This window comes from Brachybacterium sp. ACRRE, from assembly GCF_022346485.1.
GTDB lineage: Bacteria > Actinomycetota > Actinomycetes > Actinomycetales > Dermabacteraceae > Brachybacterium > Brachybacterium halotolerans.
The window spans coordinates 1-48,496 of record NZ_JAKRMO010000029.1 but is presented as its reverse complement, the minus strand read 5'-3'; the positions used below and the strand labels follow the sequence as shown (position 1 = coordinate 48,496).

At 73.1% G+C, this 48,496-nt stretch carries 40 protein-coding genes; 29 read left to right on the top strand and 11 right to left on the bottom strand.

Annotation, left to right across the window (positions count from 1 at the left end):
• Window positions 1-214: 214 nt before the first annotated feature.
• From MHY49_RS10155 to MHY49_RS10110, 10 genes are all read left to right on the top strand, one after another.
• Window positions 215-1,405, top strand: a complete 1,191-nt coding sequence (locus tag MHY49_RS10155) for a glycosyltransferase family 4 protein (RefSeq protein WP_239203872.1) — start codon at window positions 215-217, stop codon at window positions 1,403-1,405.
• A complete protein-coding gene (locus MHY49_RS10150; RefSeq protein ID WP_239203871.1) occupies window positions 1,402-2,655 on the top strand; it encodes a hypothetical protein in 1,254 nt (417 codons plus the stop codon). Before MHY49_RS10155 ends, MHY49_RS10150 begins: the two co-directional genes overlap by 4 nt.
• Window positions 2,652-3,953, top strand: coding sequence for a glycosyltransferase family 4 protein (locus MHY49_RS10145; RefSeq protein WP_239203870.1), 1,302 nt, complete (start codon window positions 2,652-2,654; stop codon window positions 3,951-3,953). Before MHY49_RS10150 ends, MHY49_RS10145 begins: the two co-directional genes overlap by 4 nt.
• Window positions 3,950-5,023, top strand: coding sequence for a YveK family protein (locus MHY49_RS10140; protein WP_239203869.1), 1,074 nt, complete (start codon window positions 3,950-3,952; stop codon window positions 5,021-5,023). The genes MHY49_RS10145 and MHY49_RS10140 overlap by 4 nt, the downstream gene beginning before the upstream one ends.
• Entirely contained in the window at window positions 5,007-7,055 is a 2,049-nt protein-coding gene (locus MHY49_RS10135) for a nucleoside-diphosphate sugar epimerase/dehydratase (RefSeq protein ID WP_239203868.1), read from the top strand. Before MHY49_RS10140 ends, MHY49_RS10135 begins: the two co-directional genes overlap by 17 nt.
• Window positions 7,052-8,209 carry an aminotransferase class I/II-fold pyridoxal phosphate-dependent enzyme gene (locus tag MHY49_RS10130; protein ID WP_239203867.1) on the top strand — a complete coding sequence of 386 codons (1,158 nt, stop codon included), beginning with the start codon at window positions 7,052-7,054 and terminating at the stop codon, window positions 8,207-8,209. Before MHY49_RS10135 ends, MHY49_RS10130 begins: the two co-directional genes overlap by 4 nt.
• Before the next feature lie 77 nt (window positions 8,210-8,286).
• On the top strand, window positions 8,287-9,591 hold the full coding sequence (locus MHY49_RS10125; RefSeq protein ID WP_239203866.1) for an oligosaccharide flippase family protein: 1,305 nt from the start codon (window positions 8,287-8,289) through the stop codon (window positions 9,589-9,591).
• Window positions 9,588-10,565, top strand: a complete 978-nt coding sequence (locus tag MHY49_RS10120; RefSeq protein WP_239203865.1) for a glycosyltransferase family 2 protein — start codon at window positions 9,588-9,590, stop codon at window positions 10,563-10,565. The genes MHY49_RS10125 and MHY49_RS10120 overlap by 4 nt, the downstream gene beginning before the upstream one ends.
• Before the next feature lie 117 nt (window positions 10,566-10,682).
• Complete coding sequence (locus MHY49_RS10115; RefSeq protein WP_200503375.1) at window positions 10,683-11,372, top strand: PIG-L deacetylase family protein; 690 nt, start codon at window positions 10,683-10,685, stop codon at window positions 11,370-11,372.
• 221 nt (window positions 11,373-11,593) lie between these two features.
• Window positions 11,594-12,940 carry a GAF domain-containing protein gene (locus MHY49_RS10110; RefSeq protein ID WP_239203864.1) on the top strand — a complete coding sequence of 449 codons (1,347 nt, stop codon included), beginning with the start codon at window positions 11,594-11,596 and terminating at the stop codon, window positions 12,938-12,940.
• A gap of 240 nt (window positions 12,941-13,180) precedes the next feature.
• Here MHY49_RS10110 and MHY49_RS10105 read toward each other — a convergent pair whose 3' ends face one another.
• Window positions 13,181-14,632, bottom strand: a complete 1,452-nt coding sequence (locus MHY49_RS10105) for an MFS transporter (protein WP_370646096.1) — start codon at window positions 14,630-14,632, stop codon at window positions 13,181-13,183.
• A 101-nt stretch (window positions 14,633-14,733) separates the two neighbouring features.
• Here MHY49_RS10105 and MHY49_RS10100 point away from each other — a divergent pair, with 101 nt between their 5' ends.
• Complete coding sequence (locus MHY49_RS10100) at window positions 14,734-15,816, top strand: MauE/DoxX family redox-associated membrane protein (RefSeq protein WP_239203863.1); 1,083 nt, start codon at window positions 14,734-14,736, stop codon at window positions 15,814-15,816.
• A gap of 33 nt (window positions 15,817-15,849) precedes the next feature.
• Here MHY49_RS10100 and manA read toward each other — a convergent pair whose 3' ends face one another.
• The 6 genes from manA to MHY49_RS10070 form a co-directional block, all read right to left on the bottom strand.
• Window positions 15,850-17,046, bottom strand: a complete 1,197-nt coding sequence (manA, locus tag MHY49_RS10095; RefSeq protein ID WP_239203875.1) for a mannose-6-phosphate isomerase, class I — start codon at window positions 17,044-17,046, stop codon at window positions 15,850-15,852.
• Window positions 17,047-17,086: 40 nt separating this feature from the next.
• Window positions 17,087-18,133, bottom strand: coding sequence for a hypothetical protein (locus tag MHY49_RS10090; RefSeq protein WP_239203862.1), 1,047 nt, complete (start codon window positions 18,131-18,133; stop codon window positions 17,087-17,089).
• A 321-nt stretch (window positions 18,134-18,454) separates the two neighbouring features.
• Window positions 18,455-19,246, bottom strand: a complete 792-nt coding sequence (locus MHY49_RS19190) for a transglycosylase family protein (RefSeq protein ID WP_304502673.1) — start codon at window positions 19,244-19,246, stop codon at window positions 18,455-18,457.
• A 314-nt stretch (window positions 19,247-19,560) separates the two neighbouring features.
• A complete protein-coding gene (locus tag MHY49_RS10080) occupies window positions 19,561-20,214 on the bottom strand; it encodes a hypothetical protein (RefSeq protein WP_239203861.1) in 654 nt (217 codons plus the stop codon).
• Window positions 20,215-20,305: 91 nt separating this feature from the next.
• Window positions 20,306-22,042: a pyruvate dehydrogenase gene (locus MHY49_RS10075; RefSeq protein ID WP_200503381.1), complete on the bottom strand. Its 1,737-nt coding sequence runs from the start codon at window positions 22,040-22,042 to the stop codon at window positions 20,306-20,308.
• Between the two features lie 150 nt (window positions 22,043-22,192).
• Window positions 22,193-23,143 (bottom strand): serine hydrolase, encoded by a 951-nt coding sequence (locus MHY49_RS10070; protein WP_239203860.1) that lies wholly within the window; start codon window positions 23,141-23,143, stop codon window positions 22,193-22,195.
• Between the two features lie 187 nt (window positions 23,144-23,330).
• On the opposite strand from MHY49_RS10070, the gene MHY49_RS10065 reads away from it, so the two are divergent.
• A complete protein-coding gene (locus tag MHY49_RS10065; protein WP_239203859.1) occupies window positions 23,331-25,061 on the top strand; it encodes an FAD/NAD(P)-binding protein in 1,731 nt (576 codons plus the stop codon).
• A 91-nt stretch (window positions 25,062-25,152) separates the two neighbouring features.
• Here MHY49_RS10065 and MHY49_RS10060 read toward each other — a convergent pair whose 3' ends face one another.
• Window positions 25,153-26,694, bottom strand: coding sequence for a sugar transferase (locus tag MHY49_RS10060; protein ID WP_239203858.1), 1,542 nt, complete (start codon window positions 26,692-26,694; stop codon window positions 25,153-25,155).
• 627 nt (window positions 26,695-27,321) lie between these two features.
• On the opposite strand from MHY49_RS10060, the gene MHY49_RS10055 reads away from it, so the two are divergent.
• Window positions 27,322-30,030 (top strand): LuxR family transcriptional regulator, encoded by a 2,709-nt coding sequence (locus MHY49_RS10055; RefSeq protein ID WP_239203857.1) that lies wholly within the window; start codon window positions 27,322-27,324, stop codon window positions 30,028-30,030.
• A 30-nt stretch (window positions 30,031-30,060) separates the two neighbouring features.
• Here the strand turns inward: MHY49_RS10055 and MHY49_RS10050 are convergent, their stop codons facing one another.
• The gene (locus MHY49_RS10050) at window positions 30,061-31,002 is read right to left on the bottom strand and encodes a type II CAAX prenyl endopeptidase Rce1 family protein (protein ID WP_239203856.1); all 942 of its coding nucleotides are present in this window, start codon (window positions 31,000-31,002) and stop codon (window positions 30,061-30,063) included.
• 73 nt (window positions 31,003-31,075) lie between these two features.
• The gene (locus MHY49_RS10045) at window positions 31,076-32,002 is read right to left on the bottom strand and encodes a class II glutamine amidotransferase (protein ID WP_239203855.1); all 927 of its coding nucleotides are present in this window, start codon (window positions 32,000-32,002) and stop codon (window positions 31,076-31,078) included.
• Between the two features lie 227 nt (window positions 32,003-32,229).
• Here MHY49_RS10045 and MHY49_RS10040 point away from each other — a divergent pair, with 227 nt between their 5' ends.
• The 6 genes from MHY49_RS10040 (at window position 32,230) to MHY49_RS10015 (ending at window position 38,694) form a co-directional block, all read left to right on the top strand.
• Window positions 32,230-33,783, top strand: a complete 1,554-nt coding sequence (locus MHY49_RS10040) for an MFS transporter (RefSeq protein WP_370646095.1) — start codon at window positions 32,230-32,232, stop codon at window positions 33,781-33,783.
• Window positions 33,780-34,277, top strand: a complete 498-nt coding sequence (locus MHY49_RS10035) for a universal stress protein (protein ID WP_239203854.1) — start codon at window positions 33,780-33,782, stop codon at window positions 34,275-34,277. Before MHY49_RS10040 ends, MHY49_RS10035 begins: the two co-directional genes overlap by 4 nt.
• Window positions 34,278-34,408: 131 nt before the next feature.
• Window positions 34,409-35,365, top strand: coding sequence for a phosphate/phosphite/phosphonate ABC transporter substrate-binding protein (locus MHY49_RS10030; protein ID WP_239203853.1), 957 nt, complete (start codon window positions 34,409-34,411; stop codon window positions 35,363-35,365).
• 59 nt (window positions 35,366-35,424) lie between these two features.
• Window positions 35,425-36,258, top strand: a complete 834-nt coding sequence (gene phnC / locus MHY49_RS10025) for a phosphonate ABC transporter ATP-binding protein (protein WP_370646097.1) — start codon at window positions 35,425-35,427, stop codon at window positions 36,256-36,258.
• Window positions 36,258-38,063 carry an ABC transporter permease gene (locus tag MHY49_RS10020; protein ID WP_239203851.1) on the top strand — a complete coding sequence of 602 codons (1,806 nt, stop codon included), beginning with the start codon at window positions 36,258-36,260 and terminating at the stop codon, window positions 38,061-38,063. The genes phnC and MHY49_RS10020 overlap by 1 nt, the downstream gene beginning before the upstream one ends.
• Window positions 38,050-38,694, top strand: a complete 645-nt coding sequence (locus tag MHY49_RS10015; protein WP_370646094.1) for a chloramphenicol acetyltransferase — start codon at window positions 38,050-38,052, stop codon at window positions 38,692-38,694. Before MHY49_RS10020 ends, MHY49_RS10015 begins: the two co-directional genes overlap by 14 nt.
• A gap of 32 nt (window positions 38,695-38,726) precedes the next feature.
• Here the strand turns inward: MHY49_RS10015 and phnF are convergent, their stop codons facing one another.
• Complete coding sequence (phnF, locus tag MHY49_RS10010) at window positions 38,727-39,470, bottom strand: phosphonate metabolism transcriptional regulator PhnF (RefSeq protein ID WP_239203849.1); 744 nt, start codon at window positions 39,468-39,470, stop codon at window positions 38,727-38,729.
• Window positions 39,471-39,630: 160 nt separating this feature from the next.
• On the opposite strand from phnF, the gene phnG reads away from it, so the two are divergent.
• The 10 genes from phnG (at window position 39,631) to MHY49_RS09960 (ending at window position 48,462) form a co-directional block, all read left to right on the top strand.
• Complete coding sequence (phnG, locus tag MHY49_RS10005) at window positions 39,631-40,122, top strand: phosphonate C-P lyase system protein PhnG (RefSeq protein ID WP_239203848.1); 492 nt, start codon at window positions 39,631-39,633, stop codon at window positions 40,120-40,122.
• Entirely contained in the window at window positions 40,119-40,835 is a 717-nt protein-coding gene (gene phnH, locus MHY49_RS10000; RefSeq protein WP_239203847.1) for a phosphonate C-P lyase system protein PhnH, read from the top strand. Before phnG ends, phnH begins: the two co-directional genes overlap by 4 nt.
• A 1-nt stretch (window position 40,836) precedes the next feature.
• Entirely contained in the window at window positions 40,837-42,060 is a 1,224-nt protein-coding gene (locus tag MHY49_RS09995; protein ID WP_239203846.1) for a carbon-phosphorus lyase complex subunit PhnI, read from the top strand.
• Entirely contained in the window at window positions 42,057-42,902 is an 846-nt protein-coding gene (locus tag MHY49_RS09990) for an alpha-D-ribose 1-methylphosphonate 5-phosphate C-P-lyase PhnJ (protein WP_370646093.1), read from the top strand. The genes MHY49_RS09995 and MHY49_RS09990 overlap by 4 nt, the downstream gene beginning before the upstream one ends.
• Window positions 42,899-43,750: a phosphonate C-P lyase system protein PhnK gene (phnK, locus tag MHY49_RS09985; protein WP_239203845.1), complete on the top strand. Its 852-nt coding sequence runs from the start codon at window positions 42,899-42,901 to the stop codon at window positions 43,748-43,750. The genes MHY49_RS09990 and phnK overlap by 4 nt, the downstream gene beginning before the upstream one ends.
• Entirely contained in the window at window positions 43,747-44,475 is a 729-nt protein-coding gene (phnL, locus tag MHY49_RS09980) for a phosphonate C-P lyase system protein PhnL (protein ID WP_239203844.1), read from the top strand. Before phnK ends, phnL begins: the two co-directional genes overlap by 4 nt.
• A 2-nt stretch (window positions 44,476-44,477) precedes the next feature.
• Entirely contained in the window at window positions 44,478-45,218 is a 741-nt protein-coding gene (locus MHY49_RS09975) for a DUF1045 domain-containing protein (RefSeq protein ID WP_239203843.1), read from the top strand.
• Window positions 45,215-46,396, top strand: coding sequence for an alpha-D-ribose 1-methylphosphonate 5-triphosphate diphosphatase (locus MHY49_RS09970; RefSeq protein ID WP_239203842.1), 1,182 nt, complete (start codon window positions 45,215-45,217; stop codon window positions 46,394-46,396). Before MHY49_RS09975 ends, MHY49_RS09970 begins: the two co-directional genes overlap by 4 nt.
• Window positions 46,393-46,998 (top strand): phosphonate metabolism protein/1,5-bisphosphokinase (PRPP-forming) PhnN, encoded by a 606-nt coding sequence (gene phnN, locus MHY49_RS09965; protein WP_239203841.1) that lies wholly within the window; start codon window positions 46,393-46,395, stop codon window positions 46,996-46,998. Before MHY49_RS09970 ends, phnN begins: the two co-directional genes overlap by 4 nt.
• Window positions 46,999-47,088: 90 nt before the next feature.
• Window positions 47,089-48,462, top strand: coding sequence for a sensor histidine kinase (locus MHY49_RS09960; RefSeq protein WP_239203840.1), 1,374 nt, complete (start codon window positions 47,089-47,091; stop codon window positions 48,460-48,462).
• Window positions 48,463-48,496: the final 34 nt, after the last annotated feature.

Below are 48,496 nucleotides of genomic sequence, written 5' to 3'. Positions count from 1 at the left end.
CCCCCCCCCCCCCCCACCCCCCCCCCCCCACCCGCCCCCCCCCCACCCCCGGGACCCGTGACCCGCCGCACAATGTCTTCGCGAATCGGACAGAAGGGTGGATTCTGGTCATTCGGGGCAGTTACCGGCGGGTCATCGACGCGCCGACGCCCAGCGCTGCGGGGGACGTGCAGCGCATCAACGCCGTCGACGACTGCTGTCCAGGGGGAATGACATGCACGCACGCTCCGTCGAGCGCGCCCCGGCAGACGTGCGCGTCCTGCACCTGATCCACGACACCACGGTCGGCGGCGTCGAGGCCATCGCCGCGCACCTGCAGGCGGCGCTCCGCACCCCGGATCCTCTCGCGGCCGACGTGCGATACCGCGTGGCCTCCCTCGCGGGCGCGCCGGAGGGCCAGGAGGCCCTGGTCGCCGACGTCGAGGGCACCGGCGTGAACTCGCCCCTCTCCGCGCTCCGGCTCCTCCGGGAGGCCCGTCGCCTGCGCCCGCAGGTCACCGTGACCTCGCTCTGGCGGGTCGTCGCGCTGGGCGCTCTGGCCCGCAGGCTCTCCGGCGGCCGATGGGCCGTCTGGGTGCACAGCTCCCGCTTCACCAACCGCTTCGACCGGGTCGTGCACCGCTGGGCGATCCCCCGCGCGGACATGGTGCTGGTGGACTCCGCCTCGGCGTACGAGAACGTGGTGCGACCCGCACTGGCTCGCGCGGGGACGAGCGTCCCCCACGTGCTCGTGCATCCCCGCGCCTCGCCGATCTTCTCCGACGACGTCCCGCGCAGGGCGCCGCGGACGGACGAGCCGCTGCGCCTCGTGTTCTGGGGGCGCCTGGCTCCGTCCAAGCGCCTGGACCGCATCGTCGAGCTCCTCGGCCGGGCGGATGCCCTCTGGCCCGCCGGCGCCCGGCTCGATCTGATCGGGCCGGACGACGGAGCTCTCGAGAGCGCCCTGGCCCTCGCCGCGTCCCGCGGGCTCCGCGATCGCATCACGCGTCACGGCGCGAGCGCGCGCGAGGAGATCGGCGCCCTGGCCGCCGCCGCGCACGTGTTCGTGCAGCTCTCGGACTTCGAGGGGTACGCCATGTCCGCCCACGAGGCGCTCTCCGCCGGCATGGTCTGCGCCCTCACGCCCGTCGGCGAGCTCGCCGCGGACACCGCCGACGGCGTCGACGCCCTGCTCGTGGGCGAGGACACCGATTCCGCCGCCGAGCGGCTGGTCGCCCTCGCCCAGGACCCCGAGGCCTTCGAGGCGATGGGCACCCGCGCGCGGTCCCGCCACAGCGCATCGAGCACGGACATGGCCGAGGCCTTCGTGCAGGCCTGCCGCCGGCTCGCGGGATCCGAGCGGCCGGGATCCGGCGCCGCCGCGCGGCGAGGCGCGGCCCCGCAGCGAGGGGCGGGCGCACGATGAGGGGCCTCGGGAACCAGATCGCCGTCGTGCTCATGGCCGGCGCGGCGCTGCTCGCCGCCCCCGTCATGCGGTCGATCGTGCCGGAGCAGTTCGTGCTCGACGGCGGCCACATCGACCACTCCATCCACGGGCCCATCCTGGGCGACGCCCAGTCGTTCCGGCGCGTGGCCGCGATCTACACGGCGCTCGGCCTGGGCGACCAGCAGTCCCTGGCCGCGATGCTGGGCATCGCGCTGTTCATCGCCGCGGTGTTCGCGGCGATCGGGTGGACGCGCATCCGCGACCTCTCGCTCGTCGGCCTCGCCGCGGTCGCCGCCTCCCTCGGCCTGGCGGCCGTGTACCTCGCCCAGTACTCCAAGGAGCACGTGACGCTCCTGCTGGTCCTCCTGGTGCTGCTCCTGCCCCGCGGACGCCGCTGGGATCTCGCGGTCCCGCTGCTCTGCGTCGCCTACGGCGCGACGCTGCGGCCGTACTGGCTGCTCATCGCCGTCCTCTACCTGGGGTGGCGGATCCTGCTCTCGCGCACCCGCAACCCGCTGGTGATCGTCGCCGCACTGGCTCTCGTCTACGCGCTCCTGCAGCCCGCGTTCCAGATCGCGCTCGGGCAGACTCTCGAGGGGATGCGCACCTGGTCGAACGAGCAGCAGGCGAACGCGGACGTCGCCACCGTCATCGACTCGGCGTTCCCGGACGCCACCGGCCCGCTCGGCGTGCTCTCGGCCCTCATCGCCCTGGTCTTCCTCGTCATCCCGGTCCCGCTGGGATCGACCGGCACGCCGTACTACGCGGTGAGCGCCCTGCTGATCATGGCGATCTGGGCCGTCGCCCTGCGTCCCGTCGTCAGCGGCGAGCTCATCACGACGGGCCGCGCATCCCGCGCCGGCGGAGCCCGGTGGGGAGCGGATCCCGCCCGTCTCGGCGCCGCCCCGATCGGGAGCCCGGCCGCGTCCCAGGACAGCGGCGTGCGCACCGCCCGGGCCGTGTCGCTGCTGCTCGCGCTGCTCGTGGTGCAGGCGATCTTCGAGCCCGACTACGGCTCGTATCTCAAGCACCTGACGCCGATGCTCCCGCTGGCCCTCGCCGCGCTGCCGAGCGGGACCGACCGCTCGCACGCGGCCGCCGTGCTCTTCCCCGATGCGCGCGCCGCGCGGCGGCAGGAGCGCTCGGCGCGGCACCGTCCGCCTGTCCGTGCGCACCGTCCCCACCCGTCCGCCCCACCCGTGACCTCTCAGATCGGAGGGACCCCATGACCCCCCGCACCGCTCCCGACAGCGCCGTTCCTGACGGCGCCCCCGGTCCTGGCACACCCGATCCTGGCGCCCCCGTGCGCGTCCTGCACGCGACCGACGCCTCGAGCTCGGGCGTGCTCGCCGCCGCGACCGCGATCGCCAAGGCCACGGCCGCGCTCCCGGGGTTCGACGTCGCCTTCGCCTACGTCCCCCGCGCCGACTCCCCCTCCCGGGAGGAGATCGCCGCGATGATGGACGGACGCGTCCGCGTCATCCGCCTCTCCCGCAGCCACCGCACGGCGGTCCCCGCGTTCGCCGTGGGGATCCTCGCGCTGCTCGCCCGCCGCCGGGTCGACCTCGTGCACCTGCACTCCTCGCGGGCGGGGATGCTGGGGCGCGCCGCGGCCCTGGTGACGGGCCACCGGAGCCGCGCGGTCTACAGCCCGCACTCCTTCGCCTTCGACCGCTCGGACGCCTCGGCGTCGTCGGTCGCCGTCCTGCGGGGGCTGGAGCAGATCGGCGCGGTCCTCGGCCCGCGCCTCGCGCTCGTCTCGGGCTCCGAGGAGCGCCTCGCCCGCCGCTCCCTGCGCGGCGTCCGCACCGCGGTGCTGCGCAACAGCGTGGACGCCGCGGCGCTCGCCCGCCCCGCGTCGCGACGGACCGGGCACGGGCCCCTGCGGATCGTGCACGTGGGACGCATCGCCCCGCAGAAGCGCCCCGACGTCTTCGGCGAGATCGCACGTCGGTGGGAGCAGGAGCGCCGCACCGGGGACGGCGCCCTGCCCGTGACGCGTTTCCGCTGGCTGGGGGACGGCGAGCGCCAGCTCCTCGGGGACGGGGTCGAGGTCACCGGGTGGCTCTCCCCCGCCCAACTGCGCGCGGAGCTCGCCGAGGCCGACCTCATGCTCTTCACCTCCGCCGGCGAGGGGATGCCGATCGCGCTCCTCGAGGCCCAGGCGATGGGCATCCCCTGCGTCGCCCATCCCGTCACCGGCGTCACCGACATCCTCGTGGACGGCGAGAACGGGGTGCTCGACGGGACGACCGACGGGCTGTTCCGCGCCCTCGCGTCCCTCGCGGCCAATGCCCCGGCGCGTCGGCGGATGGGCGAGGCCGCCACCGCCCGGATCACCCAGGAGTTCGACCTCGCAGATCTGGCGAAGCGGACACTCGACGCATATCGTGCATTGGGTGTCCGCCCTCCCCTCGACACGCGCGTGCCCGGCGCCGGCGAAGCCGCCGAGCACGCGGAGGACGCCGCGGGGTCTCCCCCCGCCCCGAGGCCCGACACAGCACACGAAGAAGGAGTCCGCTCATGACCACAGCCGCCCTCTGGAGGACCCTGCGCGAGCGCTGGTGGCTGCTCGCCGCGGGCGCCGTCATCGGACTGATCGGCGGACTGATCGTGAACGCCGCCCTGCCGCACTCCTACGAGTCCAAGGGCCAGATCCTGGTCGAGGCGGACGCCGCGCAGTCCGCGGAGGTCACGCAGAACCTCCCCACGTACCTCGAGCTCGCCACGGCCGACAGCACCGTCACGAAGATCTCGAAGCTCATGGGCGAGAAGATGACCGCCGCCGACGTGGCGTCGTCCGTGTCCGTGACCTCCCCGGAGAACACCTCGATCATCGAGGTCACCGCCGAGGACGAGGATCCGGCGACCGCGCAGAAGCTCTCCTCCGCCGCGGCGACCGCGCTGTCGGAGAACATCGGCGACGGCAAGGACAAGGGGGTGTCCGCGTCGGTCGTGCTCAAGCCGGCCGTCCCCTCCAGCCCGTCCTCGCCCAACCCGGTGATCATCGCGCCGATCGGCCTGGTCGTCGGCCTGCTGGCGGGGCTCGTCGCCGCGCTGGCGCTGAACGGCCGCGACCGACGCCCGCGCCGGATCGACGATGCCGCGGACGCCGCCGAGGCGCCCGTCCTCGCCGTCCTCGGCTCCTCCGCGCACGGGCTCGCCGCGGAGGCCGCGGAGCAGGGGCGCCCCCGCACGCTGCAGGGGCTCGCCGGCGCGATCCACGGCCTGGGCGAGGCGCCCGGAGCACGGACGACGCTGCTCGGCATCGACGGCGCACCCGTCGGCCGGCTCGCGGAGGGGCTCTCGGAGGAGGGCCTCGCCGTGCGCACGATCGACCTCGACGCCGACGCCGACGCCCTCGTCGCGATGGGGGACGACGAGGCGACGATCCTGGTCGGCGCGGCCGGCGCCCGGGTCAGCAGGTTCGCACGGGGGGCCGCGATGGCCCGCTGGAGGGGGAAGCGGCTCGACGGAGTGGTGATGCTCGCGGACGGGTCGGAAGAGCGCCTCGACGCGGTCGGGGAATCGGAGAAGAACGAGGCGGCGGGGGAACTGCCGCACGAGGGGGAAGAGAACGATGGCAGGCGCATCTGAAGCACTCGAGGACGCGCAGGACCGGGGCACCACGCTCTGGCCCCGCCGGTTCACGCAGGCGGGGATCGAGCGCAACACACCGTGGGTGGTGGCGCTCGTGCTGGGCGCGTGCGATCTGGTGATGTGGGCGCTCGGCTGGCTGGTGGCCGATCTGCTGCTGCCGGGCGTCGTGATCGTCCCGGCGCTCGTCCTCGCCCTGGTCTCGATCGCCGTGCAGTTCGTCGCCGGTGCGCTGCTGGGCGTGTACCGGCACCGGTACATCGTCGGCTCCGTCGGCGAGCTGCGCACCGTCGCGCTGGCCTCGGCCATCTCGGCGATCGCGGCGGCACTGGGCTCCCTCGCCTTCGCCGGCGACCGCTTCTTCGGCGGCGTCCTGCTGGCCTGGCTCGCGGCCCTGGTGCTCATGATCGGCGCCCGCCAGGCGCTCCGCATGGCCTTCGACCGCGAGCGCGCGCCGCGCGATGCGCAGGACGTGGTCATCGTGGGCGCCGGGATCCTCGGCGCCTCGCTCATCGACCACCTGCTCAGCGACAAGCACAGCAAGTACCGCCCCGTCGCGCTCGTGGACGACGACCTCGCCAAGCGCGCCATGGTGGTCCGCGGCGTCCCCGTGCGGGGCCGCACCATGGACCTGGCCCGCGTCCTGGACGAGACCGGGGCCGACGGCGCGATCGTCGCGATCTCCGAGGCCGACTCCGATCTGTTCTCCCGCCTGGCCGATCAGGTCGACACGAGCGCCCGCTGGGTGCGGACCGTCCCGACGTTCAGCGAGATGCTCACGCGCGACAGCATCGGCCGACTGGTCGATCTGGACGTGGAGGACCTGGTGGGCCGCCCGATCACTCCCCCGGACACCTCCGCCGCGCGCGAGGTGATCGCGGGCCGACGGGTGCTGGTCACCGGTGCCGGCGGCTCGATCGGATCCGAGCTGTGCCGCCAGATCAAGAAGCTCGAGCCCGCCTCCCTGGTCATGCTCGATCGCGACGAGTCCGCGCTGCACGCGCTCTCGATGTCCCTGCAGGGCAGCGCCCTGCTCGACCAGCCCGAGTACGTGCTCGCGGACATCCGCGACCGCGAGGCGCTCGACGCGGTCTTCACCGAGCACCGCCCGGAGGTCGTCTTCCACGCGGCCGCGCTCAAGCACCTGCCGATGCTCGAGCGCTTCCCCGCCGAGGGATGGAAGACCAACGTGCACGGCAGCCGCAACGTCATCGACGCCGCGGAGCAGCACGGCGTGGAGCGCTTCGTGAACGTCTCGACCGACAAGGCCGCGCGCCCCACGTCGATCCTCGGCGCCTCCAAGCGGGTCGCCGAGGGCCTCACCACCGACGCCGCCGACCGCACCGGTCGCCGCTACGTGAGCGTGCGCTTCGGCAACGTGATCGGGTCGCGGGGCTCCGCGATCCCCGCCTTCGGCCAGCAGATCCGCAACGGCGGCCCCGTCACCGTCACGCACAAGGACGTCACCCGCTACTTCATGACGATCCCCGAGGCGTGCCAGCTGGTGCTGTTCGCGCTCTCCGTGGGCCGCAGCGGCGAGACCCTCGTGCTGGAGATGGGCGAGCCGGTGAAGATCGTGGACATCGCCCGGCGCATGATCTCCCTCGCCGGGGTCTCCTGCGAGATCGTCTTCACGGGCCTGCGCCCCGGGGAGAAGCTCGCCGAGGAGCTCTTCACGCCCGACGAGAACACCGTCCTCACCCGCAGCGGGCGCGTGTGGCACGTGCGCAACGAGCCGATCGCCGAGGGCGCCCTCCCCGCGCCGGCGGCGCCCGAGACCGCCATCGACGCCTTCTACACGCAGGTCCTCGCCGAGAACGACCTGCACCAGGTCGTCGAGGGGTCGCCCGTCGTTCCGCCCGACGCCGACGCCGGCACGACGGCGCGCGCGCCTGAGCCGGCGCCCGCGCCCGCGCCGGCGCCCGGGCCCGCGGCCGTGCAGGTCGCGGCGCCCGAGACCCCCGCGACCGCGCGCACCCCGCAGATCGCCGCGGCGACGAGCGCCGACGGACCCCAGGAGATGACGAAGTGACCGCACGCATTCCCCTGTCGGTGCCCACGATCGGCACGCGCGAGCGCGAGCTGCTGCTGGAGGCCGTGGACTCGGGCTGGATCGCCCCCGCCGGGCCGCAGCTCGACGCCTTCGAGGCCGCGCTCGCCGAGCGCACCGGGAGGCGCCGCGCCGTGGCCCTGTCCTCGGGGACGGCCGCGATGCACCTGGCCCTGCGCGTCGCCGGCGTGGGGCCGGGCGACCTCGTGATCTGCCCTTCGCTGACCTTCATCGCCACGGCCAGCGGCATCGTCGCCTGCGGGGCGACGCCCTGGTTCGTGGACTGCGACGAGACCGGGGTCCTCGACCCGGCCCTCGTCGAGCAGGCGCTCACGGAGGCGGAGTCGCGCGGCACGAGGGTGCGGGCCGTCGTGCCCGTCGACCTCTACGGCCGGATCGCCGACCACGGGAGGCTCGGCGAGATCGCGCGCGCCCACGGCGCGCAGCTCGTCGTCGATGCGGCGGAGTCCCTGGGTTCGGTGCGCGAGGGCCGCCCGGCCGGGAGCGAGGGCATCACCGCGGCGCTCTCGTTCAACGGCAACAAGATCATCACGGCCTCCTCCGGCGGCGCCGTGGTCACGGACGACGACGCCCTCGCCGATCATGCCCGCAAGCTCGCCACGCAGGCCCGCGAGCCCGTCCCGTACTACCAGCACGAGGAGGTCGGCACGAACTACCGGCTCTCGAACATCCTGGCCGCGATCGGGCTCGCGCAGCTGGAGCGGCTGGACGAGTTCTGCGCGGTCCGCCGCGCGCACCGTGCGGCGTACGAGCAGATGGCCGCCGATCTCCCGGGCATCACCGTGCTCGGCGGCGGCGATCCCGGCAGCAACGCCTGGCTGACCTCGATCGTCGTCGACGAGCAGGTGGCGGGGATCGACACCGCGGGCATCAGCGAGGCCCTCGCCGCCCACGACATCGAGTCGCGGCCCGTCTTCAAACCGATGCATCTGCAGCCGGTCTTCGCCGACGAGTCCGCGTTCCCCCGCACGATCACGGGGGTCGCCGAGCGCCTGTACCGCACCGGCCTCAGCCTCCCGAGCTCGCCCGCGTCCTCCGCCGGCGACATCGCCGAGGTCTGCGAGCGCATCCGTGCGACGGTGCCCGCGCGTCCCGCGCGGTCGGCAGCCGCCTGATGCAGGATTCCCGAACCTCCGATCCGTCCCTCGGGCCACCGGAGACCAGCAGGCCCGACACGGCGAGGAGCGGCGACATGCCAGAACAGGCCGACCCTCCGGGCCGCGGCAAGCCCGATTCCGCGAAGCGCGTGAGCACGGACGTGCTCGCCATCGGCCTTGGCTACCTCGCCTCGTTCGCCTACCCGCTGGTCTCGCTCCCGTACCTGGGCCGGGTGATGGGGGCCTCGGAGCTCGGCCACCTGATGTTCGCCCTGGCGGTCCTGCAGATCGTCAAGAGCGTCGTCGACTTCGGCTTCGACCAGTCCTCGCTGCGCAGCATCGCCGTCTCAGCATCCACCGCCGAGCGCTCCCGCGTGGCGGCCGAGACCCTCGCGGCCAAGCTGCTCATCTGGACGGCCTGCACGCTCGTGCTGATGTCCACGGTGCTGATCGTCCCCGGGCTGCGGGAGCGGTGGCTGATGTACGCCGTGGGCCTGCTCCTCATCGGCCTCGGCGAGATGTACCCCAGCTGGTTCCTCCAGGGCACCGGGCGGGTCAAGGAGTTCGCACTGCTCACGGCGGTCTCCCGCCTGATCTCGCTGGGCCTGCTGCTGCTCACGGTGAACTCCGCGGACGACATGGTCCTCGCGATGCTGTGGCAGCAGTTCCCCTTCGCCCTCTCCGCTCTCGTCGGCTGGTTCATGCTGCGGGTCGTGTGGAAGGAGGCGCACTGGGTCGTCCCCCGCTGGGCGGGCGTGCGCGGGACCATCCGGGACTCGTGGCCCCTGTTCATCTCGAGCGTCGCGTTCCTGCTGATGAGCACCGTGAACACCGTGGTGCTGGGCGTCCTCTCGACCTCCCGTCAGGTCGCGTTCTTCGGCGCCGGCGAGCGCTTCAGCAACGCGGCCCGCGGCGTGATGTACGGCGTCACCGGCGCGATGCTCCCGCGGATGACCCGCGAGGACGCGGGCGCCCGCTCGATCCAGCGCCTGATCAGCACGGGCATCGTCCTGGCGTACACGTGCGCCGGGATCATCCTCATCGTCGCCTCGCCCTGGTTCGTGCCGTGGTACCTGGGCGAGGGCTTCGACCCGACGATCACCGTCATGCAGCTGATGGGCATCGCGCTGCTCCCCGTGGGGCTGAGCTCGATGCTCGCGCTGCGCGCCACGGCCAACCATCGCTTCCGCGACGTCGGACGCATCTCCATGACCGGCGCCCTGCTGCACCTGGCGCTGCTGATCCCCGCCAGCTGGCTGTGGGGTGCGGTGGGCGCCTCGGCCGCGCTCATCGCCTCCGAGGTGCTGCTGGCGGCCCTCTACATCCGCGACCTCGTCCAGCGGCGGCGCGCCGCCGCGAGCGCAGTGCCCGCCCCTGATCCTGAGGAGGATCCCTCATGAACGACAAGCCCCGCGTCAGCGTCGTCATCGCCGCCTACGAAGCCGGATCCGTGGTCGGCACCGCCCTGCAGAGCGTGCTCGACCAGACGATGGAGGACTTCGAGGTCCTCGTGATCGACGACGGGTCCACGAAGGATCCCGTCCCCTCCGATCTCTCCTCGGACCCCCGCGTGCGGCTCGAGTGGAAGCCGGAGAACGGGGGCCATCCGAGCGTCACGAACTGGGGCCTGGACCGTGCCCGCGGCGAGTGGATGACCTGGGTGGACGCCGACGACCAGATCGCTCCGCGCTTCCTCGAGGTGATGCTCGACGCCGGCGAGGCCGCCGGGGCCGACATCGTCGTCGCGCCCACCGCCTACGTGCGGGACGGCCACCAGGTGGGCGTCTCCCCGTGGGATCCCCCGGAGGGCCCGATCAGCGGCGACGAGGCCCTGCGGCGCGCGATCCACGGGGAGTTCCCGCTCTCCCAGCACATCCTCTACCGCCGCCCGGTCACGCGGGCCGACGAGGGCCTCGTCTATGCGGACTACCTCTTCGCCCGCGAGGAGCTGAGCCGCGCCGGGACGGTGGCGTTCACCGACGAGCCCTACTACCGGTACGTCATCCACTCCGACTCGGTCACGGGCAGCCTCCGCGAGAGCATCTTCGACCTCCCGGCGCTGGTCGACATGGTCCAGCCGGTCCTGGTGCGCACCTTCGGCGAGCCCGAGGCCTCGGAGCTGCGCACCGTGCACGAGCGGCACGTCGTCACCCACCTGCTGCACGCCGCGGCCCGCGAGAAGACGGACTCTCCCCTGCGCCGCCGGGTCCGCGCGTGGTGCCGCAGCCGCATGAGCGTCGCCGGCGTGCGCGCCCTCCTCGCCGAGGGGCACCGCTCCGAGGCCGCCTCCTGGTCCCTCGCGCTGGTCTCGATGCCGCTGCACCAGGCGGCCTACGGCGCCTACGACCGCGTGAAGGACCTGCGGCGGCGCTGACCCCTCCGGCCCCGACGCGCCCGCCTCACCCCACTCCGGAACCCGTTCCTCCTCCATCCCACGTCGCACCAGGAGCTCCACCGCCGGAGCCCCGCACCCAGAGAAAGGCCCACCAGCGTGAGCAGCACCAGAGTCCTCGTCATCGCCCCGCATCCGGACGACGAAGTGCTGGGCTGCGGCGCGACCATCGCCCGCCTGGCCGACGCCGGGGCCGAGGTCACCGTCGCGATCGTGTGCTCGAACCTCCCGCCGCTGTACGAGGAGGGCGTCGCGCCCCGGATCGAGGCCGAGGCCCGGCGCGCGCACGCCGTCCTGGGCGTCCACGAGTCCGTGTTCCTCGACCTCGAGGCCGTGGAGCTCGCCCGCAACTCCGTGGCCCAGCTCAACGCCGGACTCCAGGCGATCGTGGACCGGGTGAAGCCCGAGCTCGCGCTGATCCCGTTCCCCGACCGGCACGTGGACCACAAGGCCGTGTTCGACGCCTCGATGGTGGTCACGCGTCCGGTCGGCGAGGGCCGGGGGATCCGCACCGTCGCCATGTACGAGACGATCTCCGAGACCTTCTGGAACGCCCCCGGCGCCGAGCCGACGTTCGCCCCGAACTGGACGGTGGACGTGACCTCGACGGTCCATCGCAAGACCGAGGCGTTCCGCTGCTTCGACAGCCAGATCCAGGAGTTCCCCTCCGCCCGCTCGACGGAGGCGCTCGAGGCGCTCGCCCTGATGCGCGGGAGCCAGTCCTCGGTGCCCTACGCCGAGGCCTTCCAGATCGCCCGCATGCACACCCCGGCGTCGCTCGCGCTCTGAGCCCGGGCGGACGAGCGCACCGCCCGACGCTGACGCTCCGCCCGGCGCTGACGCTCTGCCCACGCACGAGAGCCGGCCGCGTTCCGTCTCCTCCCCCGGTCTCGGAACGGTAACCGGCCCCGCCCGCCCCTTCGATGCGTCCGTTTCGTGGCGTACGCTCGATTCGTCGGCGCGCATCGAGAGTCGGGGAGCGCAGCCGCACCGGGAGGTGGCGCATGCACATGCCATCCCGACCGGCCCGGATTCCGGACGACGCCGCATACCGGCACGAGGTGCTGCGGGCGCACGAGGACCTGCCCGCAGCGACATCCCCCGACAATGACCGCCGCATGGTCCGCGACCCCGTGCTCGAGTCCTGGCGGCGCTCCCTGGACCTGCTCCCCCGCGATGCGGCGGCACCCGTGCGCGCCGGCCTCTCCGGGGCCGAGCTCGCCGAGGCCCGCCGGCAGCACGCGTTCAGCGCCGTCCTCCCCCTGCTCCAGGAGCGGCTGATCGACCCCGCGGTCGAGGCCGGGCTGCTGGTCGCCCTCGGTGACCAGCAGGGTCGTCTGCTGTGGCTCGAGGGTCCCTCGCGGCAGCGCACCCGCGCCGAGGACGTCGGCTTCACGGTCGGCGCCGACTGGTCCGAGGACGCCATCGGCACGAACGCCCCGGCGCTCGCCCTGGCGAGCGGCAGCGCGATCCAGGTGGCGGGCGCCGAGCACTACGTCGAGGCGATCCAGGGGTGGAGTTGCAGCGCGGTCCCTCTCCTGGACCCGGCCACCGGCGAGGTCCTGGGGGTCATCGACGTCACCGGGGACGACCGCGCCGTCGGCCCGCTCGTGCTGCCCCTCCTGCGGGCCGCCGCCCGTGCCGTCCAGGCGGAGCTGCCGCAGCGCGAGGACGACGGCGCGGACACCGCCCCCGTGCCCCGATTCCAGCGGACCGACGCGGACCCGCGCACCGGCGACCTCGAGCTGCTGATCACCGGCCGGCGCACGTCCCTCATCCGGCGCGGTCGCGTCACGGCGTGCCTGTCGGGCCGGCACGCGGAGCTGCTGACCCTGCTGCACCTGCATCCCGACGGCATGGGGGCGGGCGAGCTCGCGGAGTCCCTGTACGGGTCGCTCGACGCCGTGGGCACGGTGCGCGCCGAGGTGCTGCGCCTGCGCCGCGTCCTCGAGGGGTTCACGGGCGATGCGCTGACGCTCGGCTCGCGCCCCTACCGCCTGCAGGGAGAGCTCGGCAGCGACCTGCTGCGCACGCGCGCCGCGGTGGACGCGGGGGACGTCGACGACGTCCTCGCGCATTACGAGGGCCGGCTGCTGCCCGCGAGCGAGGCGCCGGAGATCCGGCGGCTGCGCGAGTGGACGTCGACCGTGGTGCGGGCGCTCATGCTCGAGATCGCGGACCACGAGCAGCTGTGGCGCTATGCGCAGCTCCCCGAGAACGGGAGCGATCTCGAGGTGCTGATGGCCGTGCTCACCCTCGCCCCGCCCGACGCCCCGGAGCGCGCCGCCGCGGCCGCGCGCGCCGAGGCCCTCGAGGCGGAGGGGCAGGAGGAGCGGACGGGCGCGGACGTCCGCTGAGATCCCGGAACCCGACTGTCACCGCCGCTGCACAAGGTCGTGACCAGCGGGAAGAGCGTCCTGTTGCTCTGCGTCACCCGGGCGATCACGTCCGTGCAACCTTCGTGCAACGTGCTGCGGCATATGTTTCGAGCAACCGACGACGGCCGGCAGGCGCGCTGCCCCCGAAGCGCCCCAGCCACGCCCCCGCCTCAGCTGGACCCCCACCTGCGGCCGTCGTCGGAGCCCCCGTGGTCCGCCTCAGGCGTCGGTCCCGGCGAGCCTCTCGCGCTTGCGGTCGACGACGCTGACGCCGAGCGCCGCCATCGCCATCAGCATGATCACCGTGAGGGTGATGATGAAGGCCTCCACCCAGGGCGTGCCGTTCTCCGTGAGGGAGAACAGGATGCCGGGGATGAGCGCCGTGCCGACGGCTGCGCCGATCCTCTGGCCCAGCGACAGGATGCCTCCGGCGACGCCGCCGTAGCGCGGGTCCACCGCGTTCAGGGTGAGCGTCTGGTTCGGGGAGATCGTCATGCCCTGGCTGATGCCCACCAGCGTGAGCGGCACGGCCAGCGTCCAGAACGGCAGCACGCCGCTCTCCACGACCCCGGCCATGACCGCGACCAGGGCGAGGCCGACGAGGACGACGACGAAGCCCGCGATCACGAGGCGCCTGCCCAGGCGCAGCACGTAGCGCCCGCCGAGCTGCGAGGAGATCATCGCCGCGACCGAGGACGGCAGGCCGATGATGGAGGCCTCGAAGGGCGTGCGGTCCAGGTGCATCTGCAGGAACAGCGGCAGCACGATCCAGATGCTCGTGGAGCCCAGGAAGTAGACGGTGACGATGATGATGCCGTTGCGGAAGGGCGGGCTGCGGAAGATGTCGGGGTCGACCATCGGCGGGCGTCCGCCGCGGCGGTAGCGGTTCTCCCAGGTCACCCAGCCGAAGATGAGCAGCAGGCCCAGCGGCAGCAGCAGCCACACGAGTGCGGAGACCGAGCGCTCGAGGAACGGCAGCATGATCATGAGGATCGCGAGAGCGAGCAGGATGGTGCCGACGGGATCCAGGTCGGGCTTGGATTCCTTGGTGCGCAGCTTGTCGTTGGGGATCCACAGCAGCCCGAGCACGATCGCGAGGATGCCGATCGGGACGTTGGAGAAGAAGATCCAGCGCCAGCCCATGTCCTCCCCGAGGACCTGGATGAGCAGGCCGCCGATGACGGGGCCGATGGCGGTCGCGACGGCGACGGTGGTGCCGAACATCGCGAAGGCCTTCGCGCGGGCCTGGCCGCGGAAGTTCATCTGGATCAGGCCGATGGACTGCGGGTTCAGCAGTCCCGAGCCGAGGCCCTGGAGGATCCGCGAGAGGTTCAGGACGCCCACGTTCGGCGAGAGCCCGGCCAAAAGCGAGCCCAGGGTGAACAGGCCGACGCCGAGCAGCAGGATGCGCCGCCTGCCGGTCGCATCGCCCACGCGCCCGGCGGGGACGAGCAGCACGGCGAAGGCGAGGGCGTACCCGGAGAGCACCCACTGCAGGCCCTCGGAGTCCGCCTTCAGGGAGTGGCCGATGGGTGTGAGCGCGACGTTGATGACCGAGACCGCGACCAGCGCCATGAACAGGGGGAGCAGGAGCACGAACAGCACCCGGCGAGGGTGCGCGGGCGCCTGGGCGGTCGGGGCAGGACGGGTGCTGGGGTCGGGAGCGCTCACCCGATCAAGGATACGGAGGGTGTCCAGGGATGGGACGGCGTACGCATGCTCTCGTGTGCGGGGCATCTCGCGCACAGCGGCGGCTCGAGTACCCTGGTCCGGTGCCGATCCTGCTGCTCACCGCCCAGCTGCTGGTCAGTCTGGCGCTGCTGATCAGCGGTGCCGCGAAGCTCGGTGACAGGCGCGGGACACAGGACGCGATGGTGTCCCTTCGCCTCCCTCTTCCCCGTGCCCATGCCACCGCGGCGCTGCTGCTGCCCGGTGCGGAGATCGTTCTCGCGCTCGGGATCTGGCTGCCCGTTCCTCTCGTGCCCCTCGCGTTCTCCGTGCTCATCGTCGTGTTGCTCGTCCTCTACTGGGCGATCATCGCTCGGGCCCTCGGATTCGAGGAGGCCGTGTCCTGCTCATGCTTCGGGACCCTGGGCTCCCCGACGGTCTCCCGGACCACCCTCGTGCGCAACACGCTGCTGCTGGCGCTGGGAGCTCTCACGGTGATCGGCACCGCCCGCGCCCTCCCCGCACACGCGATCACGGGGGCGCCGGGGACCCTGGTGCAGCTCGTCCTCGCGGCACTCGTCACGGGGTTCCTCGCCCTGCTCACCCTCGGGGGCACGTCACGCAGGAGCGAGACCGGACAGGGCGCGACCGTCGTCGGCGATCGCCCCTCCGCGCACGAGCCGTCGGACGCTGCGGACCCGCGAGCGGGCTCTGCGGACGTTGCGGATCTCGACTACGAGCGCACGCCGACGCCGTTCGGCATGCTGCAGAGGAGTGGCGAGGAGCCCGTCTCCCTCGCGTCACTGACCGCCGAGCGCGCGGCGCTGCTGATCTGGGTGCGTCCCGGCTGCGGTCCGTGCGAACGGGTGCTGAACGCGATCGGGCCCTGGCGCGCGGCACTCGAGGAGACCGTGAGCGTGCGCACGCTCGTCCGTGCGGATCCGGCGGGCCTCGCCCCGTCCGTGCGTGAGCGCGCCGGCGACAGCCTGGCGAGGGACATCGAGGGCAACCTCGCGAACTCGCTCCGGGCGACCTCCTCCCCTGCCGCCGTCCTGCTGGGGGCCGACGGACTGCTGGCAGGCGGTCCCGTCGCCGGCGCGGAGGGCGTGACTGCGTTCGTCGAGGAGATCATCGAGCAGATCGGGCAGGCGCGGGACCGAGGGGAGCTCATCTCGCCGTCGGCCTGACCCCGGCGGATGCCGGATCCGGAAGCGGAGCGATCAGGGAACGCACGCTTGCACGATGCAGCCGGAGCCTCGCACGCTGACGTCCCCCTCGGACGCGGGGATGAAGACAGCCTGCCCCGAGCGCACCGCGATGCTGCTGGTCTCCGACTCGAGGAGAAGATCCCCTTCGAGGCCGAGCACGATCCTCGGACCATTGCCCAGCATCGGCCGGGCCCCCGAGTGCGTCGCCTCGTCAAGAGCGGTGAAGGAGACTTCGAAATCATCGACCGGGGCGTAGTACGACTCGGTGATCTCGTTGCGTCGCTCGGGCGCTATCCGGACCGGCGGTGCAGCGACCACGCTCACGCACTGCAGCAGCTCGTCGACATCCACGCGCTTCTCGGTCAGGCCGGCGCGGAGCACATTGTCACTCGCTGCAGTGACTTCGATCCCGAACCCGCTGAGGTACGCATGGAGCGTACCCGTGGGGATGAAGAGAGCCTCGCCCGGCTGCAGTGACACAGGGTTGAGCAGGAGTGCAGCGACCACGCCCGCATCGCCCGGATGGTGCTCCGCCAGCTCGACGACGATGCGATCGATGCGGGGCGACGGGGACGCACCGCGTCGCTCACGATCACGGCAAGCATCGACGACCTGCTGCACGAGCTGTGGTCCGGGGCGGAGCGAAGGCGAGAGGAGTGCGCGCAGCGCCGCATGCATGCCGCGCGCATCGGGGTTCGCCAGCAGGAGCCGATGCAGACGATCCGAGAGATCCGTGCCCAGGCCCTCGAGGATCTCGGTGGCTCGGCGAGGTGCCCGGAATCCGCACAGAGCCGTGAACGGCTCCAGTGCGACGAGGAGCTCCGGTTTGTGCTTCGGGTCCCGATAGCTGCGCCGGGAGGACTCCAGGGGCAGTCCTGCGGCGTTCTCCGCGGAGAAGGACTCCTCAGCACGCTCCTGATTCGGATGCACCTGCAGTGAGAGCGGCCGCTCGGGCGCGATCGCCTTGAGGAGGAACGGGAGCTCATCACCGAAACTGCGAGCGACCCCATCGCCGAGCTGGGTCGGCGGATCGGAAGCGATGAGATCCATCAGCGTCTTGCCATCGTCGAGAAGTGAAGGCGCCGTTGGATGGCTGCCGAACCACACCTCGGCCCACGGACTGCCGTCCGATGTCTGGCCGAGGAAACGAGGCAGCCGTGTGTACGACCCCCACGCATAATGCTGGATCCGGCCGGCGATCGCGCGCATCATGCGGAGACGGGCTCCGTGACGCATCGCCCGATGGTCGTCATGCGACACCCTCGACCCGGTTCTCGACCTCGCGCGCGATGCGCGCGGCGGGCTCCTCCTCGGGCATCGCGGGCGCCGGGGTGGGCGTGCCGTGGCGGCGCATCCCGTAGCGGTGCCAGAACTCGTGCACCCAGCCGGGCGCGCCCGGCGCGTGCACCCACGCCTCTCCCCCGCGGGCGGCGACCTCGAGGACCTCCGCCGCGAGGATCGAGACCACCGGCGCGCGCAGGGTCAGCGGGTCCGTACCCGCGGGCAGCACCTCGATGCCCCGCCGCTCCCAGAGACGGTGCTGGGTGCGCGCGAGCCGCCCGGTCTCCCCCGCCTCGGGCAGGTAGCGGGCGACGCCGTCGCGGCAGAACGAGGAGGCCGCACGGGCGGCGAGTCGGCTCGGCAGCTCGATGCGCGAGAGCTGCCCCAGCACGACGGGCGAGGGCACGGACGTCGGGTCGGTGCGGTCCTCGGTCACGTCGGCCGACGGGTCGGCGCCTTCGCCGGCCCTCGAGGCGGGATCCGCACTGGCCCTCGAGGCGGTATCCGCACTGCCCGGTGCCCCGTCCGCGGCGGGATCGTCCTCGCCACTGTGGTGCCCGAGCTGCCAGAGACGCTGGGAGCCGACCGCCAGCAGGGTGAGGTCCTCGCGTCCGGAGCGCCAGAAGTCGGCGTCGTCGGCGGACCAGGAGAGGACGGTCGCCTCCGCCGGCAGCGGCGCGGCGTACGGGGTGAGCACATCGGTCTGGACCACGAAGGACTGCAGGCCGCGGCGCTCGGCGACCGAGTGCAGGGCTGCGCCCGTCGGCCCGCCCTGACCGGCGGTGACGACCGCGGCGGCGTCGGAGGGGACGGCGTCGCGCGCGGACTCGAAGGCGCGGCGGCGCCAGGCGGGCCCGTCGAGCTCGGGGGCGATCAGGCCGCGCGGGGCGATCACGTCGACGCCCACGCGCAGGTAGGGAAGGAACGCCAGAAGGGCGGCGCGGCTGCGCGGGGAGGCGTCCTCGAGGCCGATGACCACGCGCGCCGAGGTCTCGCCGTCACGCGAGTGGAGCACCCACCGGGGCTCCTCCCAGTGCTCGTCGCGACTGCGCGTGCCGCGCAGTGTGCGGACCGCGTCCGCGACCGAGCCGCGGTGCCGAGCGAGGCCCCCGCGAGAGCGAGCCCAGTCCCGCCACAGGTCGATACTCTCGGGGTGGACGAGACCGGCCATCATTCCTCCGCGGCGCACGTAGTTCGACAGACCGGCGGCTCCCCGGCCTGGTGCTCACACTGTCGCACACGCACCACCGCCCGGTCGTCGCGACGCGACGACCGGGCGGCAGGCATCTGACCGGCGGGATCGGGCGAGGCTGCGGAGCGCCCCGACCCGGAGGGGTCAGTTGCTGTTGAGGTGGATCTGCAGGGCCCGCACGGTGGAGTAGGAGGTGCGGAAGTCCCACACGCCGTTGTTCGAGTAGCCGATCTTCGCGCGCAGCTTGCGCGTGGTCTCGGAGCCGATCTTGCCGTCCTGGACCGCGCCGACCTTCTTCTGGAGGGCCTTGATGTCACTCGTGGACAGCGAGCCGTCGGCGCTCACGCCCACCCACGACTGCAGGCTCGCGGTGGTCTTCGGTCCGAACTTGCCGTCGACCACGAGCTTGCCGCTCGAGGAGGAGCTGGACGAGCCCGACGTCGAGGAGCCCGAGGACGAGCTCGAGGCCTTCGAGGACGAGGAGCTCGAGCTGCTCGACGGGGTTGCGCTCGAGGAGGCGCCGCCGTTGGCCTTGGTCAGGCCCGCGCGGGCGCTGCACACGGGCCAGGCGCCGGGGCCCTGGTCCTGCAGGGTGCGCTGGGCGACCGCGATCTGCTCGGCCTTGGTGGCCTTGTCCGCGGTCGCGGCGTAGCTGCCGCCGCCGTAGGCGATCCAGGTCGACCGGGTGAACTGCAGGCCGCCGTAGAAGCCGTTGCCGTTGTTGATCGACCAGTTGCCGCTCGACTCGCACTGGGCGACGTCGTCCCAGACGGCAGGGGTGCTGGCCTCGGCGACACTCGCGCCGGCCATGCCGAGTCCGGCGACCATCACCGCGCCGCCGGTCGCCGCGGCGAGCTTCGGAGCGACGCGCGCTCCCCGGAAGTAGACGGGTGCGCCCTCGGCGCGATGGGTGGGGGTGCGGCGGGCCTCGGACATGGCGTGCTCCTGGAGTGCGGGAAGCGGGGGAAGGGCGGGGAAGACGAGGGGAACATCGGTACGCGAACGCGTGACCTGCACTCCCGTCGTGGGATACCCCTTACCGTGCACCGGGCCCGGCACCGCGAGAAGACCTCGTGACTACATCCGGCCGCTCGTTTTGCCGAACTTTTACCTGTCAGGCACGGCATGTCGTTCCCGGGCGCGGCTCAGCGGAGCGTAATGAACACGGGGCGCCGCTCACCGTTCCGGCGACAGGATCATCCCTGCCGCAGCGAACGCGTCCTCTCGCGCACCCCGATCTCGGGGGCGGTTCAGGCGGCGCAGGCGATCTGCTGCGTCGTGATCTGCCGAACCCAGATGTCGTCGTTGACGTCGGGCGTCCCGGCCAGTGTGAACCGCAGCCGCAGCACGGCGGGCCCCGTCTCGGCGGCGGTGAACGTCGCGCTGTAGGTGACGGGCGACCCGTCCCAGGTGTACTGGTTCACGTACCCGGGCATGTCCTCCGCCCAGACGTTCGTGGCATTCACCCAGACGATCTTGCTTTCGCTCGCGCCCTGGACGGCGTCGATCTGGACCCGCTGACGATCCCTCCCGATCGGGCTGTTCCCCACCCCGACCGTCACCGCGAGAGTGACCTCGTAGGTCGCACCGGCACGGGCGGTGAAGTCCCGCACGGCCTCCAGCACGGCATCCTCGGTCGTCGACGCATTGTTGTCCCAGGAGCGGAACTCGTCGATGTCGAGCCATCCGGTCTCGTTCTCATCGGTCTTCAGCTCACCGGACACGACGGACCACGAGGTCCCGGAGGGCACCACCTGCTGACCGTCGTCGTCCGGGGTGCACCGCTCCGCGGACGCGGCGAGCGCGGGCGCCGCCGTCGCCGCGACGGCTGTGGGAGCGACCCACGCCGCAGTGGCAAGGAGAGCGCGCCGCCGGAACGGTCCCCTCTCGGTCGTGTCCTGCATGACGGGCCCCGTTCCTTCGCCGAGCGATGAGGTGCGGTGTCCGCAGCGGTCATGTCCGCCGCAAACACCGCGGGCGATACTACGCGCGCCCTCAGCGCGGGATGTTGCGCACGTTCGTCGCGGCCATGTCGAGCATCTTGCCGACGCCGCCGCCCAGCACGACCTTCGTGGAGGCCATGGCGAAGCCGCGGATCTGCTGCGAGGTGACCTTGGGCGGCATCGAGAGCGCCGCGGGGTCGGTGACCACGTCGATGAGCACGGGGCCCTTGTGCTTGAGGGCCGCCCCCAGCTCCTTCTTGAGCTTCTTGGGGTCGGTGATCTTCACCGAGTGGATGCCGGCGCCGGCGGCGATCGCCGCGAAGTCGACGTGCTCGTGGTCCGTCTCGTAGTCGGGCAGGCCCTCGACGAGCATCTCGAGCTTCACCATGCCCAGGCTCGAGTTGTTGAAGACGACGATCTTCGTGTCGAGCTGGTGGAGCTTCACGGTGAGCAGCTCGCCCATGAGCATCCCGAGCCCGCCGTCGCCGGACATCGAGATGACCTGGCGGCCCGGGTTCCCGGCGGAGGCGCCGATGGCCTGCGGGAGCGCGTTGGCCATCGTGCCGTGGTGCCACGAGCCGAACACGCGGCGCTTGCCGTTGGGGGTGATGTAGCGGGCGCCCCACACGTTGCACATGCCGGTGTCGACGGTGAAGATCGCGTCGTCGTCGGCGAGCTCGTCGAGGGTCGCCGCGACGAACTCGGGGTGGATCGGCTTCATCTTCTCGACGTTGCGGGTGTACGCCGAGACGACGCCCTTGAGTGCCTTCTCGTGCTTGCGCAGCAGCGCGTCGAGGAACTTCCGCGAGCGCTTGGGCTGGACCAGCGGCAGCAGCGCGTCGATGGTCAGGGCGACGTCGCCGTTCACGGCGAGGTCCAGCGGGATGCGTCGGCCCAGGCGGGACCCGTCGGCATCGACCTGGACGACGGTCACGTCCTTCTGCGGGAGGAACTCGCTGTAGGGGAAGTCCGTGCCCAGCAGGATCACGAGGTCCGCCTCGTGCATCGCCTCGTAGCAGGCGCCGTAGCCGAGCAGGCCGCTCATGCCGACGTCGTAGGGGTTGTCGTACTGGATCCACTCCTTGCCGCCGAAGGCGTGGCCGACGGGGGCCTTCACGGCCTCGGCGAGGGCGAGCACCTGCTCGCGGGCGCCGCGCACGCCGGCCCCGGCGAACAGGGTCACGGAGTTCGCGCGGTTCACGAGGGAGGCGAGCTCCTCGACCGTCTGGGGATCGGGCTGGACGCGGCCGAAGCGGGTGGCGAGGTCCTTGGTGGCACCGGACTCGACCTCCTCGTCGGCGACGTCGCCGGGGATCACGAGCACGGAGACGCCCTGCTTGGCGAGCGCCGTCTGCGCGGCGATGTGCAGCATGTCCGCGCCGTGCTGGCCGGAGTTCACCATCTCGCAGAAGTGCGAGCACTCCTGGAAGAGGCGCTCGGGATGGGTCTCCTGGAAGAAGCCCGTGCCGATCTTGCCGCTGGGGATGTGCGAAGCGATCGCGAGCACCGGGGCGCCGTCGCGATGGGCGTCGTAGAGGCCCTGGATGAGGTGGGTGTTGCCCGGGCCGCAGGATCCGGCGCACACCGCGAGCTTCCCGCTCACGCGGGCCTCGGCGCCGGCGGCGAAGGCGGCCGCCTCCTCGTTGCGCACGTGCACCCAGTCGATGCCCTTGGTGGTGCGGACGGCGTCGACGATCGGGTTCAGGGAGTCCCCGACGACCCCGTAGATGCGCTCGACACCGAAGTCCCGCAGCTGGGTGACGAGGTGCTGGGCGAGGGTGACTGCCATGGCGTGCTCCTGACGACTCGGCGGATCCGCGACCCGTCCTGCGGGTCGCATGACGTGATCCAGCCTAGTGAACGGCCGTTGCGCCCACCGCCCGGACGTGGGCGAGAAGACAGGTCGGACGTCGGATCCGGGGCTCTGAACAGCGGCGGCTCAGAGCAGCGGCAGCAGCTCCTGCCAGACCGCGCGCAGGATCTCCTGCGTCGGCCCGCCCTCGTGATGGGAGGTGAGGGTGACGACGGCGCGCTGGTCCGGCAGCACGATCGAGAACTGGCCGTAGGCGCCGTCGGCCCGCCAGGCCCCGGGCACCGAGCACTTCCAGACGCCGTAGCCGTAGCGGGTGTTCTCCGGCTCGAGCTCGCCGGTGGGCACCCAGGACGACTCGGCGTGCATCGCGTCGATCCAGTCCGCGGGCACGAGCTGCTCGCCCTCCCAGGCACCCCGCTGCAGCAGGAGCCGGCCGATGCGGGCCACCTCGCGCGTGCGCAGGTGGAGGCCGGTCGCGCCCCAGGTGCGGCCCTCGCGGTCGGAGTGCCACTGGGGGTTCACGATCCCCAGCGGCTCGAACAGCCGGGGCATCAGGTAGTCGCGCAGGCTCACGCGGGAGCGCTCGGCGATGGTGCGCCCGAGCAGGAAGATCGACCCGTTGGAGTACTCGAACCTCTCCCCCGGCGCGCGCACCAGCGGCGTGCGCAGCAGCAGGTCGGTGAGGTGCGGGTCCTCCCGCTCGGAGTCCAGGAACACGGTGACCGGGTTGCCGGAGGTCATCGTGATCAGGTGGCGCAGGCGCACCAGCTCCATCCCGCGCCCGTACCCGCCGGCGGGCGCGGGCAGGTGGTCGATGAGACGGTCCTCGAGGTCGAGCAGGCCCTCCTTCTGCGCGATGCCGACGGCCAGCGCCGTCACCGTCTTGGACACCGACCAGACGTTCTCCGAGGTGTCCTCGACGAAGCGCACCTCGAGGTCCTCGTGCCCCTCGCGGTGCAGGTGAACGGCGCGGACCCCGAGCCGCTTCTCGAGGATGCGCTGGCGCAGGGGCAGCAGGATCAGCGGATCGGGCACGGGGGCCGACGGCGAGGCGGGCGGGACGGGCGCGGGGGTCATGCCCCGACCCTAGACGCGCGGCGTCGCGCGCACGAGATCCTCGTCGCCCGTTCTGGGCGATTTGCCCGTACTCGAGGGTAGGATCGGCGTGGCGCGCCCGCGGTGGGCGGGCGCCTCGGACGCGGCGGATCCCCCCGGCCGCCGTGCGTCCGATCCTGCTGCACACGGAACATCACAGAGAACGCGGATGAGCACTCAGAAGATCTCGGAAGACATCAGGGACGACGTATCGGCCGACGTGATCATCGTCGGCGCAGGGGTATCGGGGACATCGACGCTGCTGAGGCTCCTCGAGGAGCAGCGCACGGGGGCGACGGGGACCGACAGGCTCCGCGTGGCGGTCATCGACCGCAGCGACGACATGTTCACGGGCCTGCCCTACGGCTCGCGCTCGGGCAGCGCCTCGCTCATCGTCACCTCGCTCGACGAGTTCCTTCCCGACGGCATCCGCCAGGACTTCATCGCCTGGCTGGAGGCCCGGAAGGAGCGGATCCTGGCGGCCGACGCGTCGCTGGGCATCTCCCCGCACTGGGCGGAGGAGCACGCCGAGGAGATCCGCGGCGGCCAGTGGGACTCCCTGTTCATCCCCCGCCGCCTGTTCGGCCACTTCCTGCGCGGCCGCGTCGAGGACATCCTCGCGAGCACGTCCGACGTCGAGGTCATCCGGATCACCGGAGAGGCCAGCGCGCTGCGCCGGATGGGCACCGCCGCGCGGGCGGGCGCCGCCGCGCGGACAGCCGCCACCGCGCGGGCCGACGCGGGCGCCGAGGGAGAGATCGAGATCCTCGTCGCCGCGCAGGGCGCGCTCCCCGGGAACGCGACCGCCGACGGGGGCATCCGCAGCGCGACCGACGGGACCGACGGCGCGCGCCGGGGCATGACTCGCGTGCGCGGGCGCTCCGTGGTCCTCGCCGTCGGCAGCCCGCCCACGCGCATGCTCGGCCACGATCCCGCGGACGCCGGCAGCGGCCGCTTCCTCGACGACACCCACGTGCACGGCATGGACCATCTCCTGCAGGAGGCGCGCGCCGCGATCCGCGCGATGCCCGAGGGCGCGAGCCGCGACATCCTCGTCGTGGGCGCGAACGCGGACGCGCTCGAGCTGCTGCACGCGACCGTCCGCGCCGGCCTCGAGCGCGCGTGGGACCACCACGTGACCATCCTGGCCACCCACGGCATCCCCGATGCCTGGACCGTCCACCCGGACCGTCGCAGCGAGTACCGCTCCCGGCACCTCGCCGACTACGCCGCGCGCACGCCCGACGCGGACCTCACCGCCCGCGCGGTGTACGACGCGGTGGTCCGGGACGTGGACGACGCCATGGCCAGCGGATTCTGCGAGCAGGACACCGTGGACGAACTCAAGGAGCTGTGCTCGCAGCTGCTCGAGCGCCTGCCCGCGCCCGAGCAGAAGCTCTACGTCGACGTGTACGGCACGAAGGTGGGGCGCTTCGCCCGGCCCACCGGCGGCGACTACCAGCGCACCGCCTCGGAGCTCCTGGAGTCCGGGCGCGTCCATGCGGAGCGCGGCCACTTCGAGCACGCGGAGAACAGCGCCGCCGGCTGGAGGGTCACGACCTCGACCGAGGAGGGCATCTCCACGCTCGAGCGGACCTTCGGCGTGATCATCAACTGCGCCGGCTTCGAGAACGTCGCGGAGACCCGCGACGGGTTCCTGCGCTCCCTCCAGGACGAGTCGGGGCTGCGCTCCTCGGCCTCGCGGACCGGGTTCGAGGTCGACGAGCACTTCCAGGCCGCCCCCGGCGTCTTCGTGGCCGGCCCGCTGCTCGCGGGGAACCTCAACAGCGCCCTGCGCGTGTGGCACCTCGAGAGCTGCCGACGGATCCTCGCGATGGCCGACACGATCGGCGCCGAGATCGCGGCCCACCTCCGCGCCACCGAGCTCGAGCCCGTCTGACGCGCACAGCACGAGAGGGGCCGACCCGCCTGGCGGGTCGGCCCCTCTCGTCATCCTGGGCGCTGAGTCATGGCGCCCGCCGGGCGACGCCTCAGTAGGCGCCGTCCTTGCCGATCACGGCCTTGACGGTGCGCAGCATGATCCACAGGTCCATGCCGAGCGACCAGTTGTGGGCGTAGCGGACGTCGAGCGCCTGCGCCTGCTCCCAGCTCAGCGCGGAGCGGCCGGAGACCTGCCAGAGGCCGGTCATCCCGGGCACGACTCCCAGACGGTGGAACGCGGAGCCCGTGTAGAGCGCCACCTCCCCGTCGCGCTGGGGACGCGGCCCGACGAGGCTCATGGAGCCTCCCAGGACGTTGAGCAGCTGCGGGATCTCGTCGATCGAGTAGCGGCGCAGGAAGCCGCCGATGCGGGTCAGGCGCGGATCGTTCTGGATCTTGAACAGCGGCTTGTCGTCCGTCTGCTGCTCGCGCAGCAGCGCGGCCAGCTTCGCGTCGGCATCGACGGCCATGCTGCGGAACTTGAACATGCGGAACGGCTTGCCGTCCTTGCCCACGCGCTCCTGGCGGTAGAAGATCGGCCCGTGGTCGTCCAGCCGCACGGCGAGGGACACCACGATGAGCAGCGGCGAGAGCGCGGCCAGCAGCAGCGCGGAGCCGAGGATGTCGAAGCCGCGCTTGGCCATGCGCACCGGCACCGGCTGGCGCGGGGGCCGGATCACGACGGAGGCGCCGCGGGCGCCGGAGACGACCCGCACGCGCGACCGACGCGCTCCCGGGGCCATGAAGGACAGCTTGAGAGGGATGCCGCGGCCGCGGAGCTCCCAGCTCAGGTGCGTGAGCAGCTGTGCGGGCGCGGCGCCGCGGACCTCGACGACCTCGCTGCCCGTCTCCTCGACGCGATCGAGAACGTCCTGGACCTGTTCGTCCATCGGCGCGGCCTCGCCGCCCACGAGCACTGCGGTCTCCTCCTCCAGGAGGCCCGAGGCCATCGGGTCGACGGGCTCGGTGGACACGAGCACGGAGCGCACGGGGTGCAGGACGCGGCCCAGCGCCACGATGACCGCGCCGCCCGCGCCGAGCGCGAGGGCGAGGGCGAGCAGGGCGGGGCCCGAGGGGACGATCTCCCCCAGGAAGGGACGCGAGAGCGCCAGCAGCAGCGCTCCGACGACGACGAGCAGCAGGGGACGCGTGGCGTCCGCTCGCGCGCTGTCGAGCGGACGCGAGGACTGGGCGCTCATCATCACCGCCCACGCGAGCGCGAGGACGGCGAGGGTGCCCGCGGCCGCGAGGGGCGCCGCGGTCATCAGGGCGCTCGCACCGACCGTGATCACGGCGACGGCGAGGGAGAGGACCGCGGTGAGGGCGACGCGGCGACCGTGGGCCCCGAGACGCGCCGGGGAGCGGTCCGCATGCGGTGCGGCGGGAGCGAGCTCCGGCCGCAGCGGCACCACGAGGCTCTCGGCGCTGCGTGCGCTCGCGCTCGCGGCGATCTCCGTGCCGGGCTCCGCGAAGCCCGTGTCCGGAAGAAGGAGGAGCGACGACGCGCGCTCCTCGACATCGGCGGCGCTCTGCGCCGTCTCGCCCGCTGCGGATGCGCGGTTCCCGCGCACCTCCGCGACCTGCATACTCATAGGAAGGCCCCCTGAAGTCGACTCTCGTTCCCGGCCGGACTCCACGTCCTGGCCGAGCCGTCGGCGGGGCACCCCGCCCCCGATCTCCGACGTACCGCATGTTCCGGACAACCGGAACGAATACGGACACTTCGGACAGCCTAGGGACGCTCGAACCCGAAGCGAAGGGGGGTGCGGGCTACTTGCGGGTCACCATCGATCCGCGGCCCTGAGATGCGGGTCCGCTGCGGGCCATTGCGGATATCCGGCCACCCCGCAAGGGCCTCCGTACCCATCGGAGACTCCGCCGAGCGACCCGCCGCGGGGGTGGTGACGCGCCCCGGACGGGCCGGTCCGCGCCATGACGGAAACGGGATGTGATGCGCATCCCGTATATTCCTCGCAAGTCGGACACTTCGGGCTCGACGTGGCATCCTCGATCTACCCCGTTCCGCGCATCCGGAGCGGCCCGGAACCCGTCGCGGAGACTGCGGTGCGACCCGCACCACGCAGAAGCATCCGCATCGCCCCGACCCGAGCCGCACGGACGGCGCCCTCCAGGCGTCGGCGCGGACGGGATCGTGACGCCGCAGAGGCGCCCGCCCCAGGACGGGGACCGGAGATCAGCAGTCAGCAGGAGGTGGAGAGATGGTGTTCGTCGCGCGACCGGAGGCACTCGCTCAGCTCCAGCGCGCGCTCCCGGATCCCGCCGGCAGGACGCTCACGGTCTCCGGCCCGATCGGCAGCGGCAAGTCGTTCCTGCTCGACGCGCTGCGGGGCAGCGCCTCCCTCCCCTCGACCATCGTCCGCGGCGGCTCCGCCCCGTCCGACTGGCCCCTCGGGGGCCTCTCCAGCGTCCTGGCCGCGATCGACGGGCTGCTCGGCACTGAGACGCTCCCCGTGCTCGACGCGCACGACCCGGCGGACCTGCCCGCGCTCTCCCGCGGCATCGCCTCCGAGATCGAGCGGCGTTCGATCGCGGACTTCCTCGTGATCGTCGACGACGCCGACCTGCTGGACGAGCCCAGCCGCACCGTCCTCGAGGTCGTCACCCTGCGGTGCGCCCCGCACGGGATGCGCTGCGCGCTCGCGATCCGGCCCGATGCGCAGGGCCCCGACTCCGGCCGACGCCAGACGATCGACCTGCCCGACCTCGACCTGGAGACCACGCGCCGCCTCGCGGGGGACTTCGCACCCGAGGGCGCGGATCCCGCCGTCCTGCTGCTGCTCGCGACCGCCGCCGGCGGGAACCCCCTCGCCCTCGAGGGACTCATCGACGCCTCTCTCCCTGAGGCTCTGGACGGCACCTCGCCCCTCCAGGTGCCGCTGCCCGCGGATGCACGGCTCGAAACGGCCCATCGTGCCCTCCTCGACCCGCTCGACGAGGAGCAGATGATGCTGGTGCAGGTGCTCGCGAGCGCGCCCGCCACACCCGAGTCCGTGCTCCTGACGTGCGGGGATCCCGGAACCTCCGCCGTGGCGCTCGACGACCTGATCGGCTCCGGACTGGTGACCCGCACGGGCGGCCTGGTGCGGCTGCGCTCGCTCTCCCTGCGCTCCTCGGTCTACTGGGGTCAGACCGCACACGCTCGTCAGTCCCTCCACGAGAAGCTCGCCGCGACCGCCGCCGGGGACGCGCCCGAGTGGGGCCAGTGGCATCTCAGCTTCGTCGACCCCGAGCACGCGCAGCCGACGGTGCTGCTCGAGGGAGCGCGCGCCCTCGTGGACGCGGCCGACACGCGGCCGGCCCTGCACCTCGTGGAGCGCGCGCTGTCCCTGTCCGTCGGCGGGGCCCCGGAGATCGCGCGGCTCCTGTGCGAGCTCGTGGAGTCCCTCCTCGCGCACGGGGAGATCGAGCTCGCCGAGCGATACCTCAGCTTCGCCCGCGAGCGCTTCGCGGGATCTGGCATGCCCGCGGCCCTGACCCGCTCCGCCCTCCTCTTCGCCCACGTCCGGGGCGAGGCGCTGCCGGTGCACCTCCTGCGCCACAGCCTCGCGGACCACGCGGCGGGAACGGAGAGCGAACGCATCGACCTGGTGGCCATGGGAGCCCTGCTGCTCCTCCAGCGCTGGGAGCTGCGCGGCGCGCGGGAGCTGGTCGGCCTCGCGCAGGATTCCGGGCTGCGCGCGACGCCCCTGCTCGCGACGACAGCGCGCCTCGCCGACCTCTACCACCGGGTGCTGCACGGCGAAGGAGCACCCGCCGGCGCCTGCGAACGGGTGATGATCGCGGATCTCGAGCGCCCCGGCGACCAGGGAATCGTGAGGACCGTGCTCGCACAGGCGCTCTCGATCGCCGAGTCCTACGCCGAGGCCCGCGATGTCGTCGACCCGTCGGGACGCGGGGGCACCTCCTCGCCCGCCCCGCGCGCCCTCAGCCGCGCCCTCGACCTCACGGAGATCGAACTCCGCGCGGGCCTGCCCGCACGCGCGCGCGAGTCCTTCCGGAGCCTCACCCCGGTCGGCTCGAGCACGCGCATGATGCAGCCGCTGGTGCTGCGGGCGCAGGTCGCGCTGCTCCTGAGCAGCGGGGACGTCGACGAGGCGGAAGCGATCCTCTCCCGTCTCCAGCGCAGTCTCGCCCCCGGCGGCAACCCGCGCCTGGAAGCGGAGGTCACCGTCCTGATGGCCCGCGCCGCCCGCATGGGTGGGAACCTCGAGTCCGCGGCCCAGCACTTCGCACGGGTCAGGGCCCAGGCCGCACGATTCCGCGCACCGCACCTGCTGCGCTTCCACGAGCACTACATCCAGACGCTCGTGGAGCTGGGGCGGCGCGAGGAGGCCGCCGCCGTCCTCGAGGAGCTCACGGCGCTCTCCCACGACGCACCGTCGCCCTGGGCGCGCCTCGCGATCGCCAACTCCCGCACCCTGCTCAGCACCGGCGAGTCCGCGGACGGCGAGATCCAGGGCGTCATCGAGACGGGTCACGACACGGGCCACGAGCTCCAGCGCGGCCAGTTCCTGCTCGCCTACTCCCAGCGCCTCGAGGAGCTGGGGCGCATCACGGACTCGCGGTCGGCGCGCGATGCCGGTCTCCTGGCGATCGACCAGACGGGGCAGAGCACCGCCGACCTCGCACCCGCCCCGGCACCGCGCACGACAGCGAGCGCGGATCCCCTGGCCCGGCTCGGGGAGAAGGAGCGGGCGGTCGCCGAGCTCGTCGGCCGCGGCATGCGTAACCGGGCGATCGCCTCCGAGCTGTTCGTCTCGGTCCGCACGGTCGAGCTGCGCCTGACCCGCGTCTACCGCACCCTCGGCATCCGCTCCCGCGCCCAGCTCGCCCAGATCCTCCAGGCCACGGGCGCCGGTGCCGGGACCGGCGCGCGCGCCGAGCGCGTCGGCAGTCGCAGCCGCTGAGCCCATCGACGGCGGACGACGACCCGGACCTCAGACGCGCACGCGCTGCGGGGACGGGGCGTCGGCCGATCGGGCGAGGCCCTCGCCCATGCGCAGGCCGTGGTGCCGGTCGAGCGCGTCGCACAGCAGCACGGTCAGCAGGAAGACGGCGATCCCCCACGGGGCGATCGAAGCGCCCTGACCGGGGAACACGGGGGCCCCGAAGGGCGCGAGCAGGGCGGTGAGCCCGAAGGTGCCCAACTGCAGGAGGATCGGCAGCTCGAGGCCGCCGCTCTTCCAGGCCAGGACCCCGCTGCACAGCGAGATGAGCGCGGCCCCGGCGAGCGCGCCCGCGTCGGCCCCGAAGCCGCGGCCGATCAGCGAGAGCGGCACCGGCAGCACGATCGCCCAGAACGGGCTGCGCAGCCAGGTGCCGACGGCCTGCTGGCCGATCCCGCGGAACACGAGCTCCTCGCCCACGGCGCGCAGCGGCGCGAGCACCACGGTCAGCACGAGCACGCCGACGATCGCCCCGGCGCTCCCCCGCGGTCCGATCTGCGCGGGTCCGGTGCCCACGAACATACCCGCGACGGCCGCGACGACCAGCACGGGAAGCATGCGCGCGGCGCCCCAGGCCAGCATGTCCGGGCGGATGCGTCCGGCGACCGGCCACAGCGTGCGCACCGGCCGCCAGCCGCCGATGCGCACGCCCAGCAGCGCCGCGGGCACCGCGAAGGCGCCGAGCGCGAGGGCGACGAAGACGCTCAGCGGGCTCGCCGGATCGCCCTGACTGCGGCCGATCGCCATCGGATCCACTCCCGGCAGGATCGCGAGCACGGTCACCGTGCCCACCAGCACCAGATAGGCGAAGACGATCTGCGCGACGCCCGCGGCCAGCGCGGTCAGCAGCGGCCGGAACCAGCGCGCCCACTCGGGCCGCAGGTGCGCGAGCCGGTGATAGGGCAGGGCGGCCGACGGGATCGGGGCGGGCACGGGATCGGACGCGCGGTCGGGCTCGGACCGGGGCGCGTCGGCCGGCGCGGCGGACGCGGGCCGACCCCGCCCCTCAGGCGGCACGTCGCGACCCGGTGCCGGCGAGCTTGGCGCGGCGCTCGGCGCGCTCCTTCGCCTCGGCAACGTGGGCCTGGGAGGCCGCCTCGCTGAGGCCGAGGTCCTCGATGCCCAGGCGATGCGCGGGCTGCGGGAACGGCGTCTCCGAGACCACCTCGCCGGAGGGGCTGACGTGCAGCAGCTCGCCGTCGCCCAGGAGGCGCCACTGATCGGAGTCGTCCATGGGCTCACTCGCGATCACCACCGAGCGCACGTCGCGCAGCTCGGCGCTGGTCGCGCGCAGGGTGTCGGAGGCCTGGTGGAGGGCGTCGTCGTTCCTGCCGCCGGCGGGCCGGTCGCGCACCCACAGCTCGTTGGTCTCCGGCAGGCGCAGGGCGTACAGGTGCTCGTCCCGGGCGACGACGAGGTTCAGCGAGTAGACGGGCACGCGCTCGAGCACCCAGGTGATCGCGGAGATCAGCCCCGCGTGCAGGTCGCCGCCGGCCGCGGAGGTCTCACCGGCGATGAGCGCGGCGAGCCATTCGCTGTCGGTCGCGCCCTCGACGAGGTGCCCGGCGCCGAGCTCCCGCACGCGCCCGCGCAGCTCGTCCGTCACGCGCAGCACCCCGTTGTGGGCGACGATGATGCCGTCCATGAGGAACGGATGCGTGTTGACCAGCTCGTTCGCGGTCCCGGAGGAGTTGCGCACGTGGGCGATCATCGCGCGGGAGCGCAGGTCGGAGGCGATCCGGGCGTACCGGCTCGAGGAGTGCGCGGCCACTGGGCGCTTCTGCACGTGCGGCGCTCCCTCGTCGTCGAACCATCCGATGCCGGTGCCGTCCGCGTTGAACTGCGACTGGTGCGCGAGCGAGTACGGGGCATCGAGCAGCCAGAAGCGGGCGGTGACGGGACGGTCGGCGTGGAGGGCGAAGAGGCGGCACATGGTCCTCCCACTGTAAGGCGGGTGCGCGCGGGCCGCCCGGACAGTGTGATCCGCGGACCCGCGCGGCCCGTCGGCCGGCAGGTCACCGCCGGGTGGCCCGATCGTCACCCCCGCCTCGCCGACGGGGAGTAGCGTGCGTCACGTCCACGGCCGCTCCGGCCGACGCGACGCTCCCCACCGGGCGCCCGCCGACCGCTGTCGCCGACCGCACGTGAGGAGGGGGACGCATGTCCGAGACCGCACACCCCGCGCAGGGAGGCGCGGGCACCGGCCGAGGCGGGGGCGCCGACCGCAGCGGGGGCGGCCGCGCGACGGCGGGGCCGTCGTTCCAGGCGGTGCGCAGCCTGATCCCGGCCCGCATGGACCGCCTGCCCTGGGCCCGCTTCCACACCCTGGTGATCGTGGGACTCGGCGCCGCCTGGATCCTCGACGGCATCGAGGTGCAGATCGTCGCGGCCAACGGCTTCGCCGCCGACCTCGGCATGAGCAACGAGCAGATCACCGCCTCGGCGACCTTCTACCTGTTCGGACAGGTGCTCGGCTCGCTCGTGTTCGGGCGTCTGACCGACCGGATCGGCCGCAAGAAGCTGTTCGCCCTCACCCTCGCCGTGTACCTCGCGGGCTCCGCGCTCGCGGGCCTCTCGTTCTCCATGTGGTTCTTCTACCTCTGCCGCTTCATCGCCGGCGCGGGCATCGGCGGCGAGTACTCGGCGATCAACTCCGCGATCGACGAGCTGATCCCCGCGAAGTACCGCGGGCGCGTGGACCTCGCCGTCAACGGCACCTACTGGGCCGGCGTCGCCCTCGGTGCGGCCTCGACGATCTTCCTGCTGGACCCCGAGCTCGTGAACGAGCACTGGGGCTGGCGGATCGGCTTCTTCATCGGCCCCGTGCTCGGACTCATCCTGATCCTCATGCGCCGGGCGATCCCCGAATCGCCGCGCTGGATGCTCACCCACGGGCGCGGCGAGGAGGCCGAGCAGATCATCGCGGGCATCGAGGAAAGGGTTCATGACAGCGGCCATGAGCTCGGCGAGGTCGACCAGTCCCGGGCGATCACCGTGAAGCCCGAGGAGCGGCTGCCGTTCCGCGAGGTCGCCCATGTGTTCTTCACGGTCTACCCGGGCCGCACCGTGCTGGGCGTGACGCTCATGGTCACCCAGTCGTTCCTGTACAACGCCATCTTCTTCACCTACGCGATCGTCCTCGAGCAGTTCTACGGAGTCGCCAAGGACGCGGCGGGGCTGTACATGATCCCCTTCGCCATCGGGAACCTGCTCGGTCCGCTGCTGCTGGGACCGCTGTTCGACACCATCGGCCGACGCAGGATGATCTTCGGGACGTACGGGCTCGCGGCGGTGATCCTCACGGCCTCCGCGATCGCCTTCTCGGCGGACCTGCTGACCGCCACCACGCACACGGTGTTCTGGTGCGTGGCGTTCTTCTTCGCGAGCGCGGGCGCCTCCTCCGCCTACCTGACGGTCTCCGAGGTGTTCCCGCTCGAGGTGCGCGGCCAGGCGATCAGCTACTTCTTCTCGATCGCGCAGATCGCGGGCGCGATCGCGCCGCTCATCTACGGCGCCCTGATCGGCGACGGCTCCTCGCGCGGACCTCTGGTCATCGGCTACCTGGGCGGCAGCCTGATCATGCTGATCGGCGGCATCGTGGCCCTGGTGCTCGGCGTCGACGCCGAGCGCAAGGGCCTCGAGGACGTCGCCGATCCGCTCAGCAAGCGCAATGCGGAGGCCGACGAGCAGGGCGAGCAGGAGGCGAGGGCATGAGCATCGACGAGACCCCGGAGCGCGAGGACCGCATCGCCCCTCCCGCTCCCCCGCCGCTGATCGTGGGCGTCAGCGCCACGTCCGGCTCCCCTGCGGCCCTGCGCTGGGGCCTCTCCGAGGCGAGGCTGCGCGGGCTCCCGCTCGTGGCGCTCCGCGCCTACTCCGTGCCCTCGCCGGCCGGGACCGTGCGCCCCACGCCGTCCCGGGCGTCCGACGCCGCCGACATCCGCCGCGAGGCAGCCCTGTCCGAGCTCGAGGCGCACGTCGCCGCAGCGATCGGCGACGACCTCCGCCCGGGCGAGATCTCGCTCCGGGTGGAGCGGGGCACGCGGCGCAGCGCCCTGCTGCGCGCGAGCTGGAGCGCATCGCTGCTGGTGGTGGACGCGCCGAGGCGCCGATCCATCGGATCGAGCCCGATCTTCGCGAGCAGCCTGGTGCAGAGGGCGGGGTGCCCCGTGGTGGTCATGCCCCCGCACGGACCAGAGCATGTCTGATCATCTAGACAACTGTCGTACCGCGTTCACCTCGGCAACACGTGCGCGGCACGCATCGGGCACTTCGGGCACCTAGCTTCGTGGGTCGTCGGGCACCTCCCCGACTCCCATCGAGCGAAGGGTCCCCTCCGATGCGCCACTCCGTCCGCACCCGCCTCGCCGTCGCCGCCACCGCCGCCACCCTCCTCGCCCTCCCGCTCGCCGCCTGCTCCGGCTCCTCCGCGAGCTCCGAGAGCGGGCACTGGGCGAAGTCCGAGGGAACGATCGTCTTCGGCGCGGTCCCCGACCAGGCCGGCTCCGACTCCAACAGCAAGCCGCTCGAGGAGTACATCGAGAAGAAGACCGGCTACAAGGTGGAGTACTACCCGACCTCCGACTACACCTCGCTCATCGCGGCCGCCTCCGCGGGCAAGGTCGACGTCATGACCTCCGGCGGTCTCCAGTACGTGCAGGCCACGAACAAGGGCGCGAAGATGGCGCCGGTGGCCGCCACCCTCACCTCTCCCGACGTCGACGACCCCGGCTACTACTCCGAGGCGATCGTCCCGAAGGGATCGGACATCAAGGACCTGTCCGACGCGAAGGGAAAGACGGTCTGCTTCGTCGACCCGAACTCGACCTCCGGCTTCCTCTTCGGCCTCTACCAGCTCGACAAGGCCGGCCTGGACGTCGATCCCACGGGCGAGGACGCGAACGGCAACCCCGAGTTCAAGGACTTCACGGCCCACTTCGCCGGCGCGCACGACAAGTCCGCGCAGGCCGTGGCCGCCGACCAGTGCGACGTCGGCTTCGCCGAGGACACGATCGCGGAGCCCGCCGCGAAGAAGGGCGACATCTCCGTGATCGGCAAGGAGTACGTGCCCGGCGGCCCGCTCTCCGTCTCCGAGCAGCTGCCGGAGGAGGCCCGCACCAAGGTCACCGAGGCCCTGCAGAGCGCGACCGTCGAGAACATCAAGGCTTCCGGGGTGACGATCACGCCGGGATTCGAGGAGGGCTACTTCGGCGCCACGAAGGAGGACGAGTCCTACTACTCCACCATCCGGGACCTGTGCTCCACCATCTCCGCGGCGAAGTGCGCGGACAAGTGACCACCGCGACGAGGTCCGGCGCGCAGCGCGCCGCCGCCGCTCCGGCCGTCGGCCCCACGGTGATCCGCCTCGACGGGCTGCGCAGGACGTACGGCGCCACCCGGGCGCTCGACGGCGTGGACCTCGAGGTCGCCCGTGGCGAGGTCGTCGTCCTGGTCGGACTCTCGGGATCGGGCAAGTCGACGCTCCTGCGCCATCTCAACGCCCTCGAGGTCCCGGACGAGGGCACCGTCGAGGTGCTGGGGAAGCGGCTCTCCGCCCTGGGCGCCGCCGAGCTGCGGACGCTGCGCGGACGCGTGGCCACGATCTTCCAGCAGTTCGAGCTCGTGCCGTCCCTGACCGTCCTCGAGAACGTGCTCACCGGGGCGCTCGCCCGGCTGCGCGGGCCCCGCCTGGGCCTGTGGAGCTATCCGCGCCCGCTGCGCCGCGCGGCCCTCGAGAACCTCGAGCGCGTGGGACTGCTGCGGACCGCGTACCAGCGCGCGGACGAGCTCTCGGGCGGCCAGCAGCAGCGCGTCGCGATCGCGCGCGCCCTGCTCCAGGAGCCCGAGGTGCTCCTCGCCGACGAGCCCGTGGCCTCGCTCGATCCCGAGTCCAGCGACCAGGTCATGCGGCTGATCCGCGAGATCGCTGCCGAGGACGGCCTGACCGTCGTCTGCAGCCTCCACCAGGTCGATCTCGCCCTCGGCTGGGGCGATCGGATCGTCGGGCTCCGTGACGGCGCCGTCGTGCTCGACACCCCGTCGAAGGCCCTGGACCGGGAGACGGTGATGGACATCTACCGGCGCGTCGCCCCGGCGGGCACCGCCGTCGTGCAGGCTCCCGTCGCGTCGGGCGCGCACCCTGCGCGCGGGCGGCTGACGGCCGCGGCCCAGGCCGTCGGGGGCGCGTGATGGCGCAGCCCGGCACCCTCGAGGCCGCGCCCGAGACCGGGACCACCGGCCCGGGCGGGGAGCGCGCGAGGATCGAGGAGCGGGCGCCCCGCCGGCGCCCGTCGGCCGAGCGCCTGGCCGCGGCGGGAGCGATTCTCGCCCTCCTCGCGCTCGCCCTGTGGTCGCTCGCCAGCATGCAGCTGACCTGGGACAGCGTGGGGTCGAGCCTGTACAACGCGGCGAACGTGCTGAGCACGATGGACCCGATCAGCCTTCCTCCGATCGGCGACCTCCTGCATCTGATCGGCCTCACCCTCGGGATCGTCGTGCTAGGCACCCTGATGGCCTCGGTGCTCTCCGTGCCGCTCGCGGTGCTCGGCGCCTCCACGACCTCGCCCGCCCCGTGGCTGCGCGGCGCGGCGCGCGGGATCGGCGTGCTGTGCCGGGCGGTGCCCGACGTCGTCCTCGCCCTGGCCTTCGCCCTCGCCTTCACACTGGGAAGCCCGCTCCCCGGCATCCTCGCGATCGGGATCCACTCGATCGGGATGATCTCCAAGATGTTCTCCGACGCGATCGAGCAGGCCGACGACGGTCCGCGGCTCGCGGTGCGCGCGGCCGGCGGCGGGCGCGTCCAGGAGTTCTGCGCGGGCGTGCTCCCGCAGGTGCTGCCCTCGTGGATCGCCACCATGCTCCATCGCTTCGACATCAACCTGCGCGGCTCCGCGATCCTGGGCTACGCCGGAGTGGGCGGGCTGGGCTACGCGATGCGGATCGCGTTCGAGGACTTCCCCGCGGGATACGGACGCGGTCTGGGGATCGCCCTGGTCATCTTCGCGATGTGCGTGGTGCTCGAGATCGTCTCCTCGGCGATGCGCCGCATGCTCCTGGGCGGGGCCTCCGCGGGCCGCGGACTCGGCGATCGGATCACCGGGTTCGCGATGCGCCGCAGGCGGGGCACGACGGAGCACGGCACCCACTCCCCCGACGTCGCCTCCGGGACCGCCCGCACCCCCGCCCCTTCCCCCGATGCGGTCGACGTCGAGTCGATGATGCGGCGGCCCTGGACCGCGGGGCGCGTGCGCAGCGCCTCGTGGGCCCTCGGCGCGGTCGCCTTCGTCGTGCTCTGCTGGTTCCTCGCGGAGATCCGGCTCTCGGACGTCTCCTGGGACGCCGTCGGCGCCGTGCTCCGCAGCTTCTGGCCGCCGAGCCTGGGCACCCACACGATGGGCGAGTTCGCGGGGTCCATGCTCGAGACGATCCAGCTGGCGGCGGCCGCAGCCCTGCTGTCCCTCGTGCTCTCCCTGGTCATCGGCTCCCTCGCGGCCCGCACCGTCGCCCCGGGCCCGCGCGTGCGCGCCGCGGCCCGGGTCGTGCTCGTGATCTTCCGCGGCATCCCCGAGCTGGTGCTCGCGATCTTCCTCATCATGATCACGGGCCTGGGGAACCAGGCGGGGGTGATCGCGCTCGCCATCGGCGGCGTCGGCCTGCTGGGCAAGCTCATCGCGGACGGCCTCGAGGAGGTCCCCGAGGGGCCGCAGCGCGCGCTCACGGCCGCGGGGGCCGGCCGCGCACAGCGGTTCGCGGCCTCGACCTGGCCGATGGGCCTGCCCACCGTCGTCGGCAGCTCCCTCTACCTCCTGGACACCAACATCCGCGCCGCGACCCTGCTGGGCATCGTGGGCGCCGGAGGCATCGGCTTCCACCTCACGAACGCCTCGACGGTGCTGACCCTGCACGGACAGGTGACGACGCTGGTCGCGATGATCGTGGTCACCGTGCTGCTCGTCGAGGCCCTCTCCGCCTGGCTGCGCCGTGTCCTCCGCTGAGCGCCCGCGCCCCCACACCGGGACCCTTCCGCCGGAGGGGACGGTGCACCCGAGCGCGCAGGTGCACGACTCCCGCCTGGGTCTGTTCACGGACGTCGGCGAGGGCCCGCGGCTCCTGGAGGTCTCCCTGGACGATTACAGCTACTGCGATCGCTTCGCCGACCTCGCCCACGTCGACGTCGGCCGCTTCTCGAACATCGCGAGCTTCGTGCGCGTGGGCGCGACGGACCATCCCCTCGACCGCGCGAGCCTCCACCACTTCCTCTACCGCAGCACCCGGTACTGGGCCGAGGAGAGCGACGACGAGGAGTTCTTCGAGCGCCGCCGGGCGCGCCGCGCGCGGATCGGCCACGACACCTGGCTGGGCCACGCCAGCCAGGTCAAGCCCGAGGTCACCGTGGGCGACGGCGCCGTCGTCGCCTCGGGCGCGATCGTCACCCGCGACGTCCCGCCCTACACGATCGTGGCGGGGGTCCCCGCGCGCGTGATCAGACGACGCGTCGAGCCCGGCCTCGCCGAGCGCCTGCAGCGCCTCGCCTGGTGGGACTGGGACCACGCCACCCTCCGGGAGCGCCTCCCGGACTTCCGGCGGATGGGCGTCGAGGAGTTCCTCGACGCGTACGAGAGCTGAGGCGCGCGACGTCCCGCCGCCCGACCCTTCCCTCAGGATCCGCCCGGGTGCTCGACGTCCAGTTCGACCCGGTCGGCGCGGAAACGGGTGAAGCCCTCCTGCAGCGGCGTCCCGTCCGGCAGGGCATCGAGCGCGCGCACGGCGAGCACGACCGTCCCCTGGGGGATCTGCATCTCGTGGGCCTCGTCGACCGAGGCGATGCGCGCTCCGACCACGGTCGAGACCCGGACGTAGTCGGGGATGCCGATCTCGGCGAGCGACTGGGTGATCGACCCCGTCCGCGCGAAGACCGCATCGATCCCGTCCACGCGCTCGGCGTCGAACCAGTGGGTGCCGCGGGAGATCGCCCCGCCGTCGACCGTCCGGACCGACTCCATGCGCAGGGCCGGGCGCCCCTCGAGCCGCAGGCGCTCGTCCACCGCTGGCGGCGGATCCGTCTCCACGACCGCCTCGAGCAGGATCCCGGGGGCGCGACCGCCCTGCGGCCCGAGGCTCTGCGAGAGCCGGGTGCGCACGCCGATCCGGTGGACGATCAGGGAGTGCTCGGCGACGAAGGTGCCGCTGCCGCGCCGCGGCACCACGAGGCCCTCGGCGGCGAGCGCCCCGACCGCCTGGCGGACGGTGTTGCGGTGGACGTCGAAGCGCTCGGCGAGCTCGGCCTCCGTCGGGAGGCGGCTGCCCGGGGCGCGGCCGCCGTCGGCGATCTCCCGGCGGAGCTCCTCGGCGATGAGGCGCCATGCGGAGAACCCGCTCTGGGCGTGGAGGGGGGCAGTCATGGTGGCGCCATGCTACCGGCCGGCGGCCGCGCCGACCCGCGGGGGAGAACGTTCACCCGGTGTCGACCTGGACGTCGCCCGCACGGCACGCACGGGGCCTCGGCACGCATTACCGTTGAGTTGTCTAGATAACTGGACTACTTCACCACGGAGGAACCTCGTGCTCCCATCGACTGCTGTCCCCCCGGACCGCTCCGACCCCGCCGCGCGACGCCGCTGGATGCGCACCCTCGCCCTCGCCCCCGCCGCGAGCCTCGCCGAGCGCTGGCCCGACTGGGCCCCGACCGTGCGGGTGCGGGCGGTCCGCGGCCCGGAGGCCGGACTGGTCATGGTCCGCGGCCGCATCGACGCCGCCGGCGACCGCTTCAACCTCGGCGAGGCGACGGTGACCCGGGCGACCGTCCGCGTGGACGGAGACGATCTGGCACGGGAGGCCCTCGGCAGCGCCTGGGTCCTCGGCACCGACCTCGACCATGCGTGGCACGCTGCCGCCTTCGACGCGCTGCTGAGCGATCCGGGCACCCGGGAGCGGGTGCTGGAGGGCGTGGTGCTCCCGCTCGAGCGCGAGCAGGAGGCCCGCGACGCAGGCCGGCATCGGGACGCGCGCGCGACACAGGTCGACTTCTTCACCGTCTCGAGGGAGCACGCATGAGCCCCGCCGAGCAGGTCGGCACCGCTCCGACGAGCCTTTCGGTGCCCGCTCCCGGGCTCGAGGACCCGACCCGCGACTCCCAGCAGGTGTTCCGGGCCGCCCTCGAGGCGCTCGCGCGGCCGGGCGCCCCGCAGTCCGTCGCCGGACCCGCGGGGGCTCCCGACGCCCTCGGCCCGGCGCTCGCAGGGGTGCTGCTGACCCTGCTGGACGCCGAGTCGCCCGTGCACCTCGCAGGCGGGCTGGGAGAGGACGAGGACGTGCGCACGCACCTCTCCTTCCACACCGGAGCCCCGATCGTCGAGGACGCGGCCCGCGCCGACATGATCGTCGCCGCCCCGGCCGACGTCCCCCGCCTCGGCGGCCTCTCGCTCGGGACCGACGAGGCCCCGCACCGCTCGGCCACCGTGATCATCGACGCCCGGGCCACCGGCACAGGCGCTGACACCGGCACAGGCGCGGGCACGGCCCCGAGCGCCGGCACGGCCCCGAACAGCCCCGCCCTCGAGGCCACAGGACCGGGCATCGAGAGCACCGTCGTCCTGCGCACGCCCTGGGCACGGCCCGGACTGATCGAGGAGCGCGCGCGGCTCGCCGAGCTGTTCCCCCGCGGGGTCGACCTGCTCGTGGTCGCCGAGAACACGATCCTGGGCCTTCCCCGCACGACCCGCCTGCGCACCGCCGCAGCGCAGCCGACGACTCCCGAGGAGGCCTGACATGTACGTCGCCGTGAAGGGCGGGGAGCGGGCGATCGCCCAGGCGCACGCGCTGCTCGCCCGCGAGGGGCGCGGTGACCCGGCGCTCCCGGCCATCGCACCGGACGCCGTCGCCGGACAGCTCGGCGTGCTCGTGTCCCGCGTGATGAACGAGGGGTCGCTCTCCGATCCCGCGCTCGCCGCCCGCGCGATCCTGCAGGCCCAGGGGGACGTCCTCGAGGCCGTCACGCTCCTGCGCTCGTACCGCACGACCCTGCCGCGGTTCGGGACCACCGAGCCGCTCGAGACCGCCGAGCTGCCGCCCCAGCGCCGCATCTCCGCCACCTTCAAGGACATCCCCGGCGGCCAGCAGCTCGGCGCGACGTTCGACTACACGCACCGGCTGTTCAGCGAGGCGGGATCCCCGCAGGGCGCGGAGGCACCGGACGCCCGCGCCGAGCTCGGGACCGAGACCGATGCCGGGGCCGACGTCGACGCCGACGCCGGGGCCGACCAGGGGGCCGCGGAGATGCCCCGGATCTCCGACATCCTCGGGGAGGACGCCCTGCTCGAGCCGGCCTCCTCCGCGGACTCGGCCGATCCCGAGCCCGGCGACCTCACCCGGGACCCGGTCTCCTACCCGATGACCCGCGCGGAGCGGCTCCAGGGGCTCGCCCGCGGGGACGAGGGGTTCCTCCTCTCCCTGGGCTACTCGACGCAGCGGGGCTTCGGCCGCAACCATCCGTTCGCCGGGGAGATCCGGGTGGGCGAGGTCGAGGTCGAGATCGTGCCCCCGGAGCTCGGGTTCCCCGTCGTCCTCGGGCGCCTCGAGATCACCGAGTGCCAGATGATCAACCAGTTCACCGGCAGCGCCGAGACGCCCGCCCAGTTCACGCGGGGATACGGCCTCTCCTTCGGGAGGTCCGAGCGCAAGGCGATGTCCATGTCGCTCGTGGACCGCGCGCTGCGTGCGGACGAGTTCGACGAGCGCCGGGTCGCCCCGGCCCAGGACGAGGAGTTCGTGCTCAGCCACGCCGACAACGTCGAGGCCACCGGATTCGTGGAGCACCTCAAGCTCCCCCACTACGTCGACTTCCAGGCGGAGCTGGGACTGGTGCGCAGGATGCGCGCCGAGGCCCTCGACCGCAGGGCCGCCGCCGCCCGCGGCGAGGTCGACCCCGCGCCATCGGATTTCGATCGCGAGGACGACCTCCTCGCCGCCACCCCCGAGGAGCTGGACGAGTGATCACCTACAACGAGGGCTACCTCGACGAGCAGACGAAGCGGATGATCCGGCGCGCCCTGCTGAAGGCCGTCGCCATCCCCGGCTTCCAGGTCCCGTTCGCCTCCCGGGAGGTCCCGATGCCCCGCGGCTGGGGCACCGGCGGCGTGCAGGTCACCGCCTCGATCATCGGCCGCGACGACACCCTCAAGGTCATCGACCAGGGCGCCGACGACACCACCAACGCGGTGTCCATCCGGGCGTTCTTCGCCCGCGTGAGCGGCAGCGCGACCACCACCCGGGCCGCCGAGGCCAGCATCATCCAGACCCGCCACCGGATCCCGGAGACGCCGCTCGCCGAGGGCCAGATCATGGTCTACCAGGTGCCCATCCCCGAGCCGCTGCGCTTCCTCGAGCCGCGGGAGACCGAGACGCGGCGCATGCACGCCCTCGAGGACTACGGGCTGATCTACGTCAAGCTCTACGAGGACATCGCCCGGTTCGGGCACATCGCGACCACCTACGCCTATCCGGTGATGGTCGACGGCCGCTACCTCATGGATCCGTCTCCGACCCCGAGCTTCGACAATCCCAAGCTGCACCGCAGCCCGGCGCTGCATCTCTTCGGCGCGGGCCGCGAGAAGCGCATCTACGCGGTCCCCCCGTACACGGACGTCGAGAGCCTGGGCTTCGAGGACCATCCCTTCGAGCCGCAGCGCTTCGACGTCCCCTGCGAGATCTGCGGATCGACGGGGGTCTATCTCGACGAGATCATCACCGACGACTCCGGAGGCGTGATGTTCGCCTGCTCCGACACCGACCACTGCGAGCGGACCGCCGCCGCGCACCAGGAGGACCACGCATGACCCCGCAGACCTCCGTCCTGGACGCGGCTCCCGCCGCGCACCCCGCCATGGAGCCGGAGCCCGCCGACGCGGCCCCCGCCGGGCCGCTCCTCGAGGTCCGGGGCCTCGGCCACCGCTACGGCGAGCGCTTCGGATGCCGGGACGTCGATCTCGACCTCTGGCCCGGGGAGGTGCTCGCCGTCGTCGGCGAGTCCGGCTCGGGGAAGTCCACCCTGCTGGGAACCCTCGCCCAGAGCCTCGACACCAGCGAGGGCACGATCCGCTACCGCCGCCGGGACGGTGCCCTCGTCGACCTGGCGGAGCTCGGCGAGAGCGCCGTGAGACGCCTGTGGCGCAGCGAGTGGGGCTTCGTCCACCAGGACGCCGCCGACGGGCTGCGGATGCACGTCAGCGCCGGCGGCAACGTCGGCGAGCCGCTGATGGCGGACGGCTGGCGCCACTACGGGAGGATCCGCGAGGAGGCCGCCACGTGGCTCGAGCGGGTCGAGATCCCCCGCAGCAGGATCGACGACATCCCCGCGACCTTCTCCGGAGGCATGCGCCAGCGCCTGCAGATCGCCCGCAACCTCGTGGTCTCCCCGCGACTGGTCTACATGGACGAGCCCACGAGCGGGCTCGACGTCTCCGTGCAGGCGCGCCTGCTGGACCTCGTGCGCTCCCTGGTCGCCGACCTGGGCCTCGCGGTCGTGATCGTCACGCACGATCTCGCGGTCGCCCGCCTCATCTCCCACCGCACGCTCGTCATGAAGGACGGGCGGGTCATCGAGTCGGGCCTCACCGACCGCGTCCTCGACGACCCGCAGGCGCCGTACACCCAGCTCCTCGTCTCCTCGATCCTCCAGGGGTGAACCTCTCCATGGACAACCGACCCGTGCTCGCTCTCCGCAGCGTGGACAAGACCTTCTCGATGCACCTCCAGGGCGGACAGCGCCTGCCCGTGCTCCGCGGGCTCGAGCTCACCGTGCACGCCGGCGAATGCGTCGTCCTGGGCGGCTCCTCCGGCGCCGGCAAGAGCACGATCCTCAAGATGATCTACGGGAACTACGCCGTGGACCGCGGCAGCATCCTGCTGCGCACCCGCGACGCCGAGGTCGATCTGGCGACCGCCGGACCGCGCAGCGTGCTCGCCGCCCGTCGGGACTCGATGGGCTACGTCAGCCAGTTCCTGCGCTGCGTGCCGCGCGTCCCCGCCCTGCAGGTCGTGGCCGAGCCCCTGCGCGAACGCGGGATCCCCGCCGAGGCCGCGGAGGAGCGGGCGGCGGGGCTGCTCGCCCGGCTCTCGATCCCCGAGCGCCTGTGGACGCTCCCCCCGGCCACCTTCTCCGGGGGCGAGCAGCAGCGGGTGAACATCGCCCGCGGCTTCATCGCGGACCTCCCCCTGCTGCTCCTCGACGAGCCGACCGCGAGCCTCGACGGCCCCAACCGCGACGCCGTCGTGCAGCTGATCGCCGAGAAGCGCGATCACGGGACGGCGATGCTCGGGATCTTCCACGACGCCGCGGTCCGCGAGGCCGTCGCCGACCGCGTCCTCCCCGTCGAGCGCTTCAGCGCATCGGCCGCGGCGGTGGTCTGAGAATGCGCCTCGCGGTCTATGCCACCCCGGGCTCCCGGGGCCCCGCCCTCGATCCATTCGGGACCGCGCTCGCGCGGCGCGCCGAGCGCTGGCTCGGCCGGTCCACCAGCTCCGGGCCCGTCCCGCGGACCGGCGTCGGTCCCCTCTCCCGAGCGGAGATCGACGCCGTCACCCGCAGCCCCCGCCGGTACGGGTTCCACGGCACGCTCAAAGCCCCGTTCCGCCTCGCCCCAGGCCACGACGCCGACGGCCTCGCGCGGGCCGTCGCCCGCTGCGCGGCGCTCCACGGTCCCGTGCGGGTGCCTCGTCTCGCGCTGCGCAGGATCGGCTCCTTCCTCGCGCTCGTCCCGGGCGACCCTGCTCCCGAGCTCGACGCCCTCGCCGCGGCCGTCGTCACGGACCTCGACGAGCACCGCGCACCGATGACGCCCGCCGAGCGCCTCCGCCGCGACCCCGATGCGCTCCCCGCCCGGGAGCGGGAGCTCCTCGACGCCTGGGGCTACCCCTACGTGCTGGACCGCTTCCGCTTCCATCTGACCCTCACCGATGCCCTGTCCGAGGAGCGCCTCGATGCCGTGGAGGCGGTCCTTCACGAGCACTTCTCCGACCTCCTGGGCACGGACCTCGTCCTCGACGCCCTGTGCGTCTTCACCGAGCCCGCCCCCGACGCCCCCTTCGAGCTCCGCACCGTCCATCAGCTCACCGCCCCTGCTCCGATGCCCCTGCCGGAAGGAACCCGATGACCCGCGAGACCGTCCTGACCCATGCCCGCATCGTCCTGCCCACCGAGGTCCTCGAGGGCTCGGTCCTGATCCGCGACGGGCGCATCGCCGACATCTCCGCCGGCGCAGCGCACCCCGACGTCCCTGCGGAGGACCTCGAGGGCGACCTGCTGATGCCCGGCGTGGTCGAGCTGCACACCGACCACCTCGAGCACCACTCCGAGCCCCGACCCGGGGTGACCTGGGATCCCGTCCCGGCCGTGCTCTCGCACGACGCCCAGATGGCGGCGGCCGGCGCCACCACCGTCCTGGACGCTGTGCGCATCGGCTCGGAGCCCGACGACGGCGATCGCACCCCTGCAGCGGCCCGCCGCCTCACGGCCGCCATCGCGGAGGCCTCCGCGGCAGGCTTCCTGCGCGCCGACCACGCGATCCACGTCCGCTGCGAGGTCTCCGCCGCCGACTGCGCCGACGTCTTCGACACCTTCGCCGAGGATCCGGCCGTGCTCCTGGCCTCACTCATGGACCACACGCCCGGCCAGCGCCAGTACGCCGACGTCGACCTGTTCAAGCGCACCTACCTCGGCAAGCGCGGGATCGCGCTCGGCGAGGCCGACACATACGTGGACCGCATGCTCGAGCAGTCCGCACAGCACGCCGATCGCAATCGGCGCCGCATCGCCGCGGTCGGCAGGGCGCACGGCATCGCCCTGGCCGCCCATGACGACGCGACGCTCGAGCACGTCGCGGAATCCGTGGACCTCGGAGTGCAGATCGCGGAGTTCCCGACCACGCTCGAGGCGGCCCGTGCCGCGCGCGAGCACGGCCTCGACGTCGTGATGGGCGCACCGAACATCGTGCGCGGCGGCAGCCAGTCCGGCAACGTCGCGGCCTCCGAGCTCCTCACCCACGGCCTGCTGGGGATCCTGTCCTCCGACTACGTGCCCGCGAGCCCGCTGCAGGCCGTGTTCCGCCTCGTCGCCGAGGGCTCCCTGACCGTGGTCGAGGGAGCTCGGCTGGTCTCCTCGAACCCGGCGCGCGCCGTCGGACTCGAGGACCGCGGAGAGATCGCCGTGGGGCGGCGTGCGGACCTCGTGCGCGTGCAGCCCCGTCGGACGCCCGCGAGCGAGCGCGACCCGGAGGGGACGCTGATCCCCGTGGTCCGCGCCGTGCTCCGCCAGGGGGTCCGCGTCTCGTGAGCCGCATCGGACCGGGGCCGCTCGTCGCGGTGGTCGGCGGCAGCGGCGCCGGCAAGGACACCCTCCTCGCGGGCGCCCGCGACGCGCTGGGCGAGGAGATGGTGCTGGTCCGTCGCACCATCACCCGCCCGCGCGGGCCGGGTGAGGACCACGATCCGGTGAGCGAGGAGGAGTTCCGGCACCTGGCCGCGGCGGGCGCGTTCTGCACGCACTGGTCGGCGCACGGCCTGCTCTACGGCCTGCCCATCTCCCTCGAGGAGGAGGCGCGCGCGGACCGCACCGTGGTCGTGAACGCGTCCCGGAGCGCCGTGCCCGACCTCGTCGCGCGCTCCGAGCGCCCCTGGGTGATCCGGGTGAGCGTGTCGCCGGAGGTGCGCGCGGCGCGCCTGCGGGAGCGCGGCCGCGAGGACGAGGCGGACATCGCCGCGCGCCTCGCCCGCGCCGACCCGGCGCCCGCGGTCCGCGCGGACCTCGAGATCGTCAACGACCGCTCGATCGACGCCGGAGTCAGCGCGCTGGTCGCCGGGATCCGGGCCGCGCGTGTCCGGCCCGCCCGGATCCGGTCCGCACCCCAGCGGCTCGGCTCGGGCGCCCGGCGCTGATCCCGGCGCGCCCGTCCCTTGGCACTCGTCCCGGCGCGCTCGTCCCTTCGGCCGATCCGGGAATCCCGCACGGGTTCCTACGATGTGCGGATGACCTCCTCCCCCGTCGACGCCCCCGCCCCGAGCGGCGTCGACCATCCCCCGGCACGAGGACGCCTCGTGCGTCGTCTCGCCGAAGCCGGCCGCATGCTCGTGGTCTCCCTGGCATGCCTCGTCGTCGGTGCGTGCCTCGCCCTGATCCTCTTCCTGGCCGCGTGGGACACGTACGGCGAATCGCTGCCGGGGCGCGTCGGGCTGGCGCTCGTGATCGACGTCGGCGTCGGCGCCGTCGCGAACCTCGCCGCCGGCCCGATGCGACGCGCGGGCCTGTGGAATCTGCTGCTGGTGGTGCCCGGCGCACTCAGCGGCTCCGCCCTGCCCGCCGCCGCCGTGGGACTCGCCCGGGTCGGGGTCCGGCGCGATCGGCGCCTGGACGCCATCGGGCTCTCGCTCGCGGCGGTCACGGGGCTCATCTTCACGAGCATCGACCGGTGGGCCCAAGGGAAGTGGTCGAGCACCTTCGTGTTCGACATCCTCCTCAGTCTCGTCTTCGCGGGAGCCGCCCTGCTCTGGGGGCGCGTCCGCGGCACCCGCGCCGTCCTCATCACCTCCCTGCGCAGCCAGGCCGCGACCGCCCAGCGCGAACGCGAGGCCCTCGAGCGCGAGCACGAGGCGCTGGCCCGTGAGCATCGGGCGCTCGTCGCCCAGGCCGAGTCCGAGCAGCGCGCGGCGATCGCCCGCGACATGCATGACAGCCTCTCCCATCACCTGTCCCTCATCGCGATGCACGCGGGCGCCCTCTCCTACCGTGCGGACATGCCGCCGGAGCAGATGCGGGACGTCTCGGCGACGATCCTCGCCGACGCCCGCGCCGCGAACTCCGAGCTGCGCCACGTGCTCTCCGCCCTCCGCACCGACGATGCGGAGCCCCTGCCCACGGGCGCGCACATCGGCGAGCAGATCGAGCGGGCCCGGGCCGAGGGCCAGGACGTGCGCCTGGAGTGGATCGGCACCGATCCGCACGACGTCGATGCCGCCGGCTCGGCCCTCGTGGTGACCCTCGCCCGCGCGGTGCGCGAGCTGCTCACCAACGCCCGCAAGCACGCCCCCGGGCAGCCGCTCGCGCTGCGCATCGCCCACGAGGCGGGCACGCTGCGTCTGACCTCGCGCAACACCGTGCCGGAGGATGTGCGCACCGCGGCCTCCGAGCTCGGATCCGGGCTCGGGCTCACGGGTCTGCGCGAGCGCGTGCGCCTGCTCGGCGGGACCATGAGGGCCGAGGCGGCCGCCACCGAGGGCGGCACCGACACGGACGACGACAACGGCCCGGCGGAGTCCCCGCTCGACGCACCCGCACCCGCCTTCGAGGTCGAGCTCTCCCTCCCCTGGCCCGACCACCGCGCACGAGACGAGGACGACGCATGACGCCCGGCAACCCCGCGACCGACCCGGCCCCCGA

What these genes read in the sequence shown, in the direction of transcription:
- MHY49_RS10070 (WP_239203860.1), bottom strand. Translation starts at nt 23,143, where the DNA reads ATGACCCCCGCGCCCGTCCCGCCCGCCTCGCCGTCGGCCCCCGTGCCC.
- MHY49_RS10055 (WP_239203857.1), top strand. Translation starts at nt 27,322, where the DNA reads ATGGTGTTCGTCGCGCGACCGGAGGCACTCGCTCAGCTCCAGCGCGCG.
- MHY49_RS09995 (WP_239203846.1), top strand. Translation starts at nt 40,837, where the DNA reads ATGTACGTCGCCGTGAAGGGCGGGGAGCGGGCGATCGCCCAGGCGCAC.
- MHY49_RS19190 (WP_304502673.1), bottom strand. Translation starts at nt 19,246, where the DNA reads ATGTCCGAGGCCCGCCGCACCCCCACCCATCGCGCCGAGGGCGCACCC.
- MHY49_RS10125 (WP_239203866.1), top strand. Translation starts at nt 8,287, where the DNA reads ATGCCAGAACAGGCCGACCCTCCGGGCCGCGGCAAGCCCGATTCCGCG.
- MHY49_RS10040 (WP_370646095.1), top strand. Translation starts at nt 32,230, where the DNA reads ATGTCCGAGACCGCACACCCCGCGCAGGGAGGCGCGGGCACCGGCCGA.
- MHY49_RS10140 (WP_239203869.1), top strand. Translation starts at nt 3,950, where the DNA reads ATGACCACAGCCGCCCTCTGGAGGACCCTGCGCGAGCGCTGGTGGCTG.
- MHY49_RS10075 (WP_200503381.1), bottom strand. Translation starts at nt 22,042, where the DNA reads ATGGCAGTCACCCTCGCCCAGCACCTCGTCACCCAGCTGCGGGACTTC.
- MHY49_RS10030 (WP_239203853.1), top strand. Translation starts at nt 34,409, where the DNA reads ATGCGCCACTCCGTCCGCACCCGCCTCGCCGTCGCCGCCACCGCCGCC.
- MHY49_RS10035 (WP_239203854.1), top strand. Translation starts at nt 33,780, where the DNA reads ATGAGCATCGACGAGACCCCGGAGCGCGAGGACCGCATCGCCCCTCCC.
- MHY49_RS10045 (WP_239203855.1), bottom strand. Translation starts at nt 32,002, where the DNA reads ATGTGCCGCCTCTTCGCCCTCCACGCCGACCGTCCCGTCACCGCCCGC.
- MHY49_RS10060 (WP_239203858.1), bottom strand. Translation starts at nt 26,694, where the DNA reads ATGAGTATGCAGGTCGCGGAGGTGCGCGGGAACCGCGCATCCGCAGCG.
- MHY49_RS10120 (WP_239203865.1), top strand. Translation starts at nt 9,588, where the DNA reads ATGAACGACAAGCCCCGCGTCAGCGTCGTCATCGCCGCCTACGAAGCC.
- MHY49_RS10155 (WP_239203872.1), top strand. Translation starts at nt 215, where the DNA reads ATGCACGCACGCTCCGTCGAGCGCGCCCCGGCAGACGTGCGCGTCCTG.
- MHY49_RS10020 (WP_239203851.1), top strand. Translation starts at nt 36,258, where the DNA reads ATGGCGCAGCCCGGCACCCTCGAGGCCGCGCCCGAGACCGGGACCACC.
- phnF (WP_239203849.1), bottom strand. Translation starts at nt 39,470, where the DNA reads ATGACTGCCCCCCTCCACGCCCAGAGCGGGTTCTCCGCATGGCGCCTC.
- MHY49_RS10065 (WP_239203859.1), top strand. Translation starts at nt 23,331, where the DNA reads ATGAGCACTCAGAAGATCTCGGAAGACATCAGGGACGACGTATCGGCC.
- MHY49_RS10145 (WP_239203870.1), top strand. Translation starts at nt 2,652, where the DNA reads ATGACCCCCCGCACCGCTCCCGACAGCGCCGTTCCTGACGGCGCCCCC.
- MHY49_RS10135 (WP_239203868.1), top strand. Translation starts at nt 5,007, where the DNA reads ATGGCAGGCGCATCTGAAGCACTCGAGGACGCGCAGGACCGGGGCACC.
- MHY49_RS09960 (WP_239203840.1), top strand. Translation starts at nt 47,089, where the DNA reads ATGACCTCCTCCCCCGTCGACGCCCCCGCCCCGAGCGGCGTCGACCAT.
- phnH (WP_239203847.1), top strand. Translation starts at nt 40,119, where the DNA reads ATGAGCCCCGCCGAGCAGGTCGGCACCGCTCCGACGAGCCTTTCGGTG.
- MHY49_RS10150 (WP_239203871.1), top strand. Translation starts at nt 1,402, where the DNA reads ATGAGGGGCCTCGGGAACCAGATCGCCGTCGTGCTCATGGCCGGCGCG.
- manA (WP_239203875.1), bottom strand. Translation starts at nt 17,046, where the DNA reads ATGCGCGCGATCGCCGGCCGGATCCAGCATTATGCGTGGGGGTCGTAC.
- phnK (WP_239203845.1), top strand. Translation starts at nt 42,899, where the DNA reads ATGACCCCGCAGACCTCCGTCCTGGACGCGGCTCCCGCCGCGCACCCC.
- MHY49_RS09975 (WP_239203843.1), top strand. Translation starts at nt 44,478, where the DNA reads ATGCGCCTCGCGGTCTATGCCACCCCGGGCTCCCGGGGCCCCGCCCTC.
- MHY49_RS10080 (WP_239203861.1), bottom strand. Translation starts at nt 20,214, where the DNA reads ATGCAGGACACGACCGAGAGGGGACCGTTCCGGCGGCGCGCTCTCCTT.
- MHY49_RS09970 (WP_239203842.1), top strand. Translation starts at nt 45,215, where the DNA reads ATGACCCGCGAGACCGTCCTGACCCATGCCCGCATCGTCCTGCCCACC.
- MHY49_RS10110 (WP_239203864.1), top strand. Translation starts at nt 11,594, where the DNA reads ATGCCATCCCGACCGGCCCGGATTCCGGACGACGCCGCATACCGGCAC.